We start from the raw sequence: 57,671 nt of genomic DNA, 5'->3' as shown, positions 1-57,671 counted from the left end.
AGAGGTGCAAATTGATTATTTGGCTTCCCAACAAGTAGTCCTGTTGTGACGACAGCTTGTACATCTGCATAGGCCCATTTGGCAATGCGCGCATTATCACTAAAAGCAATAGGGGAGGAAGATGTATTGATGTTTTGATAAGTAAGAGCTCTTTTTAACATAGCCGCCATTTCCTGACGATTAATGTGATTATTCGGATGGAACTTACCTTGCTCGTCACCTTTAATTAACCCGTGATAGCTTGCTTGCTCGACTACTCCGTAATACCAGTCACCTTTTTTAACATCTGTAAAGGTTGCCTGACTAGAAGCTGCTGGTAAGTTCAGTGTTCTAACAAGAAAGGCTGCAAATTCAGCACGAGTGACAGCATCATTCGGACGATATTGGCCGAATTCATCACCCTTCATTAAATCGTTGGTAATAAGATAGTTCATTTCATGGTAGGCCCAGTGCTTCGAAATATCTTCTGCTGAAGCGGTAGTTGGCGCAAGATATAACATGCCTGCTAGCACGGCCCCGTAAAGAGGAAATTTACGTTTCATTTTTTAAGCTCCCTTCAATAGCTGATATGTTCTATCAAACTATCAAAAGTGTAGCATAAAAAGTGGCAATCTATTATTACAACATGGGAACAGATAGATTAAGCTTTTTATTTAATAAAGAAGAAACTCATAAAGTTGTTGGGGAAGAGGCAGAATTCGCTAAGAAACGCCTTCTATATTTCGGTTTCTTTACAATTATAACTAAAATATTACGGGAGTCTTTAATTTTTGACAATTTAGTAACCATTCCAGAAAATGCTTGGTTATTATTGAGAGTAAKGTATAATAGGTAACGGAACTATATGTTACCAATCCAAATGAGGATATAATTAGTTGTAAGTTTAATGGTTTCTATTAAATACCATATTAGGTATGGTAAAAAAATCTTCTATAACTAAATTTATGTCCCAATGCTTGAATTTCGGAAAAGATAGTGTTATATTATTGTAGAAAGTGAATAAACTTACTAGAATGGTATTCTACTACGCTTTTTCTAGTAAATTTACTAACAAATTTGCTTTAGTTTTGTATTATTCAAGAAAGCTATAATACATACATTTAGGTAACTAGGCGGTACTATAGTTTTCGTTGGATTAATATCAATTTAAGGAATTTTAGGGAGGAATACATTAATGGCAAAGCAAAACAAAGGCCGTAAGTTCTTCGCGGCATCAGCAACAGCTGCATTAGTTGCATCGGCAATCGTACCTGTAGCATCTGCTGCGCAAGTAAACGACTATAACAAAATCTCTGGATACGCTAAAGAAGCAGTTCAATCTTTAGTTGACGCTGGTGTAATCCAAGGTGACACTAACGGGAACTTCAACCCACTTAACACAGTAACTCGTGCACAAGCTGCAGAAATCTTCACGAAAGCTCTAGAATTAGAAGCTGACGGCGATGTAAACTTCTCAGACGTTAAAAAAGGTGCTTGGTACTACAACTCAATCGCAGCAGTAGTAGCAAACGGCATTTTTGAAGGCGTAAGTGCAAACGAATTCGCTCCAAACAAATCTTTAACTCGTTCTGAAGCAGCTAAAGTTCTTGTAGATGCTTTCGGTTTAGAAGGTAGCGAAAGCCTAAGCCAATTCGCTGACGCTTCTCAAGTTAAACCATGGGCTAAAGATGCTCTAGAAACTGCTGTAGCAAACGGAATCTTCACTGGTTCTGAAGAAAACGGTAAATTAAACCTTAAACCAAACGCAGCGATCACTCGCCAAGACTTCGCAGTAGTATTCGCTCGTACGCTTGATCTAGCTGTTGAAACAGTTGATGCTTCTGTAAAAGCTATCAACGCTACAACTGTTGAAGTAACATTCGACGAAGAAGTTGATAACGTAGAAGCTCTTAAATTCAAAATCGATGGCTTAGAAGTTAAAAACGCTGCTGTTAAACAAACTAACAAAAATGTTGTTGTATTAACTACTGAAGCTCAAACTGCTGACAAAGAGTACGTTGTAACTCTTGATGGCGAAGAAATAGGTAAATTTAAAGGTATCGCAGCAGTAGTACCAACTGCTATCAACTTAACTACTACATCTGTACAAGGTGTTGTTGGTCAACAAGTATCTCTTAAAGCTGAAGTTAAAGTTGCAGAAGGTCAATCTAAAGCTGGTATCCCAGTAACATTTAACGTTGACCCATACGATTCTAACTCAGAAAAAGTAAGTTCATTAAACAAAGCACAAGTTGTTGAAGTAACAACTGATGAAAATGGTGTTGCTACTTACACGTATACTCAATACAATGCTGGTGCTGACCAAGTTGTAGCATACGCAACTGGCAACCCTGCTAACCGTAGCTTTGCAAAAGTTTACTGGGGAGTTAAACCAATTTTATCTCTTACTTCTAAAGAAGGTAATACTTTAGATAACGGTAAAGCAAAAACTTATACAGCTACTTATTTAGATCCTGTAACTGGTACTCCAGTTAAAAACCAAGAATTAAAAGTTACATTCAAAGAAAACATTGATGAGTCTGTAACTAACGATACAAATGCAGTAGCTACAGATGTAGCAACTGGTGCAACAGCTAAACCATTTGAATCAAAAACTGACCAACGCGTATTATCAGTTAAAACAAATGATAAAGGTGAAGCTACATTCACAGTTACTGGTGCAAACACTGCTGTAACTCCAATCGTTTACAAAGATAGCGATGCTTTAAATACTTCAGGTTGGAATCGTTTAGATGTTCGCGATTTACAAGTTAAAGCTGAAGAAACTAAATTTGTTGGTGGAGCTTATACATTCAAATTCAACAAAGAAGAGCAATTTGAAGCAGTAGCTGGTAAAGCATTTACTTATGAAGTAGAAGTATTAAAAGCTGACGGTAAACCATATGCAGGTGGTACAGCAACAGTTGCATTAAACGAATTAATCGACTCTAGCTTAACAACTAATACTGAAGCTTACATTGTAAATAACTCAAAGGTTAAACCTGTTTCTGGTAAAACTGGAGTTTACACTTTAACTCTTGATAAAGATGGCAAAGCTAAGTTTGACGTTAAAGCAGACAAAACTGAAGTAAGTGCAACTCCAGTAGTATGGATTGACATTAACTCAGCATCAAACGTTCAAGGTACTCTTGAAAAAGAAGAATCATTCAAACTTGCAGGTTCAGTAGTATTCCGCTCAGAAGTTATTGGAAGTGCAAAACTTGAAGATAAATCTGATGTAACTGGTGTCTTTGGCGTATCAGGTACTGGTTTACAACAACCAACATACAATATTCAATTATTAGACCAAGCTGGTAGTGAGTATTCTAAAAACGATTATGCGGTTAACCGTGTAACTTATACTCTTTCTAACACTGGTAACAGTGCTGTAGATTTAACATTAGCTCCTACAAACTTCAATGTTGATAGTATTTCTAACAACAATGGTTCTGCTAACTTAAATGTACACATTGCTGCAGGTCAATCAGTAACAGTAACTGGTCACACTACAACTAACCCTAAAAATGTTGCATTAAAAGTACAAAATGCAAAAGCCGGTAAAGTAGAAGTAACTGGAAGTGTTACTACAAGTGTTAAAGCTTCTAACGGTACTTGGACAACTAGCAATTCTTACTATTCTGCTGGAACAACAACTTCTGAGTGGGTAGATGCTACAGTAGCAGGTACTGAAGTAACTGGTCTAGTTAAAGGTTTCCAAACTGTAGATTTAGGTGCTGGTGAATGGGGTTACGCTCTAGTATTAGTTGATGGTACTTCTTCATACCAAATCGTGAAATACGGTCAATCTAACACTTACTTCACAGGTACACAAACAGACTTCAACCGTCTAACTTCTACTGATGCTAATGGTTTCGAAAAAGCAATTTCATTAGAAGACCGTCTGAACATTAAAAATTCAGAAGTTCGTCTAATTAATGTTGATGCTTCTAACAAAGATAGCCAAGCAAAAGGTAATGATACAAGTGTTGTTGGTACTGGAATTACTCAAGCTGTTGTTAACGCAGTAAATAGTGCGTCTAACACTGGTCAAGTGAAAGAAGCATTGAAAACAGTTAATGCGTTCAAAGCATTATCTGATGCAGATCAAAATGCTGTAGCAACTGCTCTTACACCAGCTCCAGGTACTTTATATACTGTTGATACTTTAACTACTGCATTCAACACTGCAATTAGCACACAAGTATTTGCACCAAAAGTAGCTGCTGTAAATGGTGCTGCAACTTATGCAGCTTTAATCGCTGCTGTTAAAGAAGTACCAGGTGCAGCTTCAAGCGTAACAGCATTAGAAGCAATTACTGATGTTAACGTTCAAGCTTATTTAGTTGGAACTTCTACATTTGTTGGTACTGATTCAACTACATTCAACACTTCTGTTACTGCTGAAATTGCTGCTGCAAAAGCTTCAGTAGATGCAGGTAAAGTTACTGCTGCTCTAGCTGCTGTAAATACTGCTTTAGGCAATGTTGTTTCAGCAACTGATGCACCAACAGTTACTGCTGCTATTCAAGCGTTAAATGATAATGCTGCTACACTACAGCTTACTTTAACTTCTTTCAATAGCTTAGATGCTACTAAGAAAGCACTTGTAGTTGATGCTCTTGCAAATAACTATACAACTGCACAAGGATTACAAACTGCAATTAATAACTTGGTTGCTTCTGCTAATGATGTTACAGCTCCAACAATTCAATCTATTGCAACTGATGGATCTGATGTTGTAATTACATTCAGTGAGAATGTAAATGTAACAGGTACTGCTACTATTGATTTCGTAGCTGGTGCTACACAAGCTACAGTAGTAGCAACTGGTGCTGCAACTGCTTCAGGTAACACAGTAACATTTACTTTAACTGGTGCTCCAACTAACTTTGTAAGTGGTGTAACAGTTAATGGAATTACTGGATTAACAGTAACTGATACTGCATTAACACCAAATACAGTTACGTTTACTGGTTTAAACATTACTACAGTAGCTAAATAAAATTAATTCTTTAAAGAAGTTGTCGATTTTCGACAACTTCTTTTTTTATTTTAATAAATTGTAAATAATGAGAGTATTTATCTATTCCTGATTATCAAGTCTGAAAATATACATTTATAATTAAACTCAGTGTTTTAATTTTTTAATCGATAACTTGATGTAGATATTCCTTAAATATAATATACATAATATTTGAAATTAGGCATTTCAGTTTTTTGCAAGGAAGGTAGACAGTATTTTAAGTAGAAAAAAGAGATTAGAATACTTAGGGAATTTAAAATTTAAAAATTTTTCAAGTTAAGTCATATCCGTAATAACACACACATCTAACAGTTAATATATTATTGATAGAGAAATTTAAGAGCCTTTATTCCTTTTTTAGGAGTGAAGGCTTTTTATGTCTGAGGAGTAATTCATATAGTAGAGAAACAATATGCATTTGTAAGTAAAAGGAAGTTTAGAGGATCGAATCATTACAACAATTTATAGAAGGCATGAGTAGGTTAATAGGAAAGATAAACTTAATATAACAGTTAACAATAATGTTAACACATGCTGGAGATGTAAGAATGAAAGAAAGGATGGTAACATATGACCGATATTACAAGGAAATATTGGATTAGCACTCATGAGGGAATTCCCAAACAAACGAGAAAGATAATAAATGAATATTTACTAAGTTTAAAATTAGCGAATAAAGCGGAAGCAACGATTTCAAAATATCGTTCGTTCTTAGAGCGATTTTGTAGCGAGTGTTTAGTTGAGTTGGACTCGCTAACCTCCGAAGACTGTTGTATTAACAGTAACTGATGGAGCTACTGGAATCGATTTAGGTGCTGCAGCTAACCAAGGTGCAACTTATACATTCACTGCAACAGTAACTAAAACAGACTTCTTTGCTAAAGACGTAATTGTTGAAGTTAAATACAATGGTACTTACTGGGTAGTGGTAGTTAAATAATCCACATTCCTGTTAGTTACTAGTCTAATTTAATTTCAAATAATTCTAAAACCCAATCGATATTTTCGATTGGGTTTTTTAAATGAAAAAAGAATAATTCTTTGAATTCAGAAGACGTCTTAGTAAATCCCTCTTACTTCAAATAAATCTTGAAGTAAGAAGTCACACTCTTAACTCTCTACTACTTTTTTTAAAAGAACATAAAATTCCTTTAACTCATATCATAGTATTGAAAGGATTTTACCAGATTTTTTAAACAAAAAATATTTTATTGAACAAATAGTTTAATAGAATGAAGTCTTTATTTTATTAATAGAATTAGAAGCTATTTATGTTTTAAATTCAAAGCAGAGAAATATCATGTAACTGCAAGCTTGATATTGTGTTGTTTAAGTTAATCCGTAAGAAAACAGTCCGTTACAAAAACAGCACTATTTGATTACCTAATAAAGTCAACTTACTATCTCAACAAATGCTCATAAATGGTGACAAAGGATTTTCTATCAATTTATATAAAATATTAATAAAGGTTCCAAAGATATATAGAATATTTAACTGATTTTGTTTAAAAATCATTTTTTAAAAATTCATAATAAATTCTCTAAAAGAATGATTAAATGGTCTATATGACTCACACTTGTCATAGGAAAAAAACTTACGAGAGGGGTTAAAAGCCTGTAATCTTTTTATAAGTCAACAAGTCTACTAGAAATTTTCAATAAATTCGTTGTAAGAAAGTACTTTTGTATTTATTTTTAAAAAATGATAAACAGCTTTACATTTCTCTCTAAATTTGTTGTCCTCAACAATAAAAAAATCACATTGACTAGCATAAATTGCATGTGAAACATCATGCATTCTAGAACGCGCCTTTTTCGCGGCTTCTGGTCTAAAGCCAACTATTTCAAGAACATTAAACAAAACAGCAATAGAATGCTGTAATTCAGTAAAATTTTTTTTAGTTGCGGAATTTAATGTTTTTCTTAAAGACTGTAAAAATACTGGATTGTTTATTGCTAGTTCTTCTACAAATAAAAACACATCAGCATGATTAAATATTTCATCAAAAGGGATATTACTCATTTTTTTAGGGTCAAAATTTAACTCTTTACATTGTGATTTGAATAGGGAGAATTGAGATTTTTCATGTTCTTCAGCTTTTTTACTTAGATCTAGTGATTCTGTTACGCGTTTTAAAACAGTTGCAGCAGACTCTTGTACCTTAACTAGTTTGTTTGTATCCGTGGGTCTGAAAGTATGAAATTCAAACAATGTATCGATATCATTTTTATGTGATTGAATATGCTCGAACTTTTCAGATGGAATGTTCGCAACTTCCTCTAAGTACGGGGGACCATAACAATAATTATACTGTGTTTTTTTATTATGAAGTATTTCCCTAACATCTTGATGATTTCTGTAATTGATAAAGACATTATAATCTAAGTAAACGGTACTTTGGATACTTTCTTCATTTGATTTCAAATGATTAGTAATCATTACATAACATCCTTTCTTTTAAATATCCCTTGCTATACGGATTAATGATCAAAAAAAGTTTCAATTATATAGAATTAAAAAACCTTTTAACAAGAGGATGCGAAACTATTTTTACAGCTCATTGCTATTCGTTATGAGAAACGTAGAATAAGCACGAATTCAGTATTTATTCAATAGAAGCACAATTAGCTTTGACAAAAGAACAAAATAAAAAGTCTACAAGTCAAATTGAAGTACTAACAGAGTAAGTTTGTCAGCTAACGAAAATGATATTTATGGCTCACGCTCAGAAAAGAAGAAATACTAAGCACTAGATGGACAATACTCGCTTTTTTTATTAGTATTCTCCTTCAGTTGTCTATTTGGATTATGGGTCTATTTTTTTTCTGAATAATACCTAGTAAGTGCTTCTGCGGCTTTAAGGCGAATTTCTGTATTATGATCGTCTAGTAATACCTCCAATACATGTATGGCTTTATCTAGAATGGGATTGCTGTTTTCCTCATTCTTGGTATTGGATTCATTATTTATAAGGCCTTCAACAATGGAACGATGTTTTGTGATATTAGCAATGGTTCCTGGATATCTCAATGAGCCTCTGAGTTCTTCAGGTAATTGACTTCTCAATAGTGGCTTCTTATCAAAGAACCATGTTACTTTTCGTTGATGGGGATAGAATCCATCATTTGGCTTATCGACAGCTGGTTCATGATAATAATCACTAGTGATTTCTCCAATATATACATCCTTTTTATTATCATCAGGAACAATGACATAATCTCCAACATTCATCATTAATACAAACAAATTAACATTTCCAATTCCTTCAGACCAATCTTCTTGGTCTAATATACCCTTTAATTCATCATAGCTTTTCCCTGTAAACGACTTTCCTGCTGGATAACCAATTGCAATGAATCCATCATCCAAGAATTGTTTCATTCTGTTAATGCTATGTGGCATAGGTCGTAGTATCCAAACATTTTTTTCAATAATTATCTTAAACACTCCTTCAATATGTAATCACATCTGTTTACATATTATAATAACTATGTTATCTTTAAATTGCAAGTATTACCAATTACGTGTTAATGGAGGAATTCTTATGTTGTATTCAATTGAAGGAAAGAGAATGGCAAAAGTACCCCATTATGATAAGTTCCTGTTTTACTATGACAAAATGGATAAGGGAAAGTTGGACCAAATCATTTACCACTTAGCAACTATAATTGAGAATGAGGAAGTTTTTAATTCGAGTTACTTACCTCCAAAGCATTGGAAGGGCAGTGTGTTCTATCCTATTTATGAACTGATACAAGATAAACAAACATCAGCATTCTTCTATGGTCAATTATTATGGAAACTTATCATGGAAGACGAGAAAAAGTGGATGTTTCAGCAAGCAGATAATACATTAGGTAAACTATATTTCTTAGTGGAAAATCCCGACAAACTAACTGGTTAACGTAAAAAACAATGATTTATATATATGCAAGCTCAAGATATAGTTGGTTGGACAAAACGGTTTATTTTTTATCTCTCTGTATTTGTGTTAGAGGAACTGAGGAATATTGGGGATTGCTTGGCACCCATCGGATACGTGGTATTTTAGTTTTTATTAGGTGAATGGGGAGCGGACATCCTCCAGCAACATATTTACTCCGGATTTGGTTATGATTGAGTCTGTATAACGACTATACTATACCCTATAAGATAGAAACTTTGAGAAAATCTATCTTATAGGGTACTTTTGTTTAAAATGAGAAAAAGATAATGGGGATAAGCGACAAAATATTATTTACTAAAAAAGAAAAAGAACAACTAAACTGTAATCCTAAATATCTAGGCTCTTTTAGTGATAAAGCAATTACTTATAGAGGAATTTAAATGCCATTTTATTGAAGGGAATGACATAAGCAAACTCCTAAAGAATGAATTTTGAGGACGCTGGCTTAAACGTTGAACGGATTGTCTTAAAACGCCTTAGTTTAGCAGGTAAGCGTCGGTGTGCAACTTATCGTGTGACACATCTAATACTCTTTTAGATAGATTGTTATTTCTAGCATAATACATTATTCATATAGTTTACCCCAATAATGCGACTCAATCGTTCAATTTCTCAAAAAGAAATTGATAATTATGTAACTTTTTGAGGCTATTACTAGTCTACCTTATAGAGAAGTTTGATGTACTAATAGTGTGAAAGCAACCAAAAGAAGTTTTATAGAAAATGATCGTGCAAATTGGAAAAATCTTTTACATTATATGAAGCTTTCGAAGGAGAAAGGCTAGCACTCTAGTACCGAATTCTACTCTTTTCGATATAAATCCCACATTTTAGGGGTTTTTCGTGTTAAGATGATAAAGACTATTGTAAGAGGAAAAAGGAGATTAAGATGTTTAAGAAACTTAGGACTACATGTATTGTATCAGCAGTTGCGTTGGCTACGATTTTGCCAGGACAAGCGTCTGCATTAGCGACTAGTAACAATGGAATTCAGATAAAAAACAATGTTTCGATTACGATTAATGGAGAGACGATTCAAGTTAATGATCCTATTTTAAATAAATCGGATTTCTTATTATTACCAATGCGTGCATTATATGAAGCGGTTGGCGCAAGTGTGGATTGGGATAAGGAAACATTGACTGCATCGGCGATTCGCAATGGTAAGATGGTTGATTTAACGATCGATTCGATGACTGCTTTAATAGACGGAGAAGAGGTTGCAATGGATGTTGCGCCATTTATGTATAAGGATCGTACTTATATGCCATTACGTTTCGTCAGCGAAAACTTTGATGGTATTGTTAATTGGGATGAGGCTACCCAATCGGTAGATATTACATTATCAGATGAAACAACAGCACCACCGCAGGAAGATCCATATATCTTACATATCAATAACAAACGTATTGTCATGAAAGATCCGATTGTTTCAAAAGATGGAAGAACCTATTTACCTGCTAGCTATATTTATGATTATTTAGATGATTCATCTGGTACTTGGCAACCTGATGGTTCCTTTGAATTGTTAATTGGTGGGATGAGCTTTATTTTTAATGATAACAGCAATCAGGCTTTGGTTAACAATGAAGCAGTGACAATGATCGAAAAGCCATTTATACAAAAAGGCAAAATGTATATTCCTACCAAGTTTCTTGTGGATGCATTAGGCGGAAATTTACGCTATATCACAGAGAAAAAAGAAATGTATATTTATGTTTACCGTTATATGTTTACAAGCCCCTTCCTAGATAAATCATATGGCACGACGTCATCACCAGAGGCTGTTCCTTCTGCTCGTTTAGAGGGGGATCGTGATTTATTTATTAGTGATAATCCCGAAACGTTAACACGTAAGCTTGTGCCAATGAATAATGCGACGCTTGCCCAATATGATGTCAAACCAACTGCGGCAACGAATAAGCATCGTGTTTTTGGCTGGCATTACAACACATTAGGTACGGATGTCACTCTTGGCATTACCGTTCAAAACAAGTCTACGACAGAGAGCATTAAAGTGACTGACTCGAAGGGCATTAGCCAAAAAACGGGTAATAGCTGGGTAGGTCATGACCTAGGTTTGTCAATTGCGGACGCTACTTTAAATAACAAGCTTCAAAAATCAGAAAGTAGTGGTATTGTCATTGCACCAGGGGAAACAAAGATCATTGAAACATACGATTTACACTATGATTATATTATCGGCTTTTTACATGATTTAGATATTCAAGCAGTCAATGGTGGAAAGCCAGAGTATACGATTCGTACTGTGCTTTCAAAAGATAATACAGATTTAACAACAATCCAATCAGAACAGGTTGCCGTGGATGAGTATGCGAAGCATCCAAGGGGTGCGTGGCCAAGTGCTACCATTCTAGCAGAGCTACCAGCCTATACAGTAGATACTCCAGAGGTAGGCTATAACATTTCCAATGGCCGTACAGACCATTTACAAACAGCTGAAAATTCATTTTCTCAAATCAATGGTGCTGTAGGAAACCCAGGTCACTTCGGTATGAACTATAAAGTATCCATTCCTGTTGTCAATCCAACAGGCTCTACAAAAACGATTAAGCTGAAGTTAGCTGGTCGAGGAGGATTATACAGCGGAGCGATTAAGGTGAATGGCAAAGTGTATTTAGTGCCTTCTTTAAGAGTAGGGGCAGAGTATGTTGAATTACCAGATTTCAAAATGAAGGGTTCAAAAGATACGATTGAATTAGAACTAATGCATGCTGGTGGTGTCAACCTTCCAGTAGCAATCTATGTAGAAACAAAATAAAAAAGTCACTGGCACGGGTCACGTGACATGGTACGTGCCATACTTTGAATTAATTCGGAGTGAAAAATGGCAAGAAAACTAATAACGATTATTGTAGTCCTTTTCATGCTTACACTAACAGTTAGCCCCATCAATGGACAAGCTGCTGGTTTAGGCAATAAAGTCAGTGAAGTTAAAACAGAAGTTTCACCACAGGTAATACATTCACAGCAAAACTATACGTCAGGTTCGATACGTCAGTTTGTAAATGTTTTAGATGTCAATTTAAATAATACATATACAAAACTAGAAATAGGTATGCCAAATCCTATTAATTCATTAAAAACAACATCAGCGATGGCCAAGCAAAACACATATGATGGGCATCGTGTGGTTGGGGCTGTCAATGCCTCTTACTTTTTAGGAAATGGTATGCCTGCGAACTTGTTAGCAGAAAACAATGAAATTGTGAACTATGGTATTTTGGGGGATACATATGATAGCCCAACACAAAAGCCAGTTGCATTTGGTTTATCAAAATCAGGGAAAGCTATTGCAGATTATTATTCTACGAATCTAACTTTCCAAGTGAATGGCAAAAGCTATCCTATTGATCTTATTAATAGTGAACGAGGAACAAATAAAAACGTTTTATATACACCTGAAAAAAAATCAACAGGGACAAATACATGGGGGGTAGAACTCGTTGTGTCGGGCGCTAGCCAAGATACAAGTACCTTGCATTTTGGTGATCAGTTCTCAGGTACAGTATCTCATGTAACAGCTTACGGAGCAGAAGGTAACTCTTCTGTACCAGCAGATGGCTTTGTTATCTCTGTCCAAAATAAAGAGTTAGCCGCTGAATTAAGTAGCATTACAGCAGGTACAAGCGTGGATGTCAGCTTATCAATCGATCAAAAATGGATGGATGCACAGTTCATCTTAGCTGCTGGACCAATGCTTGTGCGTAACGGCAAAGTGGATATTTCTATGCCAACGAATTCAGGGTTTGCTTCTACACGTAGTCCACGTACAGCAGTAGCTATAGATGCTACAGGTACAAAGGTATCTCTTGTAACGATTGATGGACGCATAAGTGGTCATAGTAATGGTGTTAATTTATCAGATTTAGCTGCTCATTTAATTTCAGTGGGTGCTTCTTCGGCTATTAACCTAGATGGAGGCGGCTCTACAGCAATGGTGGCGCGTAACCCAGGAGGTTATTTCGCCAACCTAGTGAATAGACCGTCAGAGGGTAGTGAACGTCGTGTATCTGCCATTTTACAGGTAGTGAATACAGCGCCACCAGGGAAAGTAAAATCAATTACGTTAAGTAGTGTTGGTCAGGTAATGAAAGGATCTTCTGTAGATATGCAAGTTGCAAGTGCCTATGATCAATACTTGAATCCAATGACCATCAACCCAGCAAATATGAACTGGACAGTTGAAGGCAATATCGGCAAAATGGACGGTGCAACCTTCACAGCAACACAAAAGGGTGAAGGAAAAATTATTGGCGAGTATGAAGGAATTCGTACGTCTACAGCTGTGAAAGTAGTAGATCTAGCAGAAAAACCTATTGTACTAGATAGCTTTGATAATACGTCATCTTGGACAACAGAAGTGGCGAAAGCTAATGCTTCATTAGCAAGCTCTAAAGAGTATGCAAGACAGGGAACGGCTAGCTTACAATTAAACTATGATTTCACAACTAGCGGTACAGGTACAAAAGCAGCCTATATGGTTGCGAAAACACCAATTGCTATTTCAGGGCAGCCTAAAAATATCGGTCTTTGGGTATTTGGCGATGCTGGTAAGCATTGGCTAAGAGGTGTTGTCATTGATGGTGCTGGAGCTAAGCATACAATTGATTTTACAAGCCAGGGTGGTTTAGACTGGAGTGGTTGGAAGTACGTGACGGCGAATATTCCGAGTGACTTACCACAGCCATTGAAATTCGAGCGTTTGTATGTTGCTCAGCCAACAGCATCTCTTCAGAAGAAAGGACAGCTGTATTTCGATCAATTACAAGCCGTTTATAAAGATAATCATGAGGAATTAGTTTATACAGATGTAACAAAAGGACATTGGGCATTTTCCGAAATTCAAAGTCTATACGAGCAATCCCTTATTAAAGGATACTCAAATGGAACGTTCAAACCAGAGGCATCCATTACACGTGCTGAGGCAGCTACGATCATTGCCAGAGCTTTAAATCTAACTACAACGAAGGATTCTAGCTTTAAAGATGTGAGTAAGAGCCATTATGCATACAGTGCCATTGCCGCAGTTGAGCAGGCTGGCATTATTAAAGGGCAAGAGGCAGGGAAGTTTAATCCAAACGGACAGCTTTCACGTGCAGAAATGGCAGCGATTTTAACAAGAGCGTACAAATTAACTGGTACAAGCAAGGTAAACTTCACAGATATTAAATCAACACACTGGGCGTACAGCAATATCCAAGCGCTTGTGGCGAATGATTTAACAGGAGGCTTCCCAGATAATACGTTTAGACCTGACGCACAAATTACGCGTGCTCAATTCGCAAGCTTCTTAAATAGATGCTTATCTTTAAAATAAACATGAATCCTCTGTAGCTTCTACAGAGGATTTTTTGTGTTGTTTAAAAAGGAATGTTTGCGTTAAAGCGAGAGTTGATTTCCGTTCCAGGGCTACTTGCTTCATTGTGGGCGAGCTTCGAGCCTTCGTGCAGGGTCTTGCCAGTCTTGCTATCACACTGAGTCAAGTAGCATTCCACTCCAACGTACAATTTAGCAAAGGTTTTTAAATAATGTGAAGGTGTACACTACTCATTTTATTTTGATTGCTACGGCTAGTAGGAAAGATAAGTAAATGCCACTTTTTTGCAGAATGGTTGATTGGAGTGGAGCCAGCGTAACTCCTAGGGGATTAGTGATCTGACCCCAAAAATATAAACTTTTTTACGAAGCTTTTCGATACTCAACGGGACTTTTTCCGTTGAGTTTTCTTTTAATCCGCTCATGATTGTAATAGTAAATATAATCTGCTAATGCTTTTGTAAATTCTACATAGTTTTTAAACGTAGTTGTGTACAGAAATTCTGATTTCAGAATACCAAAAAAGCTTTCTATTACGGCATTATCTAAACAATTTCCTTTCCGTGACATACTTTGCTTGATTTCATGCGTTGTCAATAACGCTTTAAAACGGGGTATTTGATATAACCATCCTTGATCAGAATGAATGATTAAGCCACTCTTTTTCGATAACTTTGTATACGTAAACGCCTTTTTAAAAGACTGTTGAACTAACTCAAAATTAGGTGATTTTGATACCTCATATCCAACGATTTCTCGATTGAATAAATCTAATACAGCCGATACATAGATTTTTTGACCGTTTATTTTAAACTCTGTGACATCGGTTACCCATTTCTGATTGGATGCAGTGGCTTCAAAATCACGTTGGATGACATTCTCTGCGACATAGCCGACTGTCCCTTTATACGAACGGTATTTTTTAGGGCGTACCGTCCCTTTTAAGCCCAATTCTTGCATCAATCGTTGTACCGTTTTATGGTTGATGAAAAAACCTTCATTTCGGAGGGCAAGACAAATACGACGATAGCCATAACGCCCCTTATGGTGATGAAAAAGTGTCTGGATTCGTTCTTTGATCGCCTGATATTTATCTGGTTTTACCCATTTTTGAAGATGATAATAATACGTACTTTTCTTGATTTTTGCCACTTTTAATAGAGCTTGAAGTGGAAATTCCAGCCTTAGCTCATACACAGCTCTCATTTTTTCTTCGGTTTGAATGCTTCCTTTTCTTGAACTAAGGCTTTCAACTTTTTTAAATAGGCATTTTCCATCCGTAAATACTCAATTTCCGCTTTTAACTCTTCCGTTGTTTTTTCATTTAAATCAGACGAAGGTGGTTGTTTTTTTGGCATTGATTGGTGCTCCTTTTCTATTTGATAGAGCACCTTTCCAGCCTTGGACATCCACTGTTTTTTCCATCTCCGAATGGTTTCACGAGAAGGAATATTAAACTTCGCAGCAGTCTGAAGGAGCGAATCGCCCGTCTCTATCAGGTGTTGAATTACTTTTATTTTAAAAGAATCTTCGTAATTCGTGAACCCTTGAGGACGAATAATTCCTTCAATGCCATGGTATCGATATAATTCAATCCATAATCGAACGTACTGTCGATCCCTCTGTAATCTATTGGCAATCTGATACGTACTTTCCTTTTCTTCAATGTAAGCTAGAACTGCGGCTAACTTTTGTTCATCAGAAATCACTAACTGCACCCCCTATATTAGATTTTTTAAGTCCAATATTTTGGGTGCAGTTCATAGCGTCACAGATGAGACCCTGGAGCGAACGTAGTGAGTGAAGCGGCTCATCGGACGCCCCCTGGAAAGGACGCTGGCGGAACGGAAATCAATCCCTTGCTCGCTTTTCCAAAAAGATCTTTAATTTTGTTTTTAATAATAAAAAATCCGCCTAGCCCCAAAAAAAGGCGAAGCGGATTTAGATTAGAAAACGATGTATTTCACATATTGTTTCCACGTTAAATCTTTAAAGTGGTTCCATTGTATTTTTTCAACGGGTAATGTTCTGAAGGTATAGGCTTCAATATTACGTTTCTCATTAGTGAGCATTGGCGTTCCTTCATCTATATAGTCCATAAAAATAGCTGACTTAGCAGTATTAAATTGTACATTGATATCGATCAGCTGAATTTTGCCATCCTTATTGATAATATACAGCTTTTTATTGCCCTTTTTAGTCGTTGCTAGCCACGATTTATCAACTTTATAGGAATCGAACGCTTCATTGACAATAATAGAGGCCTTGCCCGTTGTTGAAAATGGGATGTCCTCTAAAGGAGCGTCTTGTTGTAGTTTGACTTCATAATTTGTTGGTTGTGGCAATGCTGCTGTTTTGGCTAGTTCATTTGCCCAAAATGTATCATCATCAGTCGCAATCATTTGTTTTTCTAATACGACGCCAGATAATGCATCTTTGACATGCTTCACCTTAAAATCAACAGTTTGGCCTTCTTCAACCTTTTGCCATTCTCTTTCGGATAAATAAGCATACATAGCTTTTTCATTTGAATAGATTTCAAACGTCAGTGCACCTGCATCTTCTTTAATCGCTGACACAACACCATCGATTGGACTGACAATACCTTGACGGGACTGTATTTGTGTAATCTGTGCCTCAATTAGCGCAATTTGACGATTGGTTTCAGCAATATGTCGATTTAACAGGGCAACTGCTGTTGATGGTGAATTTTGCTGAGCAAGCTCTAATTTTAGCGTAACAGAAAGCTTATCATTCATTTGATCTGTATTAATCGAGCTTTTTGGATCAGAGCCATCGCCGTATTCATCCTCAATTTGATCAAGTGCATCCTGTAAATCGCTTAATTCAGTTTCATAGGCTGTACGTTCCGATTCAAGCTTTGTTAGCTCCTCGTCCACTTCATCCGTTTGATAGGTAGCAAGTAAATCATTCATCATGACTTTCTGGCCACGCTTTACATTTACTGCTGATAAGCTTGTTGCATCAGCGGTAATAGTATATATTTCAGCAGGTGCTACAATCGTTTCCTTGTTAACACGTTCTTTATTTGTTCCGATGTGAGCCTTTTGAAATTCGTCGATAAAGTAGGATCGTGTCACGCTGCTATCATCTTTGAATACGAAATAAGCATTGATACCGATTACTAGCATTGCTAACACGATGGTCGTAGTTGTCCATGGTCTTGTTTTGATAAATGCCATCATCCTAACCCCCTAGCAATCCATTCTTTAATTGGTAGTACACTAATCAAACCAACAAATATGGCCATAAATAGCTGTACACCAATCAATTTGACTACTAACATTTTTCTACTAGCCTCTTCCTCCCATTTTGATAGGAAGAGGTACTGTACAATAATGATTAAAACAGTTGTTACCGTCAATTGATTGAGGGTAAATAATACGAAATCTGTTTCAATCACCTGTAAGGCAGCAGGAGCTAAGGAGAAGAAAGAAAACATGGTTGTATAGCCTACAGCATAGAAAACAGCAAAGAGGATTGCTTTTTCAATTAATAGAAAGGCTACAACATAAAGCTGGACTTTTTTTATCCAAGTATAAGGAATGTCCGTTAATAGATGTAAAAGATAGGTAACACCATAATAATGGAAGCAAAAATAGACGATTCCCCATAAAACGGCACCAAGCATCGAAAGGATACGTGCTACATAGTATTCATTTTGTAAATCCATTGCGAATAAGGACGTTAAATTTTCTGTCCCCATTCCCCAATATTCGCGAGCAGCAAACAACAGGATGAAAAGAATGAACACCGTTAGGACTCGTTTTTTATATCCGATGACCTCGCCTTCCTCTACGATGCTAGTAAAGTAGGTAGGATTTTTTAAGCTATGCCAGAACTTATAATGGTAAAACATAAACAGCGTCCTTTCTTCCAAAATAGGATATCAAAGTTGTAGTATACACCTTGTAAAGATATTATGACATATGAAAATAGCTGTTTTTTTCCAATAAATTCATTAAAAAAAGCATAATTCGTTATTATATGTCAATTGGTGAAGAACCCACATCCATTACGTCTCGGCATACTATGTCCTGATTTTTTTCGTGCTTGTCGAAAATCAGTGACAACTCCCGAAGACTTTTTCTTAATTCAGTAAATGTTCAAACCTTTTGCTGAATCTACATAAATCTATTGTATAGTATAATTGAAATAACTTCCTGTTTTTCTAGCTAGTAATTTAGAAAAAATTCTTTTCATGCTCAAAAATTTGTAAATGTAGTAGAAAGGCTTGAAAACATTTGATTTACACCGATACTAAAGTCATGATTTCTAAATGAAAATGAGCACAATCATTTTTACTATAGATAAACTATGAAAGGGTGGTTCGATTGAATCGAAAATTGACAGCAGGTGTCTTAACAAGTCTATTATTAGCACCTACAGCTATAGCAAATGCACAAGAAAATGATGCCCAATCTCGCGTTACAACACAATCAGAGCAGGTTGCCTATACGAATGAGGTAGCAGCTGCAACGACAAGAGAACAGCTTATTGCTCAATTTGGTAAGTTGTCGGAGAACTCTACGGGAGATGAGATGTCGTTAGCAAAAGGGGATATAATAGTTGTACAAAAATCAGCTGATTTTTTTCCGGAAGAGAAGGCTATTATACAAGCGAAGTATGATTATGTAGTAGAACAACGTAAGCTATTAACGAGGCTTAAAGAAATTGGTACTAGAATTGGAGAAATATCATATTTAAGTAAAACATTCTTTGAAGATGTTAAAAGTGCAAAAGATGACTATGATCTATTTTTAGGGAATGAAGAAGAACCAAAAGCGCCGTCTTATTTATACGTACAACTTCAATTTAAAAATTCCCTTGAGGAAGCACTTATTAATGCAAATAGTGTAGCTTCTACCATGAGGAGTACAGTTTTACAATATGATTATGAAAAGTCTGACCGTAATGCTTACTTTAAAGGCAAAGGAGCAGATATCGACAAACTGAATAAATTGATTAGTGACTCAAAAGCAGCGAAATCTGCTACAGATCAATTAGACGATTTAGATTTACAAAATCCTACTGCAATAAATAACTTTACAACTACCTATAATTCACTAACAGCAGATCAAAAGAAAGTAGTTGAGGCCTATAATCCGAAAAATGAAGCATTAACACCTTTTAAAAAATATAAAGATGCTTTAACAGGCCTATCAGCAGCGGATAAAGTTTCTTCAAGTATTGCTCAGCTAATAACGAAACAACCTACTGATTTCTCATCAGCAACAAGTTTTATTAGTGCTGTAGCTGCTATTGAAAAATCCTATAATAGCCTAGATGCAACCCAGAAAAATTTAGTGTCAAACTATGATGAATTTAAACCATTTATACAAGCGGCAGATGTTTCCAAGCGAATCTCATCCCTACGAATTTCAAGTGATAAGGCTTATCGTGCTTCTGTCACTACATTGAAAGCATTGTATGATAATTTAGATAAAATAAAAGGGTATGTAAAAAACGGAGTAGACTTAGAAACTGCGGATGCAAATATTAAATCTGCAGAAAAGATTGAGGAACTGATCAATGCTATAAAAGATGCAGAAAATAAAGTTTCTGCTATTAAATCTGCACGTGAAGCCTATAATACGCCTCTGGGAACAGATATTAACCCAGCAAATGTTAAAAAAATCGTCAATAATTTAGCAGAGTTAACAACGTGGGAGAAAAAGTTAAGTGCAACATTAAAGGTAGATAAGTTAATTGATAGCTTAGATCCAGCCGCCAAAACATTTGAAAGTAAAACTTTATCTGCATGGACTGCCTTTAATAAGTTGAGTGTTAATGATCAAATTCTGGTGCAGGGAGCGACAAAGCTAACGCTGTTTCAAAAATACGCAGAAGCATCGAAAACAATTAGTACATTAAAGCCTACAGCTGACTATGGCACACAGCTTAGCAAGTTGAAAGAGACAGTGGAGAAATTAGATACGACATTGCAAGGATATGAAACAGCTCTTACTAATTTGAAAACACAGCTGCAAAACAAAGTAGAGGCTTTGGTTAAAGAGGAAGAAGCGGTACAGGCCGTTATAAAGGAAATTGGTCTGCTAGATAAAAATATAGCGGTTGAAAAAATATTGGCTGCACGAGCAAATTATGATGCGTTATCAGCAACTGCTAAAAAGCGCGTGACAAATATTAAAGTGTTAACAGATTTAGAGAAATCCTATAAATCGGTTGTTAATGTCATCTCTCAATTTGAAAAATTGGATCCTTCCTCTAAAAGCTATATTTCTAAAGCAAAATCAGCTTATACGGCTTACTCCAAACTAGATAATGCTAATCAGGAGTTTGTTTTAAATTATAAGGGCTTGAGTAAAAAAGTACCTGTTATAGATGTTATTGTTCAAATTGATGCTTTAAATACTTCAAAAAAGACCTATAAAGATGATGTGCAAAAGGCAACGGGTGCTTATAACGCATTAAATAATATAGAGCCAAAACTTCAAGACGAGGTCATCAATTATGTACACCTAACAAACGCACAAGGCTATATCAATACGGCTAAAGCATTTGATGACCGTATTATAGCCTTAGCAAATGAAGGCCCTGACACATTTGTCAAAAAGGTAGCAGAACTTACATTAGAATATAAAGCAATGGATAAGAACGCACAGAAGCTAGTGGAGCAAGCCAAAATGTTAAGCTCCTATGAAAAGGATAATAAGGCAGTAATCAAGGTGATTCAAATGATCGATGCCTTAAACCCAACAAATAAGGATTATACAAAAAAGGTTCTTGATGCACGTAAAGCCTATAATGCACTTGATCAAGTTTCCCAAAAGCGAGTGACAAACTATGCKAATCTCACTGCTGTAGAGGATGTTGCTTCCTTGATTGGTCTCATTGCGTCGTTAAAGCCAACAAGTAAAACTTTCTATCAAGATATGAAAACAGCGCGTGAGCTTTATGATGCCTTGCCAGCAGAGAAGCAGCAAGCGATCGTAAACTATGATGCACTGGTAGCAGCAGAGAATGAACAGGGATTAGCACAGAGTGTAGTCGAGCTAATTAAATTAACAGAAGTGCAAGATGCTGACTATTTAACGAAGCTGATGAATGCGCGTGTAGCATACGATAAGCTGTCATCGGACCAAAAGAAATTAGTGACGAATATTAAAGATTTAACAACACGTGAAAAAGCAGTGAAACCAATTTTAAGTGTGATGGTTCAAATTAATGAACTAGATCCAGAATCAACAAGCTTTGTTAGTAAGGTAAACTCAGCACGTAAAGCGTATGATAAATTATCGAAAGATCAAAAAAAATACATCGATAATATTAATATTCTCTTGAAATTTGAGCCTGTCTCTAATGTGATGGAATTGATTAGTAAACTTAAATCTTCAAGTAACACATTCCTTCAAGATACATCACGAGCACGCTCACTTTACGATGCACTACCTGACGATATGAAGCAATATGTGACAAACTACTACTTATTGCAAGCAGCGGAGTCTAGTATTTTAGGGGCTGGTAATGTCATGCAAATGATTGATGAATTACCATCCGTTGATCCAAAGCAATATGTGAAACGTATTCAAGAAATCCGTGCTGCTTACAATGCTTTACCAAAGGATCAGCAAAGGGCTGTTCAAAATTATAAAGTGCTACAAGATCAGGAAAAGCTAATAAAGCCTGTAATGAGTATTGTAGAAGATATAGACCGATTGCTAACGGCAAAAGATATGAATAGCCAATACCAAAAGATTTTAAAAGCCTATGATAAGCTCAATGCGGATCAACGTCGCTATGTTTATAACGACCAGCTATTGCTTTCGCTAGATAATGTTATAAAGGTTTATAATAATATTGCTAAATTGAATCCAAAGGATAAATATTACTTTGGCATGGTGGAAGCGGCGCGTAAAGAATATGATAGTTTGAATACGACAGATAAACAACGTATCTCCAATTATGCTCTTTTACTCGAAGCAGAGAAAAGTTTAGCTGATGTGAAGAAGGTTGTGGAGATCATAGCGGGACTGTCTCCAAGCTCTTCAACGTATATTGAAGATGTGGCGAATGCCGTTGCTGCCTATAAGGCATTGGACTCTAAAATTAAAGGACAGGTCATTAATGAGGATGTCTTAAAGCAGGCAGAAAAAGATGTGGCTGCCGTTCTCAAAGTTGTTCAAGCGATTGGAAATATTGATCCAGACAGCTCCTCATTCGAGAAAAAAGTGTTAGCTGCTCAAAAAGATTATAGTAATTTGTCAATTGAGCAACAGGGCTTAGTGTATAATTACCGCATTCTAGAAGACTATCTTAAAATGATTCAATAGTATGATAAAAAAGGAGTTTTCCCAATCAATATAACGGGAAAACTCCTTTTATAAGTAAGAAAAAATGAATCCTAATATTAATTTCCAAAAAAGTGAAACTATATCATCTGAAATTCGTATCTTATAGTATAAATGGTCGCTTTGACTGGGGAGGTACCATTTGATACATTTTCATTTTGCCAACGTGAGGAGGTCGCCCTGTTGAAAAAATTATTGAGTATAATGGTACTTTCAATAGCTGCAACCGTAGGAAGTTTAACTGGTTTTAGTCAAGTAGAAGCAGCGTCTGCTAAGGCAGTAGATGTGACAAATTCATACTGGGCAAATGCCTCGATTCAACATATGCTCACAAAACAATATATGACTACATACAACGACAACACTTTTAAGCCAGAGCAAGCTATTACAAGGGCAGAGGCTGCTGCTGCCATTGCTCGCTCTCTTCAAACAAACATTGACATTGAGAACCCTGTAAAATTCAAGGATGTTCCTACAACTCATCCATATTACAAGGAAATTTGCCAGCTTGTTAAACTGGGAGTTATTCAAAAAAGTGATGCCTTTCATCCAGAAGAGCCTTTAAAGCGTATGCAGGTGGCAAAAATGCTAGCACTAGCTTACCAAATTAAAGTAGATGGCAAAAATAATAGCCAGTTTGCGGATATTACGCGTACGCATTGGGCAAAAGACTATATTGAATCCTTAGCAGATATCGGCATTATTGGTGGAGTGGATGCTAAGCATTTTGCTCCTGACCAATTGGTAACACGTGCACAGTTTGCTGTTTTTGTTGAGCGAAGCATGATTTTTCAACAAAAAATTAAGGCATTGGAAGTAGCCTATGACTATCTAGCAAAGGATTATATCCCAACTGTAAACCTTTCTTCTGAGTGGTCTAAAAAGGTGATTGAATTAATAAATGTTGAAAGACAGAAGAATAAGCTAGAACCTGTTGCTTATGATTCGAAACTGACACAAATTGCAATTATCAAAGCACAGGACATGGTAAATCGCCATTATTTTGAACACGTTTCCCCATATTATGGGGCACCTTGGGATTTAGCGACATTATTTGATTACAACTATACAAGTTTTGGAGAGAATATTGCTAGAAATATTAAAACACCTGAAATTGCTGTTAAGGCATGGATGGCTTCACCTAGCCATCGAGATAATATTTTAAAAGAGCACTATACGAACACAGGTGTTGCAATAGCACAGGATAGCAAAGGAAATTACTATTGGGTCCAAATGTTCTCTAGTCAATAAGTTGTTGTGTAACAAAGAATCGCTAATATTACAGAAATGTTACGAAAGTTCCAAATTACGATAAAAAAATCCCCTTTTTAACGCTGGAAATACCACCAAACGTTGGTATTACAGCGTTTTTTTGCTGTCTAAAACCGTTACACAATTGAAAAATAACATTCGCCTCTTTTGTGATAGTCTATGTATAGGCAAAAAAGTTTTGAGAGGGGTATAACAAAAGTATGAATAAGAAATGGTTATTACCGATTTTTGCATCATTTATGTTATTTTCAACTACTAATATTAATACTGCTGAAGCAGCGTCTAAAGCAGATTTAACTGATACAGCTTCTAAATATTTAGGTGTTCCATATAAATACGGCGGTACAACAACAAGCGGTTTTGATTGCTCTGGCTTTACTTCTAAAGTATTTTCAGACTTAGGCATTCAATTAAACCGTACGTCAGGATCTCAATATCAACAAGGTACTGCAGTTGCCAAGAGTGATCTTCAAGTTGGCGATTTAGTATTTTTCAATACAAGTGGTAGTGGTATTTCACATGTGGGGATATACATAGGTGATGGTAAAATGATCCACTCTCAAACTGGTCAAGGTGTAAGCTACTCAAATGTTAATGACCCATATTATTGGGGCGATCGTTATGTAGGTGCTAAACGTGTAGCAACATTTGATGCTCAACAACAGGCTGAAGTAAAACAAGCAGCTATTGACTTTTCCGTATATGCTTCTCGTGCAGAGGTAGCAGTACAAATTGCAAAAGCTTTAAACTTAGATACATCTGATACTACTACTAGTTTCGTAGATGTAAAACCTACATATGCTCATGCAGGTGCTATTGCAGCTGTAGCAAAATTAGGTATCTTTGAAGGCGATGCAAATGGTAAATTCAACCCGTCTTCACCAATTACGCGTGCACAAATTGCTAAAGTATTAGTGCTAGCATTTGGTCTTGAAAATAATGGTGGAAGTGTAGCTTTTAGTGATGTGCCTCAAAAGAGCTGGGCTAATGAATATGTTTCTACTCTAGCTTCAAATGGCATTACAAATGGTGACGGAGACGGTAGCTTCGGTTCTGATGAATTACTAAAAATCGAACAATTAAAAGTATTTATTGAAAGAATTCAACAATAAGTTCATAAAGTTAACACTTTAATTGTGTCATAGATTGCAAGAAATGATCTTTTGAATAGCGTATAATGGAAGAAGGGTTTGCAATAGCAGACTCTTCTATTTTTATGATAATTTTGTAGGAAAGGATGTGAATTGGAAAATTAAATTTTAACAGTTCTATTGTATGATGCTTTATTTAGCTAATTTTGTTAAAATGGACACGTTAAGAGAACAAGAAGGGAGGAAATAAGACATTGAACATCAAAAAAATTAGTCTTATCTTGTGCGTCTTATTCATTTCGGCTTCTATGTTTACGATACATAGTGCAAGTGTCAGTGCAGCTAACAATTCAAATATAACATTTGAAGATGTTACTAAAAATCACCCAGCCTATGAAGAAATCAATTATTTAGTAAATTTGGGGGTAATTCAAGGTTACTATGTGAATGGTAAGAGAGTCTTTGGCCCAAATAATAGTGTTACAAGAGGACAAGCAGCTAAAATGGTTGTTGTTGCCTCTGGTAATAAACCATTAGTTGTAAATAAATCTAGCTTTTCAGATGTTACAGTCGGCACTGAAATGTCAGGTTATATAGAACGTGCTGTACAGCTAGGATTTTTCGACAAAAATATAAAAGGTCAATTCTTACCAAATAAGCCTCTAACTCGTGGAGAAATGAGTTATGTATTAACAAAGGCTTTTAATTTAAATACTAGTGAGTATGAGGGGATCGACTCACCTTTTACTGATGTAGGAATTACACATGAATATGTGAAATACATCAATACAATCTATTATAATGGCATTACCAACGGAACAGGTAATACGTATTTACCGAATAGCACTGTAACACGTTCTCAATTTTCATTATTCGTTGCACGTGCAAACAGTGAAAAATATCGATTAGAGCTTCCTGTAAAAGGTGTACAAGTTCCAGATACATCACAAGTCATTGGCTTAGTGAAGGTCACTACAGATGGGTTAAACATCCGTAAGACAAAAGATTCTACTTCAAGCACGAACATTGTAGGCAAAGTCAATACAGGCGGTAAATTATCAGTCTACGCTGTTGAAAGTAATTGGCTAAAGGTTACTTATAAAGGCGCATATGCCTACATCTATAAGCAATATGCAGAATTTGTAGATGCAGATGGTAATGCGTTAGGAACAGTCGAAAAAGAAGTAACGACAAAAAATGCTGTCAATTTATATGTGAAGCCTACATCTTCAGCAAAAGTAATTTCATCGATTAAAGCGAACGAAAAGCTTCCCGTTTACAAAACAACTGGTGGCTACTACTTAACACAAGTAAATGGTTTACCAGGTTATATTGTAGCGAATAGCACTACGGATATTGTGGAGGAAGAAAAGCCAAATCCTAATCCAAATCCAGATCCAACACCACCAGCTTCTGGTGATGTGCTAGGAAGAGTAACGGTTGCTAATTTAAATGTTCGCAGTCAAAGTAACTCTACATCAGCCGTGTTATTTAAGCTGAATAAAGGAGAGTATGTCCAAGTTAATAACATCAATGGTTACTGGGCAGAAATCACCTATAATGGCCAATCAGGCTATGTTCACAAGTCTTATTTGAAACTATTAAATCAAACAGCTAAACCTTTACAAAATCGTATTATCATCCTAGACCCAGGTCATGGTGGTAAAGATCCAGGTACAGTAAAGGGCTCTGCTTCTGAAAAGAACATTACATTAAAAGTCAGCACACAAGTGAAACAATTACTAGAGAATGCTGGTGCAAAAGTTTATATGACACGTACTGGTGATACGTATCCATCCTTACAAGATCGCGTAGACTTTACTCAAGCAAACTATGGTGAAATTTTTGTAAGTGTTCATGTCAACTCTGCTGCTAATACGTCAGCGTCTGGTACTGAAACATATTATGCAATATCTACAGGAGATATGTATCAGGAAGACATTGATTTAGCGACATATGTTAATAATCAAATTGTCAACAATTTAAATATGAAAAATCGTGGTGTCAAGCAAGAGCAATACTACGTAATTCGTAATATGGTGATCCCTTCTATTCTAGTAGAACTTGGTTTCTTAACGAATGCAGAGGATAACAGTAAAATGACAAATGATCAATACGTTAAATTATTTGCAGAATCTATTTATAATGGTATTTTGCAATATTATAAAAAACAATAATTGATTAAGAGACGATTCCAAAGATGTACTAGCCTTTGGGATCGTTTTTCTTATTCTCTATATACCCATATAAGAAAAATACAAACTAATTGATAAAATGGCCATAAAATTTTCTCTAATCATACAAATAAAAGCTAATTAGATTGCTTGCTAGCTAGTATGAAAGATAAGGAAAAGACACTTTTGCACATGGGTGATTGGAGAGGAGCCAACATCACTCCTGATTGAGCGTCACAGAGGAGAGCCTAGAGCGAACATAAGTAAGTGAAGTGCTCATCGGACGGCCCCTGGAAAGGTCGCTGGCGAAACGGAAATCAACCTCCTGCCTTATGAAAAGGCCTCTTTCCCAGTGACTTTATCTTTTTTCAACAACAGTAAATGGCTGTCTCATTTATTAAGAGACAGCCATTTACGTTATTTCACGGTATTGATGAATTTAATATAATCCTTACTTATATATCCAGGTTCAGTGTTTAGTTTATCTGAAACAATTTGATACCAACCATTTGCGCTTGTATCTGTAACGATGACAGGCATATTACTTTTACTAAATGTGAAAAGTGGACTTTGACTAGTTGATGCATCTGCACGAACATTTAGTCCAGCAGTTGTTGTGAGAGCGATTTTATAGGGATTATTTGCATCCTTAAAGCCTAAAGCTTTTTCTGCACGATAGTAATGTCCTGCAATTTTTGCCCCCCAGAATGGATCTGAAGCGTATTTTACGTTGAAGCCGATAGCCTTGGAACCAACAACTGCGCCATTTGTATAACGTCCACCTGGCGTAATATAATTTGGCTGAAGGAATTTTTCAACTAGCTCATTAATATTGGCTTCCACACTATCAAACTTCTTGTTTAGTGGATTTGTATCATAGACATATAAGCCAAATAGATTGTTTAGATTTTGAGCGTGATCACTCATACCATAGGCACTCTCATGCTGTGCTAAGGATAAAATTAGCATAGCATTGATATGAGAATTGGCTTCCACTTCTTTTAATACAGAGCCTAAACCAAGTAGTTTACTTTTAGTTGTGGCATTTTTATAAATCGAAGCACCTGAGCTTTCAACCTCTGCTAATTTTCCCACAATATATTGATCTAGCTCATCTGCTGTATATTGAGTTGCTGCACGAGCTGGTAAGAACTGATAGTAGTTATAGGCTTCTCCCTTTGAAGAACCATCAGCATTGGTAAAGTTGATGCCATCCCAGCTAAAGTATTTCTCACCCTGCTTCATAAAGCTAGCTGCCTTGCCATACACGTAACTAGCAGAATATTTATTAGTTTTATAATCATATAAAGTATGTTTTATTTCACCGTACTCATTTGTGTAATAASAACGGCCTTTCACTAAAGCASWAGGAATTAAGGTAACGTCAGCCTGCTTTAAATAGCCAGTATGACCAGCTAAGCGTACTTTTACTTGTGTGGCATCACTACCTAGATACTCCATTTCTGTATTACCCGCAACTGCGHTTTGATCCTTAATCGTTTCAGAATTTAGAGCAACATAATTATTCGTTACAACATAACCTGAAGTCATTTTAATAATTTTATCATTTTGAGTAATCACTAAGGAATTAGTCGTCATCGCCTTTTCAGCTGCTTCAAAGCTAGTAAAGGTTTGTTTGTCTACCAAGTTACCATTGGAAACTTCTTTGACGATATATGCAGTAGTATTACCGTTATTACCAGTATTATTGTTGTTCCCATTATTAGTATTACCGTTATTTTCGGAGTTACCATTGTTTTCATTTTTACCAGCGTCAAGCTGATCAGCAAGAAGCATTAATCGTAGAATAAATGTCGATGCCTCACCAATTGTGGCATTGTCTCTTGGTAAAAACATGCCATTGGAGCTTCCTTTAATAAGTCCTAATTGTGCACCGATTGCAACATCCTCACGGAAATCTTTAAAAATAGTTGTATTGTCTTTGAAGGTAATAGAAGAAGTACCTTTTGGTATTTTTAAATAATCAACTGCTCTGATTAGCATCACTGCCATATGCTCTCTTGAAATACGGTCATCTGGCTTAAATGAGCCATCCGTATAACCAGTAATAATTCCAGCAGTTGCGGCAAGCTTAATTTCATTTGCAAATAAATATGTGTCTGACACATCTGTAAACGTTATCTCGTTCTTTGTGTCCAAATTTAATGCTTTTGCTATGTATGTGGCGAATTCACCGCGTGTAACCGTAGCATTTGGACGATAGCTTCCATTTGCATCCTTTAGTAATGCATCTTTCTGAATTAAATAGCGTAGACCACTTTCATGCATATGTCCTGATAGCTCGTCTGCATAGACAGATTGAGGCTGCCAAATGACTAGACTAACAAGCATCATGAGCAACATAAAAATTGATAGTTTTTTCATAGTTTTACCCTCCTAAACTGATATCATTTTAACAAAGTTATACAATCAAGATAAGGGTCAAATGTTAGAAATGCCATAAAATATACCAACGTTTTATAGGCAATAAGTATGCTTTTATAATTTGGTGTGAAAGTTAGTTTTAAATAGGGGAAGGAAAGTGAAGCGAAATTCACATGAGTTTCTTCTATTATATATGTCATTTGTGTTACCCCAAAAAAATAATGCCGTACATTGCTTACTAAGAAACAATGTACGGCATTTTATTGAAGTAATTATTAAAGCATTTCTGAAGTTGTTTTTGCTTGCATATGCAGCTGTAGGTAGTCTGGGCCACCTGCTTTTGAATCTGTACCTGACATGTTGAAGCCACCAAATGGTTGGTAACCTACGATWGCACCTGTACAGCCACGGTTGAAGTAAAGGTTTCCTACATGGAATTCTTCACGTGCTTTTTCTAGGTTCATACGRTTTGTTGTGATAACAGCGCCTGTTAAACCGTATTCTGTATCGTTTGCAATTTCAATCGCATGGTCGAAATCTTTTGCTTTTGCAATGGCTACCACTGGTCCGAAGATTTCTTCCTTCATAATACGAGCAGAAGGATCTACGTCCGCGAATACAGTTGGTTGTACGAAGTAGCCGACTGAATCGTCTGCTGTACCACCAGCTACTAAACGACCTTCGCCTTTACCGATTTCGATGTACTCTGTAATTTTATTGAATGCTGCTTGGTCAATAACTGTTGCCATGAAGTTGCTGTAATCAGTTGGGTCACCCACTGTTAAAGCGTTTGTTAACTCTTCTACGCGATTTACCACTTGCTCATATACATCTTCTACGATGACAGCACGAGAACATGCTGAACATTTTTGACCTGAGAAACCAAATGCTGATTTTACGATGGATTGTGCAGCTAATTCTAAATCTGCTTCTTTATCCACTACGATTGTATCTTTACCGCCCATTTCAGCGATGACACGTTTAATCCAAATTTGGCCTTCGTTTAATACAGATGCACGTTGGTTGATACGTAAGCCAACATCACGTGAACCTGTGAAGCTGATGAAGCGTGTTTTTGGATGATCGACTAAGTAGTCACCTACTTCAGCACCAGAACCTGGTACGAAGTTCACCGCACCTGCTGGAAGACCAGCTTCTTCTAATACTTCGATAAATTTATACGCTACAACTGGCGTTGTAGAAGCTGGTTTTAATAACACTGTGTTCCCTGTTACTAAAGCAGCTACTGTTGTCCCAGCCATGATTGCAAATGGGAAGTTCCAAGGAGAAATGACAATACCGATTCCTAATGGAATGTAGTCATAACGATTRTATTCACCTGGACGGCTTTCGACTGGCTGACCGTTTTTAATGCGTAGCATTTGGCGACCATAGTATTCCATGAAGTCGATTGCTTCCGCTGTATCTGCATCAGCCTCTGCCCATGGTTTCCCGGCTTCTTTTGTTAATAAAGCTGAGAATTCATGTTTACGACGACGAACGATTGCTGCCGCTTTGAAAAGAACGTCCGCACGAATGGCTGGATCAACTTTTTTCCATGTTTTGAATGTTTCATCTGCCGCTTGCATCGCTTTTTCAGCTAAATCTTTGCTTGCTTTCGAAACGCGACCAATGACTTCTGTTTTCTTTGCAGGATTGTACGAAACGATTTTATCTTCTGTTGTAATGCGCTCGCCACCAATAATTAGTGGGTAGTCTTGACCTAAGTAACCTTCAACTTTATTTAAAGCCTCTACATAAGCATTGTAGTTTGCCTCTTGTGAAAAATCTGTGAATGGTTCGTGTTTGTATGGAATCATGTCAGTTTCCTCCCAGGTATAAGTAGTGCCAAATGATTATGCACCTTTTAAGTTTGTGTTAATTATATAATGCAATATAATTTGGCATTAATCAACTCAAATTTTAAAACTTTTTTAATTTTTGCATCTGCTTTTCATATTGGTGTTAGAATAAGCTTAATGGACTACAGGAGGACAAAATGGATAACAATGTACTACTAAGTATTTATAAATACGTCATTGAAAAAGGCGATATGGGAATTTGCGTTGTAGACACAGAGGGCAAATTGCTTATATACAATAAAAAAATGAGAGAATTAGAAGGCGTTAATGAGGATGAATTTGAGGAGAGGCGAGCCTTAGAGATTATTGATTTTGAAATCGAAAAAAGCGATATTTATAAGGTCCTCAGCTCTGAAACGCCAGTGCACAATATAAAAAAAACGTATTGGAATAAAAAAAATCAAGAAGTGACCTACATAAGCAATATTTATCCGTTGCACTATGAAGGCTCTTTAATAGGCGCTGTGGAATTTGCCCGAGATATTACACAGCTTGAATACATGATGTATCAGCCATTGAGAAGGTATGGCGCTCCATTGACATTTGACATCATCACGGCTGTATCACCAGTCATGAAGGATGTCATTGAAAAAGCAAAAATTGTGGCACTAAGTAGAATGYSTGTTGTGTTAATAGGGGAATYAGGTACTGGGATTGATATGGTTGCAGAGGGAATACATCATGATCTAAAGGTAMAAAATGATATGTTTATTGCTTTAATTTGCCGTCGAGATGAGAAAACGGTATTAAAACAATTTGAAAAATATATTGTGGAAAAGGAGAAAATAACCTTCTTTGCTGAGCGCATTGAATATTTATCTTTAGAAGCACAAGAAAAGATTGTTGAACTTTTTAATAATCATCCTAATCATCAGCATGTTTTAATTGCTAGTGTTGGCAAAGATCCAATTGATTTGATTCAAAAGCATGAGCTATCCAAAAAGCTTTACAGACTTTTTTCAGGTATTACGATTTATGTACCTCCTTTACGAGAAAGAAAAGAAGATATTATGCCCTTTATCGATGATTATTTCAAAAGACATCGTGATAGCTTTGGCTCATCTATTCACGGGCTTTCAGAAGAAGTACGAGATACCTTTTTAAAATATGATTGGCCAGGAAATTTAAAGGAATTAGAAGTCCTGCTGGATGAAATAACCTCATTAATCACCAATGAAACGATAGTTGAATCACATATGCTACCAGTGCATTTCAAATGGAAAATCCAAAGCTCTTGTGAGGAGACGGAAAAAGAGGTTTCTACGAGTGACTTGTTTGTCATTAAAAATCAACAGGATATTCGACCATTAGATGTCTATATGAAAGAGGTAGAGGAGTACTATATTTCGAAGGCGTTGGACTTTCATCAAGGCAATATCTCCAAAACGGCTGCTGCGTTGGGGATTCGTCGACAAAGTTTACAGTATCGAGTTAAAAACTATAAGCTCAATAAAAAAAGCGAAAACATTGATTAACAATGTTTTCGCTTTTTTGGATAGTTTCCCGAAAGTGAAGGATAGAACGATCTAACTGAAGTATAAAAACACGAAACTGATGGATAGCTTCAAGTTTGTATAATTATTTTCCTTTTTTCGAAAGGCGACCAAGTGCAAATGCTGCTGCTCCTAAGCCAATTGCCATGTTCGTTTTTTTGTTAAACACTTGTTTTGTCACAAGTGCAACATTTTGTGGACGCTCAGCTAAACGACGCATAAAGTAACCGTACCAGTCATTACCGAATGGTAGGTATGTGCAGAAATTATAACCTTCACGAGCAAGGTCTAGCTGCATTTCTTTACGGAAACCATATAGCATTTGGAATTCGAATTTTTCATTTGGAATATTATGTTGTTTCACAAATTGTTTTACATGGTTGATCACATTATGATCGTGTGTCGCAATCGAAGTAAATTTACCATGTAGCAAATGATATTCAATTAGTTTTAAGTAATTATGGTCAATATCAGTTTTAGATTGATAAGCCACATTTTCAGGTTCTTTATAAGCACCTTTTACAATACGTAAGCGGAAGTTTTTATATTTCTCAATATTTTCCTCTGATTCGAAGAAGTAAGCTTGAATAACTGTCCCTACGTTATCATACTCTTTGTGTAATTCCTCTAATAATTCAAAAGAGCTATGTAAACGCTCGTAGTTTTCCATATCGAAATTTACGAAAATATTATATTGATGTGCAAGAGCTACGATTTCTTTTAAGTTTTCATAGCAAAATGCGTAATCAATATCTAAACCTAATTGTGAAGGTTTAAGAGAGATGTGTGCATCAAGCTGTTCATCATGAATAGCTTGTACAACAGCTAAAATGTTATTTTTGGCAGCAGTTGCCTCTGATTTTTCGTAGACGAACTCGCCTAGATTATCAACGGTACAAGAAATATTGGCCTTGTTTAATTCTTTAATCGATTGCACAACTTCTGGTAAACTTGTGCCAGCAACAACACTTTGGGCACCCATTTTCAAACCATATTTTTGTGCAGCGCTGTTTAATAATTTGTTCTCTGATAAGTAAATGAAAAAGTCACGTAATACCATTATATGCCTCCAAAAATGAAAATTTTAAATTCTTGGCGATTATAACACTTTTTTTGAAAAGTAAAATGGTTTGATTTTCAGAAAAAATTTTTTCAAAGCCAGTTAGTGAGATAAAACTATTGCAGTCATTGACTTTTTCATGATAAAAATTTAAATTAAAAAATTTTTTCAAAAAAAAAGGACTTTTCAAAATAAAAGATTTGCTTTATGTTAATTAGTATATGTCTAAATTTGCGAATATGTATAATATTGGACTTTTCGAGAGTGATTTACTTGAATGGCATGATAGTATTTCAGAATTATTTATATTTTAATATAATTTATTAGTGGGTATTCTTAGAAGTGATTCTTAGATATCCGCTTTTTCATTTTTCAATTTAAATATCATATTAATAGTAGTTTATAGTAAAAAAAAACAGGGTGTATTATAATAAAATGGTATATAATCAAGATTAAATTATGTACGTTTTGTGAATTTGTAGTTACTTTTGATTTAGAATAGTGTGTCTATATAAGCAATACAAAAGGGAATATGACTACTCTAAACTAAGATAAGGTGGAAAGTATGGCAAGAGGCAGAAAATTTAATTCAAATGGCGAACAAAGTAAACAACTATTACTTGAAAAAGCGATAGAGCTATTTTCTGATAAAGGTTATCATCACACAAAAATTAGTGACATTGTAAAGGCTGCCAATGTAACTCAGCCTACTTTTTATCTCTATTTTAAAAGCAAGGATGCCCTTTATAACGATTTGAATGCGCAATTTCAAAGCGGATTCTTGGCAGTAATGAATAGTAAATCAACTGACATTATTGAATATGGATTACAGGGTTTTATCACGCTCTTAGAGCAAAAGTTATTGAACTTGTTTGTATACATAATTGAAAATCCTGAATTAACAAAAATAGGTTTTATTGAATCCAAGCAAGCACATTTGGTGAAAAACCAAATGACACAGCAATTGATCCACCTTATTTATCTGCATGATTGTGACAAAGATCTACAACTGTATAGTGTGGATATAAAAATCATGATAGATAGTTTAGTAGGCTCAATAGAAAGACTCATCATTACGAATTTATTAGAAGAAAAAAGGTTACCTGCAGAACTTGCAAATGATATTGTACAATTATATTTTTGGAAAACCAAAGAAGTGATATAAAAAACTGCCATCGATACTTATTATCGATGACAGTTTTTTTAATTGCTTATTCTTATATGCTGATAGTAGCCTTTTTGATCTTTGCTCTTCGGGTGAATAAGTAGCATATATTCCTGATTTGGTGATAAAGCACTCTTAGGTGTAACAGTTAATGTACGACCTTCAATTTTAACTGCTACGGGTACTTCCTTAGCTCCTAACGCAGCCAGTTGAATGTTACTTTTAGCACTTTGAGCAGTAAGCCCAGCAGGAATTTTTACTGTAAATTTTTGTGTATCAGCTATATTTTTTACCGTGGAAAGTTGTTTATATTTAGGATATTTCTCCTTCAATGCATCATAATGTGCCTGGAAAATAGGTGCTGTTGTGGTTTGAACATTTGGCTTAACGCCTACTTCATGAATAGTATAACCCGCAGGACCTGTAAATTTACCAACTGTAAGCTTTAAATAGCTTCCATCCTGTAATGTGTAAAAGCCTTGCATAGCGCCTTTCCCATAGGTTGTTTCACCGTATAAAATAGCAGCCTTCTGGTCTTTCAATGATGCGGAAAGCATTTCAGAAGCACTGGCACTATAGCGGTTTACAAGAATACGGGTATCTTTAGGAAACTTTGTATCTTGTTGAACTGCTGGGATGGTATAAGAGTTATGTGCTTCTTCTAATAAATACGCTACTTTAGCAGATTGGAATAATCCTGTTAGTTCTTCAGCTGTTGTCACATAACCTCCACCATTATTTTGTAAATCTAAGATGAACGATGTTGCACCACGTTTTTTTAAGTCAATCAGCGCATTTTTAACAAGCTGTGCACCATCCTCTGAAAAGGAAGCCAACGAAATATAGCCCACATTTCCAAATAGTAGGTCAGTTTGTACATTTGGTAATGTGAATTTTTTACGTGTAATAGTTTTGGTAGTTTTTGAACTGTCACTATTCTTTAATGTAACTTCCACCTTAGTCCCTTCATTACCGATTAAAAGGGAAGAGGCCTCTTGAGTAGAACGCCCGATAATGGATTCACCATTAACCCCAATGATGATATCTCCAGCCTGAACACCAGCCTCAAAAGCACCACTGCCTTCGATTACTTGTAAAATATGAATTCCATCTTCGTGTTCTTCAATCACCACACCTATACCTATAGTAGATAGGTTGATGCTATTCATATAATTTTCAAATTCTTGCTTAGTGAAGTAGGTTGAGTAAGGATCAAGCATACTCATGATTTCTGAGATGGATGTAGCCTTCTCTAAATTTCCATTAATTGTTCCAACGTAAGTATCTTTCACAATCTCCTTAATTTCCTTAATAAGCTGTTGATCATTTTCAGCAGCGTGAGTAGTTGTAAAAGGGAGAAGGAAGAAGCCTAGAACAAATACGAATGACCATATTAACTTTTTCATTGGACACCTCTTTTCTAGAACTCAAAATAGAATGTATCATTATTAGGTATTAAATGGATGGTTACATTATGCAATTGAGTATCTGATTTTTATTATACATGAAGCAATCGCTATAGTGGTGGACTTATATGAGGTAGAAAAAGAATCTACTTGTCGCTATGGGCAAGTAGATTCTTGTAAATTATTTTTTTATCAATTTATGAATAATAAAACCAATTGATGCGCCAACAATTGCTGGTAAAAGCCATCCTAAATTTTGCTCATACATTGGCAATGCTTTCAGGATAGTTTCATAAGGTGTAATTTCAACTTTCATTTGTTTTAAGCCATCATATAGACTGACAAGGAAAGTTGGAACGAGCGCTAAAATATAAACAATTTGTCCACCTTTAAAGAAATGATCAGCTAGTGACAAGACCATCAATACCATAGCTAAAGGATAAATGATTAATAGTACAGGTAGTGATGCACTAATTATTGTTGAAAGTCCCACATTTGTAATAGCTGTACTAAAAATAGTGAAGACAACTAAAAACGTTTTATATGAAATTTGAGGGAATAGCTTATGGAAAAATTGTGCATTAGCAGTCAATAAACCAACAGCTGTGGATATACAAGCTAGTAAAATAGTCGCAGACAAAATAATACTTCCAAGGCTTCCAAAGAGCACCTCAGCTGATTTTGCAATAATATTTCCGCCATTATCAGAAATACCGATTGCATTGATACTTGTATTACCAATATGCCCTAGAGAGATATAGACAAAGGATAAACCTATTGCAGCAACGACCCCCGCAAAAATCGTTGTTTTTACTTGTTTTCTTGTATCTTTCATACCCATATCACGCAAGGCTTGTAAAATGACGATACCAAAAACAAGAGCACTTAGAACGTCCATCGTTAAGTAACCTTGTACAAAGCCTTCAGCTAAAGGTGACACTTTATAGTTTCCTACGGCTTCTCCTGGTTCTCCCATAGGAGAGATAAAACTTTTAACAGCAAGCAATAAAATAACAAAAAGCAGGGCAGGTGTTAAAATTTTACCTACTCGATCAACGAGCTTCGAAGGGTTAATAGATAAATATAGAATTAACGTGAAAAACAAGATAGATGTGATAAAAAGTGGCGCCCAATGATCCCTCATCGCTTCAGAGAGAAATGGCGCAATGCCTATTTCATAGGACACAGATCCAGTACGTGGTACAGCAAAGAACGGTCCAATTGCTAAGTAGACAATGGAGGTGAAAATCACCCCAAAAGCAGGACTAACACGGTTAGCAAGCAGTTGTAAATCGCCTCCTGCTTTGGCAACAGCAACAATCGCTAATAGTGGAAGACCAACACCTGTTATAAGGAAACCAATCATGGCTACAGTGATGTTTTCACCTGCTTGTTGGCCTAATAATGGTGGGAAAATAATATTACCAGCACCCAAGAACAAGGCAAATAGTAGTAATCCTACTGCTAAATTTCCTTTGATGAAATGCAAGATGTTTTTCATAAGTATAATAACTCCTTTAAGATTGAAAAGCTAAAACTTTCTAAAAATTTTAAATACAGAAGTGTATGTTATCATAGGAACACTAATCTTGCAATGAAAATAGTATTTCAATATAGTCGGATTTCGTCGTATTCTATAAGTTTCCTATAATGTTTGAAAAATAGTCAGTTTTTCCGATTTTTCATGCGATAGTTATCTAGTATGATAGACACACAAGGGAATATTCTAGCACGAACGGAGGCACTTTGGTATGCAAAAGACAAAAAAATGGAGAATTCTTGTTCTAAGTACTTTAGCAACTTCATTTTTAGCATTACAAACAGCGGAAGCAGCAACATATACTGTACAAAAAGGAGATACTTTAACGAAAATCGCCCAAAATCATCAAGTCACGATTGGGGATATTATGAAGTGGAATAATCTATCGAAAGATACGATTTTTGTAGCTCAAAAGCTTGAGATTCAAAAACAATCAACGAATGAGGGAGTAAAGCCCACAACTCCATCAACTTCTGGAAAACCAGCATTTAGTTCTCATACAGTAGCAAAGGGTGACACCTTATCAAAAATTGCAAAGCTATATAATGTGACAATTAAGGATATAATGGATTGGAATAAGCTTGAAAAAGACATGATTTTTGTTGGACAAGTACTGAAGCTTTCTTCAGCTGCAGTGATACCCGATGGTGATACTATACATAATAATGTGACTTCAGGTACGGGCACTCCATCAAAAGTAATTGCGAAAGATCCTACAGCTAATGGACAAGCGATTTATAACAAAACCGTTGAAGTTGCCAATACATTGGTTGGAACACCCTATCTATACGGTGGAAATACACCTGTAGGGCTTGATTGCAGTGGCTTTATTTTTTATGCCTTTAATCAAGGTGGTTTAAAAATAGGAAGAGCAAGCAGTGAGGGCTATTTTTACGGTAATACTACCCATGTAGAAAATCCAGTACCCGGCGATTTAGTGTTCTTTGAGAATACGTATAAAGAAGGTATTTCTCATATGGGAATTTATCTCGGAGATAATAAATTCATTCATGCGGGTACAGATGGTGTAGAAGTTTCGGATGTTACGTACTCCTACTGGTCTTCTAAATTAGTAGCCTATAAACGTTTTGATAGTGTGAAATAAAAAGTAGCGATTTTTGCCTAGGCAAAAATCGCTTTTTGTTTTAACAAACCCCCCTTTCTACTAAAAGAGAAAGGGGGGTTAGGTTATTGTGTTACACGAGCTGTCCAACGAGAAAGGTCAGCGTTTTTAGCATCAACAAGCTCTGCTGGGAAAATAAATGTCCAAGGCTTTGTGGAGTTTGGTTGGACAGTTAAGATTGGATCCATCTTAAAGGAACCTTTGGCAATTTGTTTACCTGTAGCATCGACAATTTCTAATGGTAATTGTTCTAGATTGATTGCTTTATTATGTCCATTACGAATAAAGATAGATACGTTTAAATTACCATTGTCAGCTAGTTTGGCCTGTAAACCTGTGAAATTCACTTCTGTCTCACCTAGCTTTGGTAATGTTTTAACGATTTTCTCAAGTTCTTCTTTTTGTTCTGCTGGTAACTGTTTTTCCCATGACGGATCTAATTCTAATTGATGACCGCGAAGGGAAACAAGATTAAAGGCAATTTTCCAGCCATCTTCAGGAACTTCATCTACTTTAATTGTAGACTCTTCAAATTCAAATACCCATGGACGAGCACTTTCTGCTGGGATTGTACCAAGTGCTTTAAAATCGAATTTTTTAGATGCAACAAGCTCATCATTTTTATCCATAATGAAAAGCTCAATTTCACCTAGCTCAATAGCTTGAGGTAGAGAGGAACGGAAAAATGCACGAACTAACCATTTTCCACCTCGACCTTCTTCAATACTAATTGAAGAAAGCGATAATTGATTTGGTTTCAACGGCTCTAGCTCATTCGCTAAGAAGTTAAAAATGTATTTTTGCTCTTGTGGGACATCCCATTCAGGATGGAATGATAATTTTGTTTCCACATCGCGATTATCACCTGTATTTTTCGTTGTATTCCCTAGTAAATCTTTTGAGTCAATTGTGTTTTCCTGAACAACTTTATCTGATTTTTTAAAAAATGAAAATAAGCCCATTATTGTTCCTCCTGTTGTGCCTCAACTGTTTTCATGAAGCCTGTAATTTCTATAATAATAGAACGACGTAATTCTTGGAAATTTTTACCGAATAATTCTAGCCCTTCACGTTGGTAAATTCGCATTGGATCTTCTTGCTGATAATGACGTAGACCGATTCCTTCTTTTAAATGCGTCATGGCCTCTAAATGCTTAATCCAGCCGCTATCAATATGGCTAAGCATAATTTGAGGAAGTACTTCTATGACTCTTTCGTTTTCAGCGAATGTCTCCATGCGATCAAGCAGTTCTTGTTCAGAAGGTTGAATTTCAGCAAGAATTTGTTTTGTTTTTCCTATTTCTCGGTTGATTGAAACAGGTGTGATGAATAATGAGTTAAGCGCATTCTCCATTTGTTCGTAATCCCATTCAATTGGAGATACATCTTCTGGCGCGGCGTCACGAACTGCAAAGTCTACTGTTTCATATAACATTTGCTTTAATTGATCTAATAAATCTTCACCAGCTAAAATTTTGTCACGAAGTCCATAAAGAACGGTACGTTGGTCATTGATAACATCATCTAATTTTAGGTTATATTCCCTCATGCCATATTGGGAACCTTCAACAATACGTTGTGTTCGGTCAATAAGCTCTTGAACCTCTTTATTTTGAATAATACCCTGATCATCTACAATCATTTTTGCAGAGAATTTTTCTACTTCTTCTTTTGCGTAACGGCGGAACATATCATCTTCAATAGAGAGAATGAAGCGGCTTTCGCCTACATCACCTTGACGGCCTGAACGCCCACGTAGCTGATTGTCTACACGACGGCTTTCATGCTTTTCTGTCCCAATTACATATAAACCACCAASCTCGTGTACATCATCACCTAACATGATATCCGTACCACGACCAGCCATGTTTGTCGCTACTGTAATACGACCTTTTTGACCTGCCTGTGAAATAAGTTCAACTTCTTGTTCAACTGTTTTTGCATTAAGTAATTGGAAYGTTAATTTTTCCCTTTTTAGATAGTCAGCTACAGTTTCAGACTGTAAAATCGATGTTGTCCCAATTAAAATTGGCTGGCCTTTTTCATGACGTTTTTTAACCTCAGCTGCAACATACTTATATTTTGCTTCCTGTGTGCTAAAAATAAGATCAGGCTGATCAATACGCTGACGCGGACGGTTTGTTGGGATTTGCACAACTTCCATGCCATATACTTCGCGAATTTCTTTTTCCTGTGTTTTCGCTGTACCCGTCATCCCGGAAAGCTTTGGATACATACGGAAATAGTTTTGAATTGTGACCTGGGCCATTGATTTATTTTCATCTGTAATCGTTACGCCTTCTTTAGCCTCAATCGCTTGATGTAAGCCATCAGAAAGTGAACGACCTTCTAAAATACGACCTGTAAACATATCAACAAGCTCGATTTTGTCTTCTTTGACAATGTAATCAACATCGCGCTTAAACATAACATGTGCACGTACTGCTTGGATTACGTAATGGAAGAGTGTTTGGTGTTCTAAGTCATATAAATTATCGATATTGAAGGCAGCCTCAACCTTTTCAATACCTTTATCCGTTAGAGAAGTAGCCTTTGTTTCATCGTCAAAGTCATAATCTTCATCTTTCTTGAATCGTTTCGCTAACATAGCAGCAATGCGGTGTAATTCTTCGTTGGAAGGCATTTTACCTGCGATAATTAAAGGTGTTTTCGCTTCGTCGATTAATACACTATCTACTTCATCTATAATTGCGAAGTGATAAGGACGTTGTACTTTATCTGCTAAGCTATAGGCCATATTGTCACGTAGATAGTCGAAGCCAAATTCAGTACCCACACCGTATGTAATATCTGCATTATAGGCTTCTTTTTTCTCATCAGCTTCCATCATCGGGATATTTAGACCAACAGTTAGGCCAAGGAAACGATGAATTTGACCAACAAGCTCAAAGTCACGCTTTGCTAGATAATCATTTACAGTAATGACATGAACGCCTTTACCTTCTAATGCACGTACATAAGAGGGAAGAGATGCAACTAACGTTTTACCTTCACCTGTTGGCATTTCAGCAATATTACCTTCTGTTAATACTAGACCACCGATAAGCTGCACATCAAAATGACGCATTCCTAATACACGCTTTGAGGCTTCGCGTACAACAGCAAATGCGTCTGGGATGATTGATGTAATAGGCTCACCTTGTTCTAATTGATTTTTGAAAATAAAAGTCATTTCTCTTAATTCAGCATCTGACTTATCAACATACTTTTCTTCAAGATTATTAATTTGATCTACTATTTTGTAGTAGCGTTTTAATTGACGAGCACTTGTTTGCTCTTTGTTACTTTTGAAAATTGAGAACATGAAATATACGCTCCTTTAATGTTGTCTACATGCTAGACACACCATTATTCTATCAAATTTTACTTATGGTGACTACAATTGACTGTATAGGAATCTATTAATGCTAAAATGTACAAAATATTTGTGAAATCGTGGAAAATGTTTAGAAAAAGTATATTTCAATGCTTGTTCATGCTATAATCAATTTGGATTTCAATGTAGATTATATATTTGAGGAGGAGAGACATGCTTTACGTGTCTTTAATAGCAGCGTTCGTTGCATCCATTTTGTTAACTCCATTAGTGAAACGTTTAGCGTTTAGAATAGGTGCAGTTGATGCACCAAACTATCGAAAAGTACATGCTCGAATTATGCCAAGACTTGGCGGTTTAGCCATTTTCCTTGCCTTTATTATTGGCGTGACGATTTTATACTCATTCTTAGTTCATACAAAACATGGTAGTAATGAGGCTTTATTAGCTATCATTTTTGGTGCTTGTATAATCGTCATCACGGGTGTTATTGATGATATGCGTGAGATTTCTGCGAAAGCAAAAATGCTTGGTCAGCTAGTTGCTGCACTGATTGTTGTTTTTGTAGGCGGTATTGAAATCGAAATGGTTAATCTACCGTTCTTAGGTACATTAGACTTTGGGTTACTGAGTATTCCATTAACAATTATTTGGATCATCGGTATTACGAATGCCATTAATTTAATTGACGGTCTAGATGGTCTAGCTGCAGGTGTTTCTACGATTGCACTGATTACAATAGCTGTCATGGCGTTTATTTTGAGCAATGTGTTTGTTTTAGCGTTAGCGGCCATTTTAGCTGTAGCTTCACTTGGTTTCTTATTTTATAATTTCCACCCAGCAAAAATCTTTATGGGTGATACAGGGGCATTGTTCCTAGGATTTATGATCTCTGTGTTAGCGTTACTTGGTTTTAAAAATATTACATTCGTAGCTTTAATCATCCCAATTATTATCCTTGGTGTTCCGATTTCTGATACATTCTTTGCCATTGTTCGTCGTGTTCGCATGAAGAAGAAATGGTCTGACCCAGATAAATCACATTTACACCATCGATTACTCGATATGGGCTTTACACATCGACAAACAGTCCTAATTATTTACGGAATTGCAGTAATGTTTGGATTAGCGGCTATCATTTTCTCTATGGCAAAGGTTTGGGGAGCTATATTACTTGTAGCGGTCATCCTAACAGCTATTGAAATCTTTGTAGAGGTCATCGGACTGGCTGGTAAAAACTATAAACCATTATTAAATTTTGTACGGATATTTAGTAAATAAAATATAAGCAATCATACAATTTGTATGATTGCTTTTTTGTTGTTAAATAGGGTTACTATTAAAGTTAGACACTGAGAAACTCTTTTAAACCGATTATATATAGGGAATAGAAGGTAAACTTAAATAAGCTTGTTTATCGATTACTAGGAGGGGTAAATGAAAAGGGTAGTCAATCAATAGAGAAGCCATATAAAAAGACCATAGACAAGTTGTTTGTCTATGGTCTGAAAGCTCTTATTCAGTAACTGAATTGTCATCGCTACTAGCAGCACTATCTGTTCCTGTATTGCCACTTGTTAGACTTGATGATTGTTCATTTAGGCCAAGATGGTTTTTGAAAATCTCCTTTGTTTCTTCAACAGAATCTTGATTTAACTGGTAATAATAAATACCAGTAGATGTATCATCCGTGCCATCTAATGTTAAGGAATCGATACGTGGTGCGCCTTTTGATAAATAAGATAAGAAGGACTTCATTTCAGTGAATGTCATATCTGTTTTCATATTATCACCAAGAGCTTTAATGACATCATCATATTTCGTAACGGACTTAACAGAAGCGACTTTTTTAATAATCGCAGATAGAATTTCCTGTTGACGTTTACCACGCTCAATATCATTATCTTGTTTACGTGTTCTTGCGAGTGCAAGTGCCTCACTACCATTTAAATGTTGTAAGCCTGGCTGTAAGTTAATTGTAAACTTATCAAATTCATCTAATTCATGTAAAGCATAAGGTACTTCAGCTTCAATACCACCTAAAGCATCGACTACATCAATAAAGGCATTGAAATTCATACGTACATAGTAATTGATTGGAATATCAAATAGTTCCTCTACTGTTTCAATAGTAGTAAGTGTTCCACCCATAGCATGTGCATGAGTAATTTTATCTTTATAACCTACTTTAGGAATATAAACGTAAGAATCACGAGGAATGCTTAGCATTTTAATTGTATGAGTTTTGTTATTTAATGTAGCTAAAACGAGTGCATCGGAGCGTGAATGATCCGAACCTTGCCCTCGATTGTCACTATCATCAACACCTACAAATAAAATAGAGACATTGTCTTGTACAGGCTCTACTTTCTCTACACGTTTCGTTGAAACCTCTCGACCTTCTAACTCCTCATATGCTGAGTCTGCAGCATGCTCTACCTGTTTTGTAAGGTAAACAGCATAAGCCGTTACACAAATCACCAAGCTTGCAACAAGGAGTAGTGTAACTTTTATAATTAAGGAAGCTTTAGAAGACCTCTTTTTATTTGGACTAACAGATCTTTTTTTCATAATAGATATATTCTCCTCTAATTATTGGGAATAATAATGCGATAAAGCTAAATTTTATTCAATTTTAACTAAGTAATTGTGTGGACAATAAAATAGCTTAACAAAAAAATTATACTATGCATATTTAGTTTCGACAATTAAAACTATTTAATTGACAATAAATTCTACAAATTGAGCATCTTCGAAAGTGATGGAAGCTTGTCCATTAGTCATTTCTGTTATCCAACTTCGGAACTGTTCCTCATCCTCTTTTAGCACAGAAACAATGATTTCAACACCCTCCAAATAACGTATTTCCTCTAAAGAATATGATGAACTTCTTATTTCATTTTCGACTTTTCCTAGCCATGTATAATCAATAGCTACTTTCATGAAATGATGCAATTTACGTTCAACTATCTGTGCAGCAATTAATCCCTCTGTAGTTGCTTTTCCATAAGCACGAATAAGACCACCACCACCGAGCTTAATGCCTCCAAAATAGCGGGTCACAACAACGACCGTATCTTTTAACCCTTGTTTTTTTAAGACCTCTAACATAGGGACGCCTGCAGTACCACTAGGTTCCCCATCATCATTTGCCTTTTGAATATGATCATGCTCTCCAATAATATAAGCGGAGCAGTTATGTGTTGCATTATGATGCAATTTTTTTATACCATCTATAAAAGAAATTGCATCCTCTTCCGTTTCTGCACGTTCTATATAAGTGAGAAAGCGAGATTTGGAAATGACAATTTCGCTTTCACCATATCCTTTTACTGTTAAATAGTTTTCTCTCATTCGTATCAATCTCCTTTTAACTAGAGTTCTATTCTATAATTTTCATGAAGAAAAAGCATTAAATTTTAGCATGGTAATGCTATAATAGGTGTAGACTATGGAATATGTGATTTTAGTCTATTAAATTAGTAAGTAATCATAAGACATTAGACTGGGGAGTATACTATGTTTTCAAATGATACCTTCGATTTAAAGTCGCTTGATGACATTTTTAATCGAATGTTAGATACAATCATGAGCTCAAAGGATGATATCTTTATTATAAGTGAACAAAGCCGCAGAAGCTTTGAAGATATGCAAAAAGAGCTGGAAATTGTTCGAAAACAAATATCAATCGTAATTGATGATGGCGATGCATTGGAAAAAAGTACGCAGCTTGCTAAGCAACGACTTGTGCTAGTGAGTAAAGCTTTTGATAATTATACCGAAGAACAAGTTAGAGAAGCATATGAAACTGCACATGATTTTCAAGTAAAGCTCTCCGTTATTAGAACACAAGAAAAACAGCTACGGGATAAAAGAGATGATCTAGAGAGAAGATTAAGAGGATTACTCGATACGATTGAACGTGCTGATCATATTGTTAATCAGGTAAATGTCGTTTTGAATTACTTAACTTCAGATTTAAGAAATGTTGGTTTAGCCCTTGAACAAGCAAAAATGAAACAGGATTTTGGGATACGCATTATTGCAGCTCAAGAGGAAGAGCGTAAGCGTTTATCAAGAGAGATTCACGATGGACCTGCTCAAATGCTTGCAAATGTCCTTATGCGCACTGATTTAATAGATAGAACGTATCGTGAAAAAGGTATTGAAAAGGCTTTGGCTGAAATTGCCGATTTAAAGAAAACGGTACGTAATGCTTTATCTGAGGTGCGACGTATTATTTATGATCTACGACCAATGGCACTTGATGATTTGGGAATTATTCCGACATTAAAGAAGTATTTATCGACAGTGACTGAATATAATCCAGGTGTTGAAATTCATTTCCAATCGAGAAGTACAGAAAAACGTATACCTTCAAATTATGAAGTATCCATTTTCCGATTAGTACAAGAATGTGTAACCAACGCCATGAAGCATGGAAAGTGTAAAGACATTTGGGTAAAGCTTGAATGGTTAAAAGATGCCGTCAACATTGTTGTAAAAGATGATGGTATAGGCTTTGACCCACAAGTAGTAAAAGATCATTCCTTTGGGATTTTAGGAATGAAAGAACGTATTGAAATTTTAAATGGTACAATCACCATTACGAGTGAAATCAATCGAGGGACAACGGTGTTATTTAAAATACCGTTAGAAGTAGAATGATGTAACTGTCGCAGAAATCTAGGGGGTAAAGACAAATGACAAAGATTATTATTGTAGACGATCACCAGCTATTCCGCGAAGGAGTAAAACGCATTTTAGATTTTGAAGATACGTTTGATGTAGTAGCAGAAGGTGACGATGGTACAGATGTGGTTACGTTATACGCTGAAAACGAACCAGATGTAGTGCTTATGGATATTAACATGCCAGGTAAAAACGGAGTAGAAGCAACGGCAGAGTTAATTACTGAATTTCCAGATGCAAAAGTGATTATGTTGTCTATACATGACGATGAAACATATGTTACGCATGCATTAAAATCAGGTGCTCTTGGCTATATGTTAAAAGAGATGGATGCAGATGAAATCGTTGAGGCGATTAAAGTTGTTGCCAACGGCGGTTCTTATTTACACCCAAAAGTAACGAAAAACCTAGTAGCAGAATTTAAACGACTTTCAGAACATGAAAATAAAGGAAACTTCCATCAAACTGAAATTCGTCGTCCATTCCATTTGCTAACTAAGCGTGAATGCGAAGTATTACAATTATTAACAGATGGTCAATCAAACCGTACAATCGGTGAGACACTGTTTATCTCTGAAAAAACAGTTAAAAACCACGTATCAAGTATTCTACAAAAAATGAATGTTAATGACCGTACACAAGCAGTTGTAACAGCCATTAAAAATGGCTGGGTTGAAGTACGTTAATTGCTAAAACTGTTTTTAAAAGCTACTTTTTATTGAAGTAGTTTTTAAAACAGTTTTTTATTGTTTTTTGGTAATAATTTGTATTGGGCTTACATGATGAAGAACAGGTCATTCACAATTTTGTAACATTACTAATCATTAGTATGAATATGATAACTAGCAATTCATGCAACATTTTACAACCTAATGCGTCATAAGGAAGATGTAGCACTTAAATGTTGAAAATGCACAACAAAATTCCTACGAAAGCATTTATATGCTACAATATGCGCGGGAGGTTTTTTGATGTTAAAGAAAAGTTTTCTAGCAGTTCTAATCTTATTAGTGTTAACTGCCTGTGGTAATAAAGATGAAAAGATGAGTGATGAAGAACGAGATAAAGTAATAGAGGATGGTACAGTTGGCTTTGAAATGATGGGTGGAAACGTAGAAAAGGCTGATAATGTACCAGCGGAAGATGAAAAGGCGATTTTAGCATCTTTTGATGAGTATATTGCTGCATTAAATGCTGAAGAAATTGATCGTTATATGAATACAATCTCGAAAAATCCAAAGGGTTTTAAATACGATGAAGAAAAAACATATGCATCAGAAGTATTTGATCAATTTGATATTAAGCGTGAAGTAGAAAATGTAACAATTGCAAAGTATGAATCAGAAGAGGCGCAAGTATTTGCCAACATGAAAATGCACTCACTTCAGCTTGAGACAAATGTCGAACATGAAAGTGCAGGACGTCAGGTAACAGTCTTTGTGAAAGAGGACAATGATTGGAAAGTGACGAGTGTCTTTTATATTGGCGATGACTCACAGTCAAGTACAGGAAATTAACAGAAGCTATCTTCATTCAACATATCAATTGAGTGAAGATATGCCTATTTATACATAGACAATGAATGTGAAATGGAAGCTAGCTTACTAGCACGACTCTAGAAGGGCGAGAACGGGAATCCGACGTTCGTCATTCATTTCACATTCATTTCTTTTTGTTTTCCGTCATTTATGCAAAAGCGAAGCGCCAGCAATAACAACACAACAACAACAACAATTGCACCAAGTAGAAATAGATTGTAAACTAAAAATTATAGGAGAGTGGACATGGATGAGGACGGCAATCGTAACAGATAGTACTGCATATATTACAGCTGAGGAACGTGCACGCTTAAACATTCACATGATACCTTTAAGTGTTAATATCTCAGGTCAATTATTTGCAGAAGAAGTAGATATCACAGCATCTGAATTTTATGATAAGGTGCGTGGAGCTAAAGAATTTCCTAAAACAACACAACCTCCAATTGGAGAATTTGTTGCTCTTTTTGATGAGCTAGCAAAGGATTACGATGAGATAATTTCCATCCATTTATCGAGTGGTATTAGTGGAACATACCAAGGTGCAGTGCAGGCCGGTGAAATGGTGGAAGGTATTAATGTTTATGCCTTTGACAGTGAAATATCCTGTGCTGTTCAAGGCTTTTACGTATTAAGAGCAGCGGAAATGGCGAAAGAGGGCCATTCAGCAAAAGACATACTTGCAGCATTAGCGGACATGCAGCAGTTTATTCGTGCTTACTTCATTGTAGACGACTTAGCACATTTACAGCGTGGTGGGCGTTTATCTTCTGCCGCAGCATTAATCGGTGGCTTACTACAAGTAAAGCCTGTTTTACATTTTGTGGATAAGGTAATTGTACCTTTCGAAAAAATCCGAACACGTAAAAAGGCATTAAAGCGTGCGGAAGAATTGCTAGCAGAGGATGCAAAAAAGTATGCAGCGATGGACGCTGTTGTCATTCACGGAAATTGCCCTGCTGAAGCCCAAGAATGGCTAGAGCAATTAGCCGCAACGTACCCAAACGTAAACTTTAAATTGAGCTATTTTGGTCCTGTTATTGGTACTCATTTGGGTGAAGGGTCAATGGGATTAGGATGGACAAAAAAATAACGAATTGTGAGAAGTCTCTACTGCAAAAGTAGAGGCTTTTTTCTATAGAAAGGGGAGGTTTTAATGAGATATAGGGGTTGGTTGTTGCCCCCAGCATTACGTGATTTTCATGAAGGGCGCATTTGGTTAAAAGAACATTCGCCATTTTCATCTGAAGATATTGAGAAAGCAATAAAGCGAAAATACGTCAGTATAATAGAAGGAATTCAAATAAAGCCAGCTATGAAATGCAATCGTTGTCACAATACAGACCCGCACTTATTCACAAAATTCCATTGCTCAAAATGTCAGCAACAATGTGTGTACTGCCGACACTGTATTAAAATGGGGAGAGTAAGTAGCTGTACAAAATTGATGATTTGGACAGGTCCCAAGACGATAAAAATTAACAAGCATTCATTAAAATGGGCAGGGCAATACACCGAACTCCAGCAACAGGCTGCTAATGAAACCTTGGCAAGTGTGAAAGCAAAACGCTCCCATTTAATTCATGCAGTTTGCGGTGCAGGCAAAACAGAGCTACTTTTTCCTACTGTCTATGATGCATTAAAGAGAGGGCTACGTGTTTGTATTGCTACACCACGGACAGATGTAGTGTTAGAACTGTATCCACGCTTTCAAGATGCTTTTCCGGATACAGTTATTCATGCTTTATACGGTGGAGCACCTCACCAAAATTGCTATGCACAGCTTGTTATAGCAACAACCCATCAGCTCTACCGATTTGATAAGGCATTTGATGTCATTATTGTAGATGAGGCAGATGCTTTTCCTTATACATTTGATGAAACTCTACAAAGAGCAGTAGATAAGGCTAAAAAGGAAAATGCTCCTCTGGTATTTGTGACAGCAACCCCATCAGCATCATTACTCCATACTTTCCAGCAAGAAAGCTACTCTTTTATTCCAAAACGCTATCATAATCATCCATTACCAGTCCCACAAGTTCGTTCTTTATGGAGCTATAATAAATGCTTTAAGCGAGGTAAAATCCCTAAAAGGTTAAAAAAGTGGGTGGAGGAGCGCTTACACCAAAAGGAACCCTTTTTACTATTTTTCCCGACAATTGACTTAATGAAACGTGCAACTCCTCTTTTTCAAGGGTTAAATGAAGACATATTGGCTGTGCATGCAGCTGACCCAGAGCGGAAGGTGAAGGTGTTAAAGCTACGAAATAAAGAAGTTCCGGGCTTATTAACCACTACGATATTAGAAAGAGGCATTACAATCAGCAATGTACAGGTGGCTGTTATTGGGGCAGAATCATTGATTTTTACCTCCAATGCCCTCATTCAGATTGCAGGTCGAGTTGGACGAGATGTTCAATTTCCTGATGGGGACGTCCTATTCTTTTATCACGGCATCACAGCAGAGATGGATGAGGCATGCGCAAAAATTCAATTTTATAATAAGAAGGGATTTTCTGAATGAATAAAATAGAATCTCATTGTTTAATATGCACACAGCCATTAAAAATAACTATTTCCTGGAAAATGATTCTAACCAAGCAATTCTCGCCGACTATATGTGAAAGATGTGCCGCTCGTTTTGTACCTTCTCAATCTGCTACATCCCTTTATCAATATAATGAGGCGATGAAGGATTACTTACACCAGTTAAAGTTTCTTCAAGATGTGGCTCTTGCAAAGGTATTTCGGCAGGAGCTCTATGATCGTTTCAATAAAGAAAAAGCGATTATTCTCCCCATTCCGATGCATCCTCTCAAGCAACAGGAGCGTACTTTCTCTCATACTGATGAACTATTAAAAGCGGCTCATATTCCCTTTATTCAATTATTAGAAAAGACAACGACAGAAACACAAAGCTCCAAAAATAGAGAGCAGCGAATACAGGTAGCTCCACTTTTTCGCTTAAAGAAGGATGCACAAATCGAACATAAAAATTATCTTCTTTTTGACGATATAAAAACTACAGGGACAACTCTAGAGCATGCTACAACTGCTTTAATGCAGGCGGGTGCTAAAAATGTCCAATACTTCACATTAATTGAAGGATGAAAATACCAATGCATTATGTATAATAGTTAATGAGACAGCATTCGTAGATAAAATTGCTAGAAAGAGGAGGAAAGGCCAATGGCAGAGGTTCGTAATTGTCCGAAATGTAATGAGTTTTTTAATTATACAGGAGTCCGAGAAGTGTGTCATAAGTGTGCACAATCAGAGGAGGAGCTTTATCAAATCGTTTATCGTTTCTTACGTAAACGTGAAAACCGTGCGGCAACTGTAGAACGTATTGTGGAAGCAACGGGAGCGGCAGAGGAGCTATTGTATAAATGGGTTCGGAAGGGTCGCCTGCAGCCAGCCATGTTCCCTAACCTTGGCTATCCATGTGATAACTGTGGTCATCTGACAACAACTGGTAAACTTTGTGCAAAATGCCAGGATGAATTAAAGGCAGACTTACGTACATTTGAAGCAGCTAAGGAATTCCGCGAAAGTGTAGAGCAGCGTGATCGTGTAACCTATCACTCAGAGCGTAAACGTTAATTACTCCAAGTGTGTTAATTTTAAACAAAATTAGCACACTTTTTTCTATGTGAAAACTTAACATTATGTGAGACAATCCGAAATAATAGTAAGATAGGATTTAGAGATGGGGGGTATTGAAATGAAAATTACATCTTATGGAGTTAATGCAGTAAACGCCTATAAAAACCAAGTACGCAATGTGAAATCAAATACAAACAAGGCATCTTTCGCCGATAAAATTGAAATTTCAAAGGCTGCACAAGAAATGCGAGGTGTTTCAACATACAGTTCGGAGCGAGCAGATCATGTTCAACAGTTGAAAAAGGATATTGCTTCTGGAGAATACAAAGTAGATGCGCGTAAAGTGGCAGAGGATATGCTGAAATATTATCGTTTCTAGGGAATAGCAGAAAGGGTGTATAACGATATGTCTGTAGAAGCAATTAGTTCTACACTAATAATGCTAGAGAGAATGCATAAAAGCTTACTCGAACTAGCCTTTAAAAAAACGGAAATTATTAAAGCTGGCGATATCGAAGCGCTAGACCAATTGCTCAAGGATGAGCAGGCGCATGTAGCAGCCATCGATAAGCTCGAGCAACAGCGTCAGAAACAGGTAACGGACTACCTTGAAGCAAAGGGACTTGCTTCAGCTGACAAAACAACTGTCGCGGATGTCATCGAGGCTGCTGAACAACAAGCTGACAAAGCAACACTATCAGCAGTTCGCGAACGTTTAATGCAAATTATCAATGACCTACGAAAACAAAATGATCTAAATCAAAAACTCGTTTTCCAATCATTACAGATCGTCAACCTAACATTAGATGCAGTAAGACCCCGTACAGAGCAAATGAACTATTCCAGCAACGAAGTACGTGGAACTAATACCATAGCTAAAAAATCATATTTCGATTCACAAGCATAACAAGGGAGGAAGAAAAATGCGCTCAACATTTATGGGCTTAGAAGCTAGTAAACGTGGCCTCTTCACACAGCAAACTGCTTTATATACAACAGGTCACAATATTTCCAACGCCAACACACTAGGCTACTCTCGTCAACGAGTGAACATGCAGGCAACACCTGGATTTCCAACTGCCGGACTAAATTCGCCTTCATATCCTGGTCATCTTGGGACAGGTGTCGAAGCAACATCTATCCAACGTATTCGCGATGAGTTTATTGATCGGCAATATCGTCAGGAAACAAATCGACTAGGTTATTGGGAATCCACAGTAAAATCTATCTCGCAAATAGAAGATGTAATGAATGAACCCTCTCAATATGGAATTAACCAGGCATTCACCAATTTTTGGAAATCAATGGAAGATATCACTAAAGATCCACAATTAATGGCTGGGCGTCAGGTGTTGCTTGCTGAAGGAAGAACTCTTGCAGACTCCTTCAATTATATGGATCGGCAATTAAAGAAGGTTCAAGGGAATATCGGGAATGAAATAAAGGTTACAACAGACGTCGTCAACTCACTTCTTAAACAAATTGCTCATATTAATAAGCAAATTGAAGAGGTTGAACCGAATGGCAATGTGCCGAATGATTTATATGATGCACGGGACTTGTTGGTAGATGAATTAAATAAAAAATTGCCTGTGTCCATCCAACGAGAAAAATCTGGTGGGTTAGCAAACGATGTAGCAGAAGGTACTATTACAATTACCTATGAACCATCAGATGGTAGTCCACCAATCACCTTAGTAAACGGCAGGGAATATGCAACACTTGCTGCTGTGGATAGAAACGGTAATCGTATAGATGGTGAAGAAGACGATCCAGCAACAGGAAGTTTTGCAGAGTTTTTGGAGTTTAGAATTTCTGATATTGGGGAACCACCAACTGATCCGATGGTAGGTCCTTCTACTATTAGCTTTGGTCAACTGCATAAAGAAGGTGGGGGTTTTCGAGCGTTAATCGAAGCTTATGGTCACAGTTATAATAATGGCACAGGACAAGGACTCTATTCCGAAATGATAGCTAATCTGGATAAGTTAGCTAATGAATTTATTACCGAATTTAATGCGATTCATCGAGCAGGTTTTGGACTAAACGACACTGTTGGCAATCGTGATTTTTTCAGTGGTACAACAGCCCGTGATTTTAAAATAGTAATTACAAAACCAGAAGAAGTGGCTGCGTCTGATACAGCAGGTGAATCTGGTAATAATAAAAATATGCTTAAATTAGCAGAGTTACAGTCAAAGACAAATGCCAATTTAGGTCAAGCCACATTCCAGAACTTCTATAGAGGAATAACAGGGGACTTAGCTGTCAAAGGAAAAGAGGCAGAAACTAATTTTAAGAACTCGCAGGCATTACATTTACAAATCGCTAATAATCGAGCTGCGATGAGTTCGGTTTCTTTAGATGAAGAGATGACCAATATGATTACATTTCAACAAGCATACAACGCTAATGCACGTATGATTACCGTAGTGGATGAAACACTAGACAAAATTATTAATGGAATGGGACGAGTAGGACTATAATCGCTACCTGAAAGGAGAGTTATCGATGCGTGTTACACAATCCATGTTATCTAATAACATGTTACGGAATTTAAATAGCAGCTATGGAAAAATGTCCAACTATCAAAATATGTTGACTTCTGGTAGGAAATTCAACAAACCATCTGAGGATCCTGTTGCAGCAGTGGTGGGCATGGGATACCGTGTAGATCTCGGTAAAAACGAACAATACCAACGTAATCTAAGTACAGCGAATTCATGGTTAGATTCAACGGACTCAGCTTTTAATGAAGTTGGTTCTGCATTAACCCGTGTCAAGGAACTGATTGTCCAGGCTGCAAATGATACAAATGGGAAGGAACGTCAAAAAATTAATGCAGAAATGAAACAAATTAAGGAGTCTCTCCGAGATGTTGGTAACACACAAATTGCTGGGAATTATATTTTTTCAGGTACACATGTAGATCAGCCGCTCTATACGGATAAAATAAGTCCACAAAATCCAGCTATTACAACATTGGGAAAAGAGAAAAATATTGAGATTGATGTGTTTGACGGAATTAGAATGTCAGTGAATACACCAGGTGCTGAGTTATTCGGGGAACTCGATGACTTTATGGCTCATGTGATAGCTACTTTAGATGATGATACTAAAACAAGTGATGAAGTGAGCGCAGCACTTGGCTTACAAGTAACAGATGGTGGTGGGGCAACAATCCCGGCACTAGATAGTATTCATGAAAAGACATTGAAACTACAAGCTGATGTTGGAGCACGTCAAAATCGAGTTGAACTGATGGGAAATCGTTTGAAAATTGGTGAAGAACATGCCACAAAGCAAATGTCGCTAAACGAGGATACAGAATATCCTGAAACGATTACCAATATGGTAACACAAGAATCTATTCACCAGGCAGCTCTATCCGTAGGAGCAAAAATTATTCAGCAGACTTTAGTCGATTTTATTAGATAAAATCGACTAAAGCTCTTTTAAAAAGTAATATAGGATGAATTAATCGATTATCCAAATGATGAATTTAGATATTTTAAGAAAGATGTGATGCGTATGAAATTGCCACAAATTCAAATTCGCACAACAGATATTCAAATGGATTGGCAAAAACAGGATCCTATCCAATATATTAAACAACCTTCAGCTGAATTATCTATTTCTCAGCCAGCTGCAATTCTTGAAATGAGTACAACACCAGGTAAATTGACAATTGACTCTTCGGATGCAAGAAGAGATTTAGGTTTTTTTCCAACTGGTGAAATGATAGAGCGCTATGCACAGGAGGGGAAGAACGAAGCTGCAAAAGGTCTTGTGCGCCGAATGCAAGAAGGACGACAAATGAGAGAAAGTGCTGGTAAAGGTCAAGAAGGCACTGTTATTCAACAAATCGCTAAACAAAATCATGGTCCAAAAAGAGCAGGTCCATATAATATTGAATTTGTTCCTTCTGTCGGTTCAGTGAAAACGAATTATCACCCTGGCAAACTAGACCTAAATATTACACGTCGTTATCCACAAATTAATGTACAAGTAAACAAAGTAATACATGCTTACACACCTGGTAAAATAACAGGAACAATGATACAAAGACCACGTGTTGATATCGATGTTCTTCGTTAAAGAGAAAATACACAAAAGAAGGGTTTCTATAATGAAAATAAATTCGATTTTTTTGGGGGAAATAGAAATTGCGGAACAAGATATATTAGTTTTTGAACATGGCTTAATGGGCTTAGAGGAGTATAAGAAATTTGTTCTTCTCCCTCTGGATGTTGATTTACCATTAATCCTATTGCAATCAATAGAGTGTGCAGAAATTAGTTTTATTCTTGCGTTCCCTTATGCTTTTAAAATAGATTATCATTTTGATATAAGTGAAGAGGATAAAAAGCAGCTACAAATTGAAAAAGAAGAGGATGTAGTTGCTTATGTAATCATTACATTCAAAGAACCCTTTGAACAATCTACATTGAATTTATTAGCACCAATCGTTATGAATAATAACAAAAAGCTTGGTAAACAAATAGTACTACACGATAAAGATTATCCGCTGCGCTATCCAATCCCAGTGTTAAAAGGTAGGGATAAATAATGCTCGTATTATCAAGGAAAAAAAATGAATCTATTATGATTGGTGATCAAATTGAAATAAAAATATTAGCTGTTGAAGGAGAACAAATAAAGCTTGGGATTATCGCTCCAAAAGCAGTAACCATCCATCGTAAAGAAATATTCGAAGATATTCAAAGACAAAACAAAGAGGCATTAGTATTAAATGTTGATTTATTAGATCAATTAAAAAAATATAAATAATATGGACAAAGGAAGCCTGAAAGATTTCTTTCGGGTGTTTCTTTGTGTGGTAAATACTAAATGAAAGAGGATTAACAATGAAGAAACAAGTATTGCAGCCTACTTATTTTGAAAAATTCTCTTGTATAGGTCCAGCGTGTGAGGATACTTGCTGTGCGGGATGGAAGTTAAGTGTTGATAAACGCACTTTCCAAATGTATCGAAAAGTAACAAGTGGATCGATTGCTAAAGATTTACGCACGAACGTAACAAGAGAGCGCGCAAACCCATCAGATAGTAACTACGCTAAAATAAAAGTAGACGAACATATGAACTGTTCATTTTTAAATGAAGATAAATTATGTAACATTTTTATTGAGCTCGGAGAAAATTTTTTGTGTGATACATGTACATTTTTTCCAAGACAAATTTCAGCTATCGAGCAGCGTGTAGAAAGAGATTTGAGTGTAGCATGCCCTGAAGCTGCGAGATTAATATTGTTAAATCCAGATGGCATTGACTTTGTGATGATGGA

General features: G+C 36.2%; 44 protein-coding genes (2 of these 44 cut by a window edge). 28 read left to right on the top strand and 16 right to left on the bottom strand.

Going from position 1 to position 57,671, the window contains the following annotated elements; all coding sequences use genetic code 11:
- On the bottom strand, positions 1-542 hold the beginning of the coding sequence (locus ACHZEU_RS10600; RefSeq protein WP_404804476.1) for an S-layer homology domain-containing protein. Its footprint begins 1,309 nt before the window's first position; the window shows 542 of its 1,851 coding nt (coding positions 1-542); the start codon lies at positions 540-542; its stop codon lies beyond the left edge, outside the window.
- Positions 543-625: 83 nt separating this feature from the next.
- On the opposite strand from ACHZEU_RS10600, the gene ACHZEU_RS10595 reads away from it, so the two are divergent.
- Together ACHZEU_RS10595 and ACHZEU_RS10590 are read left to right on the top strand one after the other, a co-directional pair.
- Entirely contained in the window at positions 626-835 is a 210-nt protein-coding gene (locus ACHZEU_RS10595; RefSeq protein WP_404804475.1) for a hypothetical protein, read from the top strand.
- A gap of 339 nt (positions 836-1,174) precedes the next feature.
- The gene (locus tag ACHZEU_RS10590; protein WP_279493900.1) at positions 1,175-4,981 is read left to right on the top strand and encodes an S-layer homology domain-containing protein; all 3,807 of its coding nucleotides are present in this window, start codon (positions 1,175-1,177) and stop codon (positions 4,979-4,981) included.
- A gap of 1,666 nt (positions 4,982-6,647) precedes the next feature.
- On the opposite strand, the gene ACHZEU_RS10585 is transcribed toward ACHZEU_RS10590, so the two are convergent.
- A complete protein-coding gene (locus tag ACHZEU_RS10585) occupies positions 6,648-7,442 on the bottom strand; it encodes a hypothetical protein (protein ID WP_279493903.1) in 795 nt (264 codons plus the stop codon).
- 375 nt (positions 7,443-7,817) lie between these two features.
- Complete coding sequence (locus ACHZEU_RS10580; protein WP_279493906.1) at positions 7,818-8,384, bottom strand: hypothetical protein; 567 nt, start codon at positions 8,382-8,384, stop codon at positions 7,818-7,820.
- Positions 8,385-8,547: 163 nt separating this feature from the next.
- Between ACHZEU_RS10580 and ACHZEU_RS10575 the strand changes: the two genes are divergently transcribed.
- From ACHZEU_RS10575 to ACHZEU_RS10565, 3 genes are all read left to right on the top strand, one after another.
- Positions 8,548-8,907 carry a hypothetical protein gene (locus ACHZEU_RS10575; protein ID WP_279493908.1) on the top strand — a complete coding sequence of 120 codons (360 nt, stop codon included), beginning with the start codon at positions 8,548-8,550 and terminating at the stop codon, positions 8,905-8,907.
- Positions 8,908-9,838: 931 nt separating this feature from the next.
- Positions 9,839-11,731, top strand: a complete 1,893-nt coding sequence (locus tag ACHZEU_RS10570; protein ID WP_404804474.1) for a stalk domain-containing protein — start codon at positions 9,839-9,841, stop codon at positions 11,729-11,731.
- A gap of 66 nt (positions 11,732-11,797) precedes the next feature.
- Entirely contained in the window at positions 11,798-14,290 is a 2,493-nt protein-coding gene (locus ACHZEU_RS10565) for an S-layer homology domain-containing protein (protein WP_404804473.1), read from the top strand.
- Positions 14,291-14,652: 362 nt separating this feature from the next.
- On the opposite strand, the gene ACHZEU_RS10560 is transcribed toward ACHZEU_RS10565, so the two are convergent.
- From ACHZEU_RS10560 to ACHZEU_RS10545, 4 genes are all read right to left on the bottom strand, one after another.
- Positions 14,653-15,495: an IS3 family transposase gene (locus tag ACHZEU_RS10560; RefSeq protein ID WP_066038259.1), complete on the bottom strand. Its 843-nt coding sequence runs from the start codon at positions 15,493-15,495 to the stop codon at positions 14,653-14,655.
- Positions 15,492-15,998 carry a helix-turn-helix domain-containing protein gene (locus ACHZEU_RS10555; RefSeq protein ID WP_066038258.1) on the bottom strand — a complete coding sequence of 169 codons (507 nt, stop codon included), beginning with the start codon at positions 15,996-15,998 and terminating at the stop codon, positions 15,492-15,494. The genes ACHZEU_RS10560 and ACHZEU_RS10555 overlap by 4 nt, the downstream gene beginning before the upstream one ends.
- Positions 15,999-16,235: 237 nt before the next feature.
- Entirely contained in the window at positions 16,236-17,492 is a 1,257-nt protein-coding gene (locus ACHZEU_RS10550; protein ID WP_404804472.1) for an HlyD family secretion protein, read from the bottom strand.
- Positions 17,492-18,169: a hypothetical protein gene (locus tag ACHZEU_RS10545; protein ID WP_281216935.1), complete on the bottom strand. Its 678-nt coding sequence runs from the start codon at positions 18,167-18,169 to the stop codon at positions 17,492-17,494. The genes ACHZEU_RS10550 and ACHZEU_RS10545 overlap by 1 nt, the downstream gene beginning before the upstream one ends.
- A gap of 475 nt (positions 18,170-18,644) precedes the next feature.
- Between ACHZEU_RS10545 and ACHZEU_RS10540 the strand changes: the two genes are divergently transcribed.
- From ACHZEU_RS10540 to ACHZEU_RS10525, 4 genes are all read left to right on the top strand, one after another.
- Positions 18,645-22,604, top strand: coding sequence for a cell wall-binding protein (locus ACHZEU_RS10540; protein ID WP_404804471.1), 3,960 nt, complete (start codon positions 18,645-18,647; stop codon positions 22,602-22,604).
- A 201-nt stretch (positions 22,605-22,805) separates the two neighbouring features.
- Positions 22,806-23,873 carry an S-layer homology domain-containing protein gene (locus tag ACHZEU_RS10535; protein ID WP_279493923.1) on the top strand — a complete coding sequence of 356 codons (1,068 nt, stop codon included), beginning with the start codon at positions 22,806-22,808 and terminating at the stop codon, positions 23,871-23,873.
- A 221-nt stretch (positions 23,874-24,094) separates the two neighbouring features.
- On the top strand, positions 24,095-25,006 hold the full coding sequence (locus tag ACHZEU_RS10530) for a C40 family peptidase (protein ID WP_009371892.1): 912 nt from the start codon (positions 24,095-24,097) through the stop codon (positions 25,004-25,006).
- Between the two features lie 233 nt (positions 25,007-25,239).
- The gene (locus tag ACHZEU_RS10525; protein WP_279493928.1) at positions 25,240-27,162 is read left to right on the top strand and encodes an N-acetylmuramoyl-L-alanine amidase; all 1,923 of its coding nucleotides are present in this window, start codon (positions 25,240-25,242) and stop codon (positions 27,160-27,162) included.
- Between the two features lie 414 nt (positions 27,163-27,576).
- Here ACHZEU_RS10525 and ACHZEU_RS10520 read toward each other — a convergent pair whose 3' ends face one another.
- Positions 27,577-29,544 carry an S-layer homology domain-containing protein gene (locus ACHZEU_RS10520; RefSeq protein WP_404804470.1) on the bottom strand — a complete coding sequence of 656 codons (1,968 nt, stop codon included), beginning with the start codon at positions 29,542-29,544 and terminating at the stop codon, positions 27,577-27,579.
- Between the two features lie 275 nt (positions 29,545-29,819).
- On the bottom strand, positions 29,820-31,364 hold the full coding sequence (gene pruA / locus ACHZEU_RS10515) for an L-glutamate gamma-semialdehyde dehydrogenase (RefSeq protein WP_066036915.1): 1,545 nt from the start codon (positions 31,362-31,364) through the stop codon (positions 29,820-29,822).
- A 179-nt stretch (positions 31,365-31,543) separates the two neighbouring features.
- On the opposite strand from pruA, the gene ACHZEU_RS10510 reads away from it, so the two are divergent.
- Positions 31,544-32,881 (top strand): helix-turn-helix domain-containing protein, encoded by a 1,338-nt coding sequence (locus ACHZEU_RS10510; protein ID WP_404804469.1) that lies wholly within the window; start codon positions 31,544-31,546, stop codon positions 32,879-32,881.
- Positions 32,882-32,984: 103 nt separating this feature from the next.
- Here ACHZEU_RS10510 and ACHZEU_RS10505 read toward each other — a convergent pair whose 3' ends face one another.
- Positions 32,985-33,959: a proline dehydrogenase family protein gene (locus ACHZEU_RS10505; protein ID WP_036074906.1), complete on the bottom strand. Its 975-nt coding sequence runs from the start codon at positions 33,957-33,959 to the stop codon at positions 32,985-32,987.
- A gap of 565 nt (positions 33,960-34,524) precedes the next feature.
- Between ACHZEU_RS10505 and ACHZEU_RS10500 the strand changes: the two genes are divergently transcribed.
- A complete protein-coding gene (locus ACHZEU_RS10500) occupies positions 34,525-35,124 on the top strand; it encodes a TetR/AcrR family transcriptional regulator (RefSeq protein WP_103117447.1) in 600 nt (199 codons plus the stop codon).
- 38 nt (positions 35,125-35,162) lie between these two features.
- Here the strand turns inward: ACHZEU_RS10500 and ACHZEU_RS10495 are convergent, their stop codons facing one another.
- Positions 35,163-36,530 carry a S41 family peptidase gene (locus ACHZEU_RS10495; protein WP_404804468.1) on the bottom strand — a complete coding sequence of 456 codons (1,368 nt, stop codon included), beginning with the start codon at positions 36,528-36,530 and terminating at the stop codon, positions 35,163-35,165.
- Positions 36,531-36,711: 181 nt separating this feature from the next.
- Positions 36,712-38,031 carry a branched-chain amino acid transport system II carrier protein gene (brnQ, locus tag ACHZEU_RS10490; RefSeq protein WP_048392094.1) on the bottom strand — a complete coding sequence of 440 codons (1,320 nt, stop codon included), beginning with the start codon at positions 38,029-38,031 and terminating at the stop codon, positions 36,712-36,714.
- A 250-nt stretch (positions 38,032-38,281) separates the two neighbouring features.
- Here brnQ and ACHZEU_RS10485 point away from each other — a divergent pair, with 250 nt between their 5' ends.
- Positions 38,282-39,175, top strand: coding sequence for a LysM peptidoglycan-binding domain-containing protein (locus tag ACHZEU_RS10485; protein WP_269897334.1), 894 nt, complete (start codon positions 38,282-38,284; stop codon positions 39,173-39,175).
- 83 nt (positions 39,176-39,258) lie between these two features.
- Here ACHZEU_RS10485 and ACHZEU_RS10480 read toward each other — a convergent pair whose 3' ends face one another.
- The gene (locus tag ACHZEU_RS10480; protein ID WP_269897333.1) at positions 39,259-40,155 is read right to left on the bottom strand and encodes an accessory Sec system S-layer assembly protein; all 897 of its coding nucleotides are present in this window, start codon (positions 40,153-40,155) and stop codon (positions 39,259-39,261) included.
- Positions 40,155-42,518, bottom strand: coding sequence for an accessory Sec system translocase SecA2 (gene secA2, locus ACHZEU_RS10475; protein WP_404804466.1), 2,364 nt, complete (start codon positions 42,516-42,518; stop codon positions 40,155-40,157). Before secA2 ends, ACHZEU_RS10480 begins: the two co-directional genes overlap by 1 nt.
- Before the next feature lie 225 nt (positions 42,519-42,743).
- On the opposite strand from secA2, the gene ACHZEU_RS10470 reads away from it, so the two are divergent.
- The gene (locus ACHZEU_RS10470) at positions 42,744-43,811 is read left to right on the top strand and encodes a glycosyltransferase family 4 protein (protein ID WP_269897331.1); all 1,068 of its coding nucleotides are present in this window, start codon (positions 42,744-42,746) and stop codon (positions 43,809-43,811) included.
- Positions 43,812-44,045: 234 nt separating this feature from the next.
- Here ACHZEU_RS10470 and ACHZEU_RS10465 read toward each other — a convergent pair whose 3' ends face one another.
- Positions 44,046-45,101 (bottom strand): LCP family protein, encoded by a 1,056-nt coding sequence (locus ACHZEU_RS10465; RefSeq protein WP_279493942.1) that lies wholly within the window; start codon positions 45,099-45,101, stop codon positions 44,046-44,048.
- Between the two features lie 147 nt (positions 45,102-45,248).
- Complete coding sequence (locus ACHZEU_RS10460; protein ID WP_131520838.1) at positions 45,249-45,884, bottom strand: YigZ family protein; 636 nt, start codon at positions 45,882-45,884, stop codon at positions 45,249-45,251.
- 165 nt (positions 45,885-46,049) lie between these two features.
- On the opposite strand from ACHZEU_RS10460, the gene ACHZEU_RS10455 reads away from it, so the two are divergent.
- From ACHZEU_RS10455 to fliB, 15 genes are all read left to right on the top strand, one after another.
- On the top strand, positions 46,050-47,198 hold the full coding sequence (locus ACHZEU_RS10455) for a sensor histidine kinase (protein WP_048392088.1): 1,149 nt from the start codon (positions 46,050-46,052) through the stop codon (positions 47,196-47,198).
- A gap of 35 nt (positions 47,199-47,233) precedes the next feature.
- Positions 47,234-47,908 carry a response regulator transcription factor gene (locus ACHZEU_RS10450; RefSeq protein WP_004227590.1) on the top strand — a complete coding sequence of 225 codons (675 nt, stop codon included), beginning with the start codon at positions 47,234-47,236 and terminating at the stop codon, positions 47,906-47,908.
- Positions 47,909-48,193: 285 nt separating this feature from the next.
- Entirely contained in the window at positions 48,194-48,739 is a 546-nt protein-coding gene (locus ACHZEU_RS10445; RefSeq protein ID WP_004227588.1) for a DUF3225 domain-containing protein, read from the top strand.
- Positions 48,740-49,010: 271 nt separating this feature from the next.
- Positions 49,011-49,853, top strand: coding sequence for a DegV family protein (locus ACHZEU_RS10440; RefSeq protein ID WP_054549752.1), 843 nt, complete (start codon positions 49,011-49,013; stop codon positions 49,851-49,853).
- Between the two features lie 63 nt (positions 49,854-49,916).
- Positions 49,917-51,284, top strand: a complete 1,368-nt coding sequence (locus ACHZEU_RS10435; protein WP_279493945.1) for a DEAD/DEAH box helicase — start codon at positions 49,917-49,919, stop codon at positions 51,282-51,284.
- Entirely contained in the window at positions 51,281-51,871 is a 591-nt protein-coding gene (locus tag ACHZEU_RS10430; protein ID WP_279493946.1) for a ComF family protein, read from the top strand. The genes ACHZEU_RS10435 and ACHZEU_RS10430 overlap by 4 nt, the downstream gene beginning before the upstream one ends.
- Positions 51,872-51,949: 78 nt before the next feature.
- Positions 51,950-52,363, top strand: coding sequence for a TIGR03826 family flagellar region protein (locus ACHZEU_RS10425; RefSeq protein ID WP_054549754.1), 414 nt, complete (start codon positions 51,950-51,952; stop codon positions 52,361-52,363).
- A gap of 121 nt (positions 52,364-52,484) precedes the next feature.
- Positions 52,485-52,745, top strand: a complete 261-nt coding sequence (gene flgM / locus ACHZEU_RS10420; RefSeq protein WP_054549755.1) for a flagellar biosynthesis anti-sigma factor FlgM — start codon at positions 52,485-52,487, stop codon at positions 52,743-52,745.
- 27 nt (positions 52,746-52,772) lie between these two features.
- Positions 52,773-53,273, top strand: a complete 501-nt coding sequence (locus ACHZEU_RS10415; protein WP_054549756.1) for a flagellar protein FlgN — start codon at positions 52,773-52,775, stop codon at positions 53,271-53,273.
- 16 nt (positions 53,274-53,289) lie between these two features.
- On the top strand, positions 53,290-54,852 hold the full coding sequence (gene flgK, locus ACHZEU_RS10410) for a flagellar hook-associated protein FlgK (protein ID WP_279493949.1): 1,563 nt from the start codon (positions 53,290-53,292) through the stop codon (positions 54,850-54,852).
- A 25-nt stretch (positions 54,853-54,877) separates the two neighbouring features.
- Positions 54,878-55,804, top strand: a complete 927-nt coding sequence (flgL, locus tag ACHZEU_RS10405; RefSeq protein WP_279493950.1) for a flagellar hook-associated protein FlgL — start codon at positions 54,878-54,880, stop codon at positions 55,802-55,804.
- A 93-nt stretch (positions 55,805-55,897) separates the two neighbouring features.
- Positions 55,898-56,464, top strand: a complete 567-nt coding sequence (locus ACHZEU_RS10400) for a DUF6470 family protein (RefSeq protein ID WP_279493951.1) — start codon at positions 55,898-55,900, stop codon at positions 56,462-56,464.
- A 31-nt stretch (positions 56,465-56,495) separates the two neighbouring features.
- Positions 56,496-56,936 carry a flagellar assembly protein FliW gene (gene fliW, locus ACHZEU_RS10395; protein WP_216486562.1) on the top strand — a complete coding sequence of 147 codons (441 nt, stop codon included), beginning with the start codon at positions 56,496-56,498 and terminating at the stop codon, positions 56,934-56,936.
- Positions 56,936-57,157 carry a carbon storage regulator CsrA gene (gene csrA, locus ACHZEU_RS10390; protein ID WP_279493953.1) on the top strand — a complete coding sequence of 74 codons (222 nt, stop codon included), beginning with the start codon at positions 56,936-56,938 and terminating at the stop codon, positions 57,155-57,157. The genes fliW and csrA overlap by 1 nt, the downstream gene beginning before the upstream one ends.
- Before the next feature lie 77 nt (positions 57,158-57,234).
- A protein-coding gene (gene fliB / locus ACHZEU_RS10385) for a flagellin lysine-N-methylase (RefSeq protein WP_257961506.1) crosses the window boundary here: on the top strand, positions 57,235-57,671 show its start. The gene runs 724 nt beyond the window's last position; 437 of the gene's 1,161 nt are visible here — the first part of the coding sequence; the start codon lies at positions 57,235-57,237; its stop codon lies off the right edge, out of view.

Origin of the sequence: Lysinibacillus sp. S1 (assembly GCF_044986265.1) — a bacterium.
Classification (GTDB): Bacteria; Bacillota; Bacilli; order Bacillales_A; family Planococcaceae; genus Lysinibacillus; species Lysinibacillus capsici.
This window is presented reverse-complemented; position numbering and strand designations above follow the sequence as displayed.

Coding starts and splice junctions, on each gene's coding strand:
- fliW (WP_216486562.1), top strand. CDS start 56,496: ATGAAAATAAATTCGATTTTTTTGGGGGAAATAGAAATTGCGGAACAA.
- ACHZEU_RS10455 (WP_048392088.1), top strand. CDS start 46,050: ATGTTTTCAAATGATACCTTCGATTTAAAGTCGCTTGATGACATTTTT.
- ACHZEU_RS10550 (WP_404804472.1), bottom strand. CDS start 17,492: ATGGCATTTATCAAAACAAGACCATGGACAACTACGACCATCGTGTTA.
- ACHZEU_RS10440 (WP_054549752.1), top strand. CDS start 49,011: ATGAGGACGGCAATCGTAACAGATAGTACTGCATATATTACAGCTGAG.
- ACHZEU_RS10445 (WP_004227588.1), top strand. CDS start 48,194: ATGTTAAAGAAAAGTTTTCTAGCAGTTCTAATCTTATTAGTGTTAACT.
- csrA (WP_279493953.1), top strand. CDS start 56,936: ATGCTCGTATTATCAAGGAAAAAAAATGAATCTATTATGATTGGTGAT.
- ACHZEU_RS10470 (WP_269897331.1), top strand. CDS start 42,744: ATGCTTTACGTGTCTTTAATAGCAGCGTTCGTTGCATCCATTTTGTTA.
- ACHZEU_RS10585 (WP_279493903.1), bottom strand. CDS start 7,442: ATGATTACTAATCATTTGAAATCAAATGAAGAAAGTATCCAAAGTACC.
- ACHZEU_RS10570 (WP_404804474.1), top strand. CDS start 9,839: ATGTTTAAGAAACTTAGGACTACATGTATTGTATCAGCAGTTGCGTTG.
- brnQ (WP_048392094.1), bottom strand. CDS start 38,031: ATGAAAAACATCTTGCATTTCATCAAAGGAAATTTAGCAGTAGGATTA.
- ACHZEU_RS10590 (WP_279493900.1), top strand. CDS start 1,175: ATGGCAAAGCAAAACAAAGGCCGTAAGTTCTTCGCGGCATCAGCAACA.
- ACHZEU_RS10465 (WP_279493942.1), bottom strand. CDS start 45,101: ATGAAAAAAAGATCTGTTAGTCCAAATAAAAAGAGGTCTTCTAAAGCT.
- ACHZEU_RS10450 (WP_004227590.1), top strand. CDS start 47,234: ATGACAAAGATTATTATTGTAGACGATCACCAGCTATTCCGCGAAGGA.
- flgM (WP_054549755.1), top strand. CDS start 52,485: ATGAAAATTACATCTTATGGAGTTAATGCAGTAAACGCCTATAAAAAC.
- flgK (WP_279493949.1), top strand. CDS start 53,290: ATGCGCTCAACATTTATGGGCTTAGAAGCTAGTAAACGTGGCCTCTTC.
- ACHZEU_RS10545 (WP_281216935.1), bottom strand. CDS start 18,169: ATGTTTTACCATTATAAGTTCTGGCATAGCTTAAAAAATCCTACCTAC.
- ACHZEU_RS10485 (WP_269897334.1), top strand. CDS start 38,282: ATGCAAAAGACAAAAAAATGGAGAATTCTTGTTCTAAGTACTTTAGCA.
- ACHZEU_RS10480 (WP_269897333.1), bottom strand. CDS start 40,155: ATGGGCTTATTTTCATTTTTTAAAAAATCAGATAAAGTTGTTCAGGAA.
- ACHZEU_RS10460 (WP_131520838.1), bottom strand. CDS start 45,884: ATGAGAGAAAACTATTTAACAGTAAAAGGATATGGTGAAAGCGAAATT.
- ACHZEU_RS10495 (WP_404804468.1), bottom strand. CDS start 36,530: ATGAAAAAGTTAATATGGTCATTCGTATTTGTTCTAGGCTTCTTCCTT.
- ACHZEU_RS10560 (WP_066038259.1), bottom strand. CDS start 15,495: ATGAGAGCTGTGTATGAGCTAAGGCTGGAATTTCCACTTCAAGCTCTA.
- ACHZEU_RS10580 (WP_279493906.1), bottom strand. CDS start 8,384: ATGAAACAATTCTTGGATGATGGATTCATTGCAATTGGTTATCCAGCA.
- ACHZEU_RS10400 (WP_279493951.1), top strand. CDS start 55,898: ATGAAATTGCCACAAATTCAAATTCGCACAACAGATATTCAAATGGAT.
- ACHZEU_RS10530 (WP_009371892.1), top strand. CDS start 24,095: ATGAATAAGAAATGGTTATTACCGATTTTTGCATCATTTATGTTATTT.
- ACHZEU_RS10565 (WP_404804473.1), top strand. CDS start 11,798: ATGGCAAGAAAACTAATAACGATTATTGTAGTCCTTTTCATGCTTACA.
- ACHZEU_RS10500 (WP_103117447.1), top strand. CDS start 34,525: ATGGCAAGAGGCAGAAAATTTAATTCAAATGGCGAACAAAGTAAACAA.
- ACHZEU_RS10415 (WP_054549756.1), top strand. CDS start 52,773: ATGTCTGTAGAAGCAATTAGTTCTACACTAATAATGCTAGAGAGAATG.
- ACHZEU_RS10430 (WP_279493946.1), top strand. CDS start 51,281: ATGAATAAAATAGAATCTCATTGTTTAATATGCACACAGCCATTAAAA.
- flgL (WP_279493950.1), top strand. CDS start 54,878: ATGCGTGTTACACAATCCATGTTATCTAATAACATGTTACGGAATTTA.
- ACHZEU_RS10575 (WP_279493908.1), top strand. CDS start 8,548: ATGTTGTATTCAATTGAAGGAAAGAGAATGGCAAAAGTACCCCATTAT.
- ACHZEU_RS10425 (WP_054549754.1), top strand. CDS start 51,950: ATGGCAGAGGTTCGTAATTGTCCGAAATGTAATGAGTTTTTTAATTAT.
- ACHZEU_RS10435 (WP_279493945.1), top strand. CDS start 49,917: ATGAGATATAGGGGTTGGTTGTTGCCCCCAGCATTACGTGATTTTCAT.
- ACHZEU_RS10505 (WP_036074906.1), bottom strand. CDS start 33,959: ATGGTATTACGTGACTTTTTCATTTACTTATCAGAGAACAAATTATTA.